54 protein-coding genes and 2 pseudogenes (1 of these 56 cut by a window edge) are annotated in these 55705 nt (G+C 69.0%); 28 read left to right on the top strand and 28 right to left on the bottom strand.

The features are described 5' to 3' along the window. Positions 1-572 carry the 5' portion of an amidohydrolase family protein gene (locus tag BST11_RS06140; RefSeq protein ID WP_083137087.1) on the bottom strand. The gene continues 490 nt to the left of window position 1, outside the view, so the window shows 572 of its 1062 coding nt (coding positions 1-572); its start codon is at positions 570-572; the stop codon falls past the left edge of the window. Continuing rightward, positions 569-928 carry a Rieske (2Fe-2S) protein gene (locus tag BST11_RS06135; RefSeq protein WP_083137086.1) on the bottom strand — a complete coding sequence of 120 codons (360 nt, stop codon included), beginning with the start codon at positions 926-928 and terminating at the stop codon, positions 569-571. The genes BST11_RS06140 and BST11_RS06135 overlap by 4 nt, the downstream gene beginning before the upstream one ends. 116 nt (positions 929-1044) lie before the next feature. Between BST11_RS06135 and BST11_RS06130 the strand changes: the two genes are divergently transcribed. Both BST11_RS06130 and BST11_RS06125 read left to right on the top strand, forming a co-directional pair. Next, positions 1045-2271 (top strand): cytochrome P450, encoded by a 1227-nt coding sequence (locus BST11_RS06130; protein WP_067319291.1) that lies wholly within the window; start codon positions 1045-1047, stop codon positions 2269-2271. Then, positions 2268-3422 carry a Zn-dependent alcohol dehydrogenase gene (locus BST11_RS06125; protein ID WP_083137085.1) on the top strand — a complete coding sequence of 385 codons (1155 nt, stop codon included), beginning with the start codon at positions 2268-2270 and terminating at the stop codon, positions 3420-3422. Before BST11_RS06130 ends, BST11_RS06125 begins: the two co-directional genes overlap by 4 nt. 62 nt (positions 3423-3484) lie before the next feature. Here BST11_RS06125 and BST11_RS06120 read toward each other — a convergent pair whose 3' ends face one another. The 4 genes from BST11_RS06120 to BST11_RS06105 are packed head-to-tail and all read right to left on the bottom strand — an operon-like array spanning position 3485 to position 7426. Further along, on the bottom strand, positions 3485-4240 hold the full coding sequence (locus BST11_RS06120) for an SDR family NAD(P)-dependent oxidoreductase (RefSeq protein ID WP_244897546.1): 756 nt from the start codon (positions 4238-4240) through the stop codon (positions 3485-3487). A gap of 45 nt (positions 4241-4285) precedes the next feature. Continuing rightward, the gene (locus BST11_RS06115) at positions 4286-5116 is read right to left on the bottom strand and encodes an SDR family NAD(P)-dependent oxidoreductase (protein ID WP_083137084.1); all 831 of its coding nucleotides are present in this window, start codon (positions 5114-5116) and stop codon (positions 4286-4288) included. A gap of 43 nt (positions 5117-5159) precedes the next feature. Then, complete coding sequence (locus tag BST11_RS06110; protein WP_083137163.1) at positions 5160-6380, bottom strand: cytochrome P450; 1221 nt, start codon at positions 6378-6380, stop codon at positions 5160-5162. 14 nt (positions 6381-6394) lie between these two features. Beyond that, a complete protein-coding gene (locus BST11_RS06105; protein ID WP_083137083.1) occupies positions 6395-7426 on the bottom strand; it encodes an LLM class F420-dependent oxidoreductase in 1032 nt (343 codons plus the stop codon). Between the two features lie 127 nt (positions 7427-7553). Between BST11_RS06105 and BST11_RS06100 the strand changes: the two genes are divergently transcribed. The 6 genes from BST11_RS06100 to BST11_RS06075 all read left to right on the top strand — a co-directional run bounded on the left by BST11_RS06100 (position 7554) and on the right by BST11_RS06075 (position 14616). Further along, positions 7554-9050 (top strand): acyl-CoA carboxylase subunit beta, encoded by a 1497-nt coding sequence (locus BST11_RS06100; RefSeq protein ID WP_083137082.1) that lies wholly within the window; start codon positions 7554-7556, stop codon positions 9048-9050. A 58-nt stretch (positions 9051-9108) separates the two neighbouring features. After that, positions 9109-9708, top strand: a complete 600-nt coding sequence (locus tag BST11_RS06095) for a TetR/AcrR family transcriptional regulator (protein WP_083137081.1) — start codon at positions 9109-9111, stop codon at positions 9706-9708. A gap of 196 nt (positions 9709-9904) precedes the next feature. Beyond that, positions 9905-11083, top strand: coding sequence for a spirocyclase AveC family protein (locus BST11_RS06090; RefSeq protein ID WP_083137080.1), 1179 nt, complete (start codon positions 9905-9907; stop codon positions 11081-11083). A gap of 5 nt (positions 11084-11088) precedes the next feature. Next, positions 11089-11904, top strand: coding sequence for a CbbQ/NirQ/NorQ/GpvN family protein (locus BST11_RS06085; RefSeq protein ID WP_083137162.1), 816 nt, complete (start codon positions 11089-11091; stop codon positions 11902-11904). Continuing rightward, entirely contained in the window at positions 11901-13613 is a 1713-nt protein-coding gene (locus tag BST11_RS06080; protein ID WP_083137079.1) for a nitric oxide reductase activation protein NorD, read from the top strand. The genes BST11_RS06085 and BST11_RS06080 overlap by 4 nt, the downstream gene beginning before the upstream one ends. Position 13614: 1 nt before the next feature. Next, a complete protein-coding gene (locus BST11_RS06075) occupies positions 13615-14616 on the top strand; it encodes an NAD-dependent epimerase/dehydratase family protein (RefSeq protein WP_083137078.1) in 1002 nt (333 codons plus the stop codon). On the opposite strand, the gene BST11_RS06070 is transcribed toward BST11_RS06075, so the two are convergent. The 4 genes from BST11_RS06070 to BST11_RS06055 are packed head-to-tail and all read right to left on the bottom strand — an operon-like array spanning position 14561 to position 18758. Continuing rightward, positions 14561-15640: a TIGR03857 family LLM class F420-dependent oxidoreductase gene (locus BST11_RS06070; protein ID WP_083137077.1), complete on the bottom strand. Its 1080-nt coding sequence runs from the start codon at positions 15638-15640 to the stop codon at positions 14561-14563. The genes BST11_RS06075 and BST11_RS06070 overlap by 56 nt on opposite strands. Next, positions 15604-15987 (bottom strand): nuclear transport factor 2 family protein, encoded by a 384-nt coding sequence (locus tag BST11_RS06065; protein ID WP_083137076.1) that lies wholly within the window; start codon positions 15985-15987, stop codon positions 15604-15606. Before BST11_RS06065 ends, BST11_RS06070 begins: the two co-directional genes overlap by 37 nt. Next, entirely contained in the window at positions 15984-17105 is a 1122-nt protein-coding gene (locus tag BST11_RS06060) for an alpha/beta hydrolase family protein (RefSeq protein WP_083137075.1), read from the bottom strand. The genes BST11_RS06065 and BST11_RS06060 overlap by 4 nt, the downstream gene beginning before the upstream one ends. Before the next feature lie 9 nt (positions 17106-17114). Further along, complete coding sequence (locus BST11_RS06055) at positions 17115-18758, bottom strand: flavin-containing monooxygenase (RefSeq protein ID WP_083137074.1); 1644 nt, start codon at positions 18756-18758, stop codon at positions 17115-17117. Positions 18759-18841: 83 nt separating this feature from the next. On the opposite strand from BST11_RS06055, the gene BST11_RS06050 reads away from it, so the two are divergent. The 9 genes and pseudogenes from BST11_RS06050 to BST11_RS06010 all read left to right on the top strand — a co-directional run bounded on the left by BST11_RS06050 (position 18842) and on the right by BST11_RS06010 (position 27282). Further along, a complete protein-coding gene (locus tag BST11_RS06050; RefSeq protein ID WP_083137073.1) occupies positions 18842-19834 on the top strand; it encodes a Rieske 2Fe-2S domain-containing protein in 993 nt (330 codons plus the stop codon). After that, positions 19831-20448 (top strand): cysteine hydrolase family protein, encoded by a 618-nt coding sequence (locus tag BST11_RS06045; RefSeq protein WP_083137072.1) that lies wholly within the window; start codon positions 19831-19833, stop codon positions 20446-20448. The genes BST11_RS06050 and BST11_RS06045 overlap by 4 nt, the downstream gene beginning before the upstream one ends. Beyond that, complete coding sequence (locus tag BST11_RS06040; RefSeq protein WP_083137161.1) at positions 20445-21071, top strand: PaaI family thioesterase; 627 nt, start codon at positions 20445-20447, stop codon at positions 21069-21071. Before BST11_RS06045 ends, BST11_RS06040 begins: the two co-directional genes overlap by 4 nt. Before the next feature lie 8 nt (positions 21072-21079). Beyond that, positions 21080-22744 (top strand): acyl-CoA synthetase, encoded by a 1665-nt coding sequence (locus BST11_RS06035; RefSeq protein ID WP_083137071.1) that lies wholly within the window; start codon positions 21080-21082, stop codon positions 22742-22744. A 16-nt stretch (positions 22745-22760) separates the two neighbouring features. Then, positions 22761-22985, top strand: a pseudogene (locus BST11_RS06030) (SDR family NAD(P)-dependent oxidoreductase); the annotation flags it as partial. A gap of 114 nt (positions 22986-23099) precedes the next feature. Further along, entirely contained in the window at positions 23100-24305 is a 1206-nt protein-coding gene (locus tag BST11_RS06025; protein WP_083137069.1) for a cytochrome P450, read from the top strand. 200 nt (positions 24306-24505) lie between these two features. Further along, positions 24506-24812: pseudogene (locus BST11_RS29220) on the top strand (cytochrome P450); the annotation flags it as partial. A 31-nt stretch (positions 24813-24843) separates the two neighbouring features. After that, entirely contained in the window at positions 24844-26058 is a 1215-nt protein-coding gene (locus BST11_RS06015; RefSeq protein ID WP_083137160.1) for a CaiB/BaiF CoA transferase family protein, read from the top strand. 78 nt (positions 26059-26136) lie between these two features. Continuing rightward, positions 26137-27282 (top strand): thiolase family protein, encoded by a 1146-nt coding sequence (locus BST11_RS06010; RefSeq protein ID WP_083137068.1) that lies wholly within the window; start codon positions 26137-26139, stop codon positions 27280-27282. Positions 27283-27290: 8 nt separating this feature from the next. Here BST11_RS06010 and BST11_RS06005 read toward each other — a convergent pair whose 3' ends face one another. From BST11_RS06005 to BST11_RS05980, 6 genes are read right to left on the bottom strand one after another with little or no spacing between them, the layout of a single operon-like run. Then, on the bottom strand, positions 27291-28478 hold the full coding sequence (locus tag BST11_RS06005; RefSeq protein WP_083137067.1) for an acyl-CoA dehydrogenase family protein: 1188 nt from the start codon (positions 28476-28478) through the stop codon (positions 27291-27293). After that, entirely contained in the window at positions 28478-29530 is a 1053-nt protein-coding gene (locus BST11_RS06000; protein ID WP_083137066.1) for an acyl-CoA dehydrogenase family protein, read from the bottom strand. Before BST11_RS06000 ends, BST11_RS06005 begins: the two co-directional genes overlap by 1 nt. Before the next feature lie 2 nt (positions 29531-29532). After that, positions 29533-30363 (bottom strand): amidohydrolase family protein, encoded by an 831-nt coding sequence (locus BST11_RS05995; RefSeq protein WP_083137065.1) that lies wholly within the window; start codon positions 30361-30363, stop codon positions 29533-29535. Beyond that, entirely contained in the window at positions 30360-32003 is a 1644-nt protein-coding gene (locus BST11_RS05990) for an acyl-CoA synthetase (RefSeq protein ID WP_083137064.1), read from the bottom strand. The genes BST11_RS05995 and BST11_RS05990 overlap by 4 nt, the downstream gene beginning before the upstream one ends. A gap of 31 nt (positions 32004-32034) precedes the next feature. Then, the gene (locus BST11_RS05985; protein ID WP_083137063.1) at positions 32035-33237 is read right to left on the bottom strand and encodes an amidohydrolase family protein; all 1203 of its coding nucleotides are present in this window, start codon (positions 33235-33237) and stop codon (positions 32035-32037) included. Positions 33238-33256: 19 nt separating this feature from the next. After that, on the bottom strand, positions 33257-34081 hold the full coding sequence (locus BST11_RS05980) for an enoyl-CoA hydratase (protein ID WP_083137159.1): 825 nt from the start codon (positions 34079-34081) through the stop codon (positions 33257-33259). Between the two features lie 465 nt (positions 34082-34546). On the opposite strand from BST11_RS05980, the gene mbp1 reads away from it, so the two are divergent. Beyond that, positions 34547-34786, top strand: coding sequence for a microaggregate-binding protein 1 (gene mbp1, locus BST11_RS05975; RefSeq protein WP_083137062.1), 240 nt, complete (start codon positions 34547-34549; stop codon positions 34784-34786). A gap of 75 nt (positions 34787-34861) precedes the next feature. On the opposite strand, the gene BST11_RS05970 is transcribed toward mbp1, so the two are convergent. Together BST11_RS05970 and BST11_RS05965 are read right to left on the bottom strand one after the other, a co-directional pair. Continuing rightward, positions 34862-35869: a dihydrodipicolinate synthase family protein gene (locus BST11_RS05970; protein ID WP_083137061.1), complete on the bottom strand. Its 1008-nt coding sequence runs from the start codon at positions 35867-35869 to the stop codon at positions 34862-34864. A gap of 21 nt (positions 35870-35890) precedes the next feature. After that, positions 35891-36688 carry an SDR family NAD(P)-dependent oxidoreductase gene (locus BST11_RS05965; protein ID WP_083137060.1) on the bottom strand — a complete coding sequence of 266 codons (798 nt, stop codon included), beginning with the start codon at positions 36686-36688 and terminating at the stop codon, positions 35891-35893. 194 nt (positions 36689-36882) lie between these two features. Here BST11_RS05965 and BST11_RS05960 point away from each other — a divergent pair, with 194 nt between their 5' ends. Continuing rightward, positions 36883-37674 carry a TetR/AcrR family transcriptional regulator gene (locus tag BST11_RS05960; RefSeq protein WP_083137059.1) on the top strand — a complete coding sequence of 264 codons (792 nt, stop codon included), beginning with the start codon at positions 36883-36885 and terminating at the stop codon, positions 37672-37674. 26 nt (positions 37675-37700) lie between these two features. Here the strand turns inward: BST11_RS05960 and BST11_RS05955 are convergent, their stop codons facing one another. Further along, a complete protein-coding gene (locus tag BST11_RS05955) occupies positions 37701-38591 on the bottom strand; it encodes an enoyl-CoA hydratase/isomerase family protein (RefSeq protein ID WP_083137058.1) in 891 nt (296 codons plus the stop codon). Continuing rightward, positions 38588-39247: a hotdog family protein gene (locus tag BST11_RS05950; protein ID WP_083137057.1), complete on the bottom strand. Its 660-nt coding sequence runs from the start codon at positions 39245-39247 to the stop codon at positions 38588-38590. Before BST11_RS05950 ends, BST11_RS05955 begins: the two co-directional genes overlap by 4 nt. An 82-nt stretch (positions 39248-39329) precedes the next feature. On the opposite strand from BST11_RS05950, the gene BST11_RS05945 reads away from it, so the two are divergent. Genes BST11_RS05945 through BST11_RS05920 form a run of 6 tightly spaced genes read left to right on the top strand, consistent with a single transcriptional unit; the run spans position 39330 to position 46349 of the window. Then, positions 39330-40190 (top strand): enoyl-CoA hydratase/isomerase family protein, encoded by an 861-nt coding sequence (locus BST11_RS05945; RefSeq protein ID WP_142276208.1) that lies wholly within the window; start codon positions 39330-39332, stop codon positions 40188-40190. A gap of 21 nt (positions 40191-40211) precedes the next feature. Continuing rightward, positions 40212-41024, top strand: a complete 813-nt coding sequence (locus BST11_RS05940) for an enoyl-CoA hydratase/isomerase family protein (protein WP_083137055.1) — start codon at positions 40212-40214, stop codon at positions 41022-41024. Continuing rightward, positions 41021-41809 carry an enoyl-CoA hydratase/isomerase family protein gene (locus BST11_RS05935; protein ID WP_083137158.1) on the top strand — a complete coding sequence of 263 codons (789 nt, stop codon included), beginning with the start codon at positions 41021-41023 and terminating at the stop codon, positions 41807-41809. Before BST11_RS05940 ends, BST11_RS05935 begins: the two co-directional genes overlap by 4 nt. Continuing rightward, positions 41809-43278, top strand: a complete 1470-nt coding sequence (locus BST11_RS05930; protein WP_083137054.1) for a class I adenylate-forming enzyme family protein — start codon at positions 41809-41811, stop codon at positions 43276-43278. Before BST11_RS05935 ends, BST11_RS05930 begins: the two co-directional genes overlap by 1 nt. Then, positions 43268-44818, top strand: a complete 1551-nt coding sequence (locus BST11_RS05925; protein ID WP_083137053.1) for a class I adenylate-forming enzyme family protein — start codon at positions 43268-43270, stop codon at positions 44816-44818. The genes BST11_RS05930 and BST11_RS05925 overlap by 11 nt, the downstream gene beginning before the upstream one ends. Then, the gene (locus tag BST11_RS05920) at positions 44811-46349 is read left to right on the top strand and encodes a class I adenylate-forming enzyme family protein (protein ID WP_083137052.1); all 1539 of its coding nucleotides are present in this window, start codon (positions 44811-44813) and stop codon (positions 46347-46349) included. The genes BST11_RS05925 and BST11_RS05920 overlap by 8 nt, the downstream gene beginning before the upstream one ends. A gap of 181 nt (positions 46350-46530) precedes the next feature. On the opposite strand, the gene BST11_RS05915 is transcribed toward BST11_RS05920, so the two are convergent. Together BST11_RS05915 and BST11_RS05910 are read right to left on the bottom strand one after the other, a co-directional pair. Next, on the bottom strand, positions 46531-46839 hold the full coding sequence (locus tag BST11_RS05915; protein ID WP_083137051.1) for a hypothetical protein: 309 nt from the start codon (positions 46837-46839) through the stop codon (positions 46531-46533). Then, positions 46840-47496: a DJ-1/PfpI family protein gene (locus BST11_RS05910; protein ID WP_083137157.1), complete on the bottom strand. Its 657-nt coding sequence runs from the start codon at positions 47494-47496 to the stop codon at positions 46840-46842. It lies immediately after the preceding gene. Positions 47497-47571: 75 nt separating this feature from the next. Here BST11_RS05910 and BST11_RS05905 point away from each other — a divergent pair, with 75 nt between their 5' ends. Beyond that, the gene (locus BST11_RS05905; RefSeq protein ID WP_083137050.1) at positions 47572-48561 is read left to right on the top strand and encodes a GlxA family transcriptional regulator; all 990 of its coding nucleotides are present in this window, start codon (positions 47572-47574) and stop codon (positions 48559-48561) included. Here the strand turns inward: BST11_RS05905 and BST11_RS05900 are convergent. From BST11_RS05900 to fabG, 6 genes are all read right to left on the bottom strand, one after another. After that, the gene (locus BST11_RS05900) at positions 48512-48874 is read right to left on the bottom strand and encodes an Rv1352/Rv1906c domain-containing protein (RefSeq protein WP_083137049.1); all 363 of its coding nucleotides are present in this window, start codon (positions 48872-48874) and stop codon (positions 48512-48514) included. The genes BST11_RS05905 and BST11_RS05900 overlap by 50 nt on opposite strands. A gap of 73 nt (positions 48875-48947) precedes the next feature. After that, entirely contained in the window at positions 48948-49631 is a 684-nt protein-coding gene (locus BST11_RS05895) for a GntR family transcriptional regulator (RefSeq protein WP_083137048.1), read from the bottom strand. 4 nt (positions 49632-49635) lie between these two features. Further along, a complete protein-coding gene (locus tag BST11_RS05890) occupies positions 49636-50829 on the bottom strand; it encodes an acyl-CoA dehydrogenase family protein (RefSeq protein WP_083137047.1) in 1194 nt (397 codons plus the stop codon). A gap of 12 nt (positions 50830-50841) precedes the next feature. Beyond that, positions 50842-52053, bottom strand: coding sequence for a CoA transferase (locus tag BST11_RS05885; protein ID WP_083137046.1), 1212 nt, complete (start codon positions 52051-52053; stop codon positions 50842-50844). A 1-nt stretch (position 52054) separates the two neighbouring features. Beyond that, the gene (locus BST11_RS05880) at positions 52055-53266 is read right to left on the bottom strand and encodes an acetyl-CoA C-acetyltransferase (protein WP_083137156.1); all 1212 of its coding nucleotides are present in this window, start codon (positions 53264-53266) and stop codon (positions 52055-52057) included. Between the two features lie 36 nt (positions 53267-53302). Further along, on the bottom strand, positions 53303-54052 hold the full coding sequence (fabG, locus tag BST11_RS05875) for a 3-oxoacyl-ACP reductase FabG (RefSeq protein WP_083137045.1): 750 nt from the start codon (positions 54050-54052) through the stop codon (positions 53303-53305). Positions 54053-54201: 149 nt separating this feature from the next. On the opposite strand from fabG, the gene BST11_RS05870 reads away from it, so the two are divergent. Next, on the top strand, positions 54202-55374 hold the full coding sequence (locus BST11_RS05870; RefSeq protein WP_083137155.1) for an acyl-CoA dehydrogenase family protein: 1173 nt from the start codon (positions 54202-54204) through the stop codon (positions 55372-55374). A gap of 42 nt (positions 55375-55416) precedes the next feature. After that, a partial coding sequence (locus BST11_RS05865) for a pyridoxamine 5'-phosphate oxidase family protein (RefSeq protein ID WP_142276207.1) occupies positions 55417-55705 on the top strand: 289 nt, incomplete at its 3' end.

Genomic DNA, 55705 nt, shown 5'->3' with positions numbered 1-55705 from the left:
ACGCCGTTGCCGCCGTTGATGTGCACCGCAACGGGCAGGCCGTGGGCCTCGGCCACCTCCCAGATGGGCTCGAACATCGGCTTGCCGTAGGGCTCGCGCGACTGCATGGGGACGCCGACCTGCACCAGCTTCGGGTGGCCGGCGAGGCGTTCGATCTCGGCGACCGCGCCCCGGGGGTCCTCGGGGTTGACGCGGATCGTGCCGCGGAATCGGTCGGTGGTATCGGGCTCGAGCCAGCGGTCGAGCAACCAGTCGTTGACCGCGGCGCAGATCCTGCTGTTGAGCAGGTAGTCGGCGATGTTGCCGCGGGTCAGCGGGTTGAGGACGGCGTATGCCACCCCCATGCCGCCCGGCGGCTCGTCGAACAGGTGCCGGCTCACGGTCTCGGGATCCGACCCCGGGTAGTGCTCCCCGTAGAGGTCGGCCCGGTAGTCGCCGCCGGGCGCCTGATACCACTGCTGCTCGACGTCGGGGATCGAGCGCAGCTGGTGTGCGGGCGGCAGATAGCGCCGTATCTCGGCGTTGTAGCGGAAGTGCGGCTGCACGTTGGCATCGATGACGCGGCTGATCATGCGGTCAGATACACCTCCCCGTCGGTGACGTCGACCGGGTAGGTGCGCACCCGACGTGTTGGGTCGGCCACGTTTTGGCCCGTGGTGATGTCGAATTCCCAGTTGTGCCAGGGGCATCGGACGATCTGCCCGTCGCGGACCCGGCGCATCCCGCCGGGTTCGTCGGGGGCCGGTTCGTTGGTGCCGCCGATCAGCCCCAGGCACAGCGGCGCGCCCTCGTGGGAGCAGTAGTTCACGATCGCGTACAGCTCGCCGCGCACGTTGTAGACGCCCACGCCGAACTTGCCGACGTCGACCAGCTTCATCCCGCCGGGCGGCAGCTCGTCCAGGGTGCAGACGAATCGCCGGTTGGGCACCTGAGCATCACCGCCTCTGCGGAAGCCGCGTTGGGCTTCGTTGCTATTTATACTATGATAGCCATATTCCCCGGCACCCACATCCCGCCTTGGCGGCTGCTCAAGGAGGAGCGCGGATGACGCTCAGCACCGATCCCGACGGCCAGCCGGTCGCCCTCGACTTCACCGGCGAGACCAGCCCATATCCGTTCTTCGAGTACATGCGGCGCACCGAGCCGGTGTGGCACGGCTCCCTGGCCGACCACACGCAGATGCCCGAGGAGCTGCGCCCGAGCGACGAGTGGGTCCTGTTCGGCTACGACGGGGTGTTCCAGGGCTTCCGTGACGACCGGCTCTTCACCTCGGCCGCCTACGACAAGACGATCGGGCTGGTCATGGGCCACACCATCCTGGCGATGGGGGGCAAGGAGCACCACGATCACCGCAGCCTGGTGGCGAAGGCGTTCCGGGCCACCGCGCTGGAGCGCTGGGAGCCGTCGATCATCGGGCCGGTCTGCGATCAGCTCGTCGACGAGATCAAGAACGACGGGCACGCCGATCTGGTGAAGGCGGTGACGTTCGAGTTCCCGACCCGGATCATCTCCACGCTGCTCGGCCTGCCCGCCGAGGACCTGGACCTCTTCCGCCGGTTGTCGCTGGACCTCATCTCGATTCCGACCGACATCGTCGCCGGGCTCAACGCGGCGGCGCAGCTGCACGACTACTTCCTCGAACAGGTCGAGCAGCGGCGCCGCAGGCTCACCGATGACATCATCGGAGACCTGGTCGCCGCCGAGATCGACGGCGAGAAGCTCACCGACGAGGCCATCATCGCGTTTTTGCGGCTGCTGCTGCCGGCCGGGCTGGAGACCACCTATCGTTCGTCGGGCAACCTGCTGTACCTGTTGCTGACCCACCCCGAGCAGCTGGAGCTGGTCTACCGGGACCGCGAGCTGATCCCCGCCGCGATCGAGGAGGGCCTGCGGTTCGAGACGCCGCTGACCATGGTCATGCGGACCACGACCGAGGAGGTCGAAATCGGCGGCAGGACGATCCCGGCCGACGCGCAGGTCGACATGTGCATGGGCTCGGCCAATCGCGACGAGAGCCGCTGGGACGACCCCAACACGTTCGACATCCGCCGGCCACGGCAGGCCCACATCGCCTTCGCCGGCGGCATCCACATGTGTCTCGGCATGCACCTGGCGCGGCTGGAAACGCGGGTCATGTTGAACAGCCTGTTCGACCGCGTCAAGGACCTGACGTTCGTGCCCGACGACGGAACCGGCGAGGAGTCCAAGATCGTCGGACTCACCTTCCGGTCGCCCAACAAGCTGCCGGTCACGTTCTCCCCGGCCGCATGAGAAGCCGGGCGGCGATCCTGCACGACGTCGGCGGGCCCTGGTCCGTCGAGGAATTCGAGCTCGACCCGCCCCGCGCCGGCGAGGTCCTGGTGCAGCTGGCCGCCGCCGGTTTGTGCCACTCCGACGACCACATCCTCAAGGGCGACATGTCGGCACCCAACGAGGTCATGAAATCCCTTGGGCTGCCGACCATGTTCCCCACCATCGGCGGCCACGAGGGGTCGGGCATCGTCCGCGAGGTCGGCGACGGGGTCACCGATTTCGCGCCGGGCGACCACGTGGTGACGTCGTTCGTCGCCGTCTGCGGGCAGTGCCGCTGGTGCGCGACGGGCATGGAGTACATCTGCGACGTCGGCATCGGCACCATGATTCCGGGGATGCCCACCGACGGCACCTTCCGCCACCACACCGCCGACGGCCGGAACCTGGGACACATCGCCAAGGTGGGCACCTTTGCGGAACACACTGTGGTGTCGGCGAATTCGCTGGTCAAGATCGAGCCGCAGCTGCCGCTCGCGGCCAGCGCGCTGCTGTCGTGCGCCATCCCGACCGGCTACGGCTCGGTCGCGAACCGCTCCAGCATGCGCGCCGGCGACACCGTCGTGGTGATCGGTGTGGGCGGAATCGGCACGGGCGCCATCCAGGGCGCCCGCATCAACGGCGCCGCGCAGATCGTCGCGGTCGACCCCGTTGAGTTCAAACAGAAGTCGGCGCTGCGGTTCGGCGCCACCCACACCGCCGCCACCGCCGCCGAAGCGCTCGACTTGGTGCGGGGCCTGACGTACGGGGTGATGGCCGACGCCGTGATCGTCTCGCCGTCGTTGATCACCCCCGACGACGTTCGCGACGCGGTGCAGCTCACCCGCAAGGGCGGCACCTGCGTGCTCACCGGCATGACCTCGCAGCTGACCCGGTCGGTCAACATCGACCTGCAGGACTTCATCCTGACCAACAAGACGCTGGCCGGCACCATCTTCGGCTCGTGCAACCCGAAGGCGGACATCGCCAGGCTGGCGCGGCTGTATGAGACCGGGCAGCTGCAGCTCGACGAGATGATCACCAAGCGCTATCGCCTCGACGACGTCAACGACGCGTACGACGACCTGCTCAACGGCAAGATCGTCAGGGGCATCATCGATTTCGGGATCTGACGTCCACCCCGCCGGCGAGTGTGAATCTCACGACGCGACACGCCGGCGATGCGTCGTGGGATTCACTCTCGGCGTGAGTCCCTGAGCACCCGCTGGGTCTGGCCGTACGCGTCGATCGGGCTGTGCAGCGCCAGGCCGCCGTCGGCGTGCACGACTTGGCCCGTCACCCAGGGCAGTTCGAGGACGCCCACGACCGCGCCGGCCACGTCGGCGGCCTCACCCACGCCGCCGAGGGCCGTCCGCTCCGAGAGGCCCTCCACCCAGCCGGGCAGCTGCTCGGGCTTGGCCAGCATCGGCGTTCGCGTGACACCGGGCCCGACGGCGTTCACCCGGATGCCATGCCCGCCCCACTCCGCGGCGGCGACCTTCACCAACATGTTCACCCCGGCCTTGGACACGCAGTAGGCGCCCATGTCGCGGTCGGCGAGGGTGCCGCTGATGCTCGAGACCGCGACGATCGAGCCGCCCACGCCGGCGTCGACCATGGCCCGGGCCGCCGCCCGGATGGTGAGCCAGGTGCCGGTCAGGTTGACCGCCAGCACCCGTTCCCATTCGGCGAGGGGCTGTTCGAGCAGCATGCCCGACGCGCCGATTCCCGCGCAGGCCACCACCCGGGAGGGCACGCCGTGGTCGCGCACCGTGCGTTCCAGCGCCGCGGACACCGCGTCGGGATCGCTGACATCGCAAGTGATGTCGCCGCCGGACAGGTCCCACACCACCACGTCGCGGCCCGCCTCGCGCAGCCGCGTGGCGACCTCGCGGCCGATGCCCGACGCGCCGCCGGTCACCACGGCCGTCATCGCGTTCGCCGAAACCATGATTTCCCCTTTGCTTTCCGGGGCGCTGGCCTAGGTCGGCAACCCCTAAGACCGCTGGACTTTGGCCAGCGTGTGATCCCATAGCTCGGCGGCGAGGCGCGGGTCGTAGGCCGCGCGGTTTGCCTTCGCGATCTTGCCCTTCGAGTAGTACTCGCCCGGCGTCCAGTCCACACCGGGCGCGCTGGACGCCAGCCAGACGAGCTGCTCGGCCCCTTCGTCGACCGTCGCGGTGAACAGCTTGGACGGGGTGTACTTCTTGCCGAACAAAAGCAAGCGCGACCCCGACGCGTCGCCGAAGTTCGAGGCGACATAGCCCGGGTGAAACGTGGCGGCCGCGAGTCCGCTGCCATGGTATCGGCGGTGCAATTCCCTGGTGAACAAGACGATTGCGAGCTTGGTGAGGGCGTAGGCAACGCTCGGCCGGCTCCGGTCCGTCCGCTCCAGCTTGGTGATCGCGCCGCGTGGTAGCAGTCGCTGCGACGAGCTGGTCGTGTTGATCACCGTGGCCCGCGAAGCCACCAGCACGTCCATCAACTGCGTGGTCAGCAGGAACGGCGCCAGGTAGTTGATCTGAAAGGTCGCCTCGTGACCGTCGGCGGTGTGGTGGATCTTGGTGAACATGCCACCGGCGTTGTTGGCCAACACATCGATGCGCGGGTACTGGGAAAGGATCTTGTCCGCCAGGGCCCGCACCTGGGAAAGGTCGGCGTAGTCGGCCACGAAATAGTCGGCGTCCAGTTCCGCGGCCACCGCGGCGGCCTTGGTTTCCGTCCGACCGACCACGACGACGTTGGCGCCGCCGCGGCGCAACCGGCGGGCCGCGGCGGCGCCGATGCCGTCACTGGCGCCGGTGATGATGATGGTCTTACCCGTCATGCCAATCCTCCGCGTAGTGCTCCACGGGCAGTGTAGCGGCGGGTCACACCAGCGAATAGCGCACCGGCAGGTGCTTGAGGCCGCCGACGAACACGGTCGCGGTCAGCTCCGGATCGCCCTTCAGCTCAATCGCTTTGAGCCTCGGCAGCAATTCGGTGAAGAAGCTGTTGACCTCCATGCGGGCCAGGGCGGCGCCCATGCAGAAGTGCACGCCGTAGCCGAAGGCCAGGTGCTTGTTGGGGTCACGGCCGACATCGAAGCGGAACGGGTCGTCGAAGACCTCCTCGTCGCGGTTGGCCGACACGTAGGACAGCAGAACGGATTCGCCTGCGGCGATGGGTATTCCGCGGACCGTCGTGTCGCGCGCCGCGGTGCGCATGAACTCCTTGACCGGGGTGACCCAGCGGATCATCTCCTCGGTGGCCAGCGGCATCAGGTCGAGGTTGTCGCGCAGGCGCTCCAGCTGGTCGGGGTTCTCGATGAGGGCCTGCAGGCCGCCGGAAATGGTCGCGCTGGTGGTGTCGTGGCCCGCGGTGGCGACGATGAGGTAGTACGACACCGTGTCGATGTCCGACAGGGGTTCGCCGTCGATGCGCGCGTTGGCGATCGCCGAGGCGAGGTCGTCGGTCGGATGCTCGCGGCGCGCGGCGGTCACCCCGTTGAAGTACTGGAACATGTCCAGCAACGCGGGCAGCTGGTCCTCGCTGTTGCTGCCCCGCTTGAACTCCGAGTCGTCGGCGCCGAACAGCTCCTGGGTGAGCTTCAGCATGCGTGGGAAGTCGGCCTCGGGGATACCGAGCAGCGACATGATCACGTACAGCGGATAGTTGACGGCGACCTGCTGGACGAAGTCGCACTCGGGCCCGACCTCCAGCATCCTGTCGACGTAGGTCTTGGCCAACTCGTCGACGCGAACCTTCAAGGCCCGCATCGCCTTTGGCCGAAACCAGTCGGAGCCGATCGCGCGCACCACGCGGTGCTGCGGGTCGTCCAGGTGGATCAGCGTGCGTACGCCCGCCGCGGCCTGCATCTCGTCGCCCTCTTTGGTCGCCAGGACCGGGCGTGGCCAGTTGGTGAACAGCATGTTCTCGCGCTCGATGTCCATGATGTCGGAGTGCTTGGTGATCGCCCAGAATGGCTGGTAGTTCGGCACGTCCACCCACGACACCGGCGCGTTGGCACGCAGGTGGGTCAGCGCGGCGTGCAAGCGCCGTTCGTCGGTGTAGGCCAGCGGATCCGCCAGAAGCTTCGCGGACTCGTCGATCGTCGTTGTCGTGCTCACGAGCGAAACTCCTTCAGTGCGGCGGTGATACGGGCCTTGGCGGTGTCGGTGGCGGCCGGGCAGACGGGCAGGACGCGGTCGACCGTCCCGTCACAGCGATCCTTGAGGGCAACCGCGATCGTGTCGACCGGGCCGACGACCGCGAAGGCCCCCAGCATCTCGTCGTCGATGAGCGAGCCCATCGCGTCCCACTCCCCCTGCAGGGAGAGGCGGTGCAGTTCGGTGTGCAGGTCGCCCCAGCCGTGCAGGTCGAGGACCCCGCGGTAGGCCGGCGTCGATCCGTAGAAGGCGATCTGTTTGCGCACCGCGGCGGTGGCGGCCGCCAGTTCGGCGTCGTTGTCGCCGGTGGCGACGAGCACCTCGGCCGACACCTCGAACTCGCGACGGTCCCGGCCTCCGCGCCGCATGCCGCGGCACAGCGCCGGGATCGTCACCTCCTCGAGGTAGCGCTTGGAGACCAGCGGATGACCGAGGTGCCCGTCGGCGACCTCGCCGCACGTCTCGGTCATCGCCTCGCCGACCGCGGCGAGGAACACCTTCGGCGGCGAATAGGGCTGCGGCTCCGGCGTGAACATCGGGGTCATGATCTTGTGGGTGTAGAACTCGCCCTCGAAGCGAAGCTTGGTGCCGTCCTGCCACGCCGACCAGATGGCGTGCAGCGCGGAGACGAATTCGCGCATCCGGCGCGCCGGGTGGCTCCACGGCATGCTGAACCGCTTTTCGATGTGGGGCCGGATCTGGGTGCCCAGCCCCAGGATGAAGCGGCCCCTCGAGTACGCCTGCAGATCCCAGCCGATGTTGGCGACGATCATCGGGTTGCGGGCGAACGCGACTGCGATGTTGGTGCCCAGCTCGATGCGTGAGGTGTGCTCGGCGGCCAGCAGCAGCGGCAGGAACGGGTCGTGGCTGGTTTCGGCGGTCCACCCCCCGTCGTAACCCTGGGCTTCCAGCGCCTCGGCCGACTCGACCGCCCGGGACAGCGTGTTGGGGAGGCCGCCGTCGATCTTGAGACCGGATATGGTGCTCATTTGCGGGCCTTCCTGCGCAGCACGACGCACCCACGCACCATGAGGTAAAAGTTACAGTAAGCGATTCGGTAGGGTCAACGTCGCCGCCGGCCGCGTATCCGACCCAGGGCGAGTGAGGACGAGAAGCATGGCCAACTCCCAGGATTGGCAGGAGACGCTCGAGGATCTCGATCGTCGGCGTCGGCACGCGTCGGCCATGGGCGGGCCGGAACGGCTCGGCAAGCACCGCGGCAAGGGCAAGCTGGACGCCCGGGCCCGCATCGCGCGACTGCTCGACCCCGGCACGTTCCGCGAGCTCGGGACGCTGGTCGGCGGCGACATCGCCGCCGATGCCATCGTCACCGGCTCGGGCCAAATCAACGGGGTGCCGGTGATGGTCGGCGCCGAGGACTTCACCACCCTGGCCGGCAGCATCGGGCCGGGGGGCAACTCCAAGCGCTACCGCATCGCCGAATTGGCGCTGCGCGACCGGATCCCGTTGGTGATGCTGCTCGACGGCGCCGGCTTCCGCCCGACCGGCGGCCACTACGGCCGCAGCCCGACCGATTTGCTCGCCCAGACCCGGTGTTCGGGCCGCGTCCCCACCGTGGCCGCGGTGCTCGGTCCCTCGGCCGGCCACGGTGCCCTCGTCGCCCCAGTGTGCGACTTCCGGATCATGAGCGGCCAGGGCGCGATCTTCACCGCCGGGCCGCCGGTGGTCAAAGAGTCCACCGGCGAGGACATCTCGAAGGAGGATCTGGGCGGGCCGGGCGTCGCGCTGCCGAGCGGGGTGATCCACAACGTGGCCGAGGACGACGAAGCGGCGCTCGACGACATCCGCCGCTACCTGTCCTATTTCCCGCCGAGCGCCTGGTCCTACCCGCCGTCGCTGCCGGCCGACGAGACGGGCGGACCGCGCCCGACGCCGGAGTTGCTGGACATCGTCTCGCGCGACAACCGGCGCGTCTACGACATGCGCGCGGTGCTCGACGTGGTGTTCGACCGTCCCGACTGGTTCGAGGTCCAGCCGCAGTACGGCCGGGCGATCATCTGCGCGCTCGCGCACCTGGGCGGGCACCCGGTCGCGGTCGTCGCCAACCAGCCGCAGGTGCTGGCCGGGTCCATCGACGCCGACGCCGCCGACAAGGCGGCGCATTTCATCATGGTGGCCGACTCCTTCCACCTCCCGATCGTCTTCCTCGCCGACAACCCCGGGATGCTGCCGGGCAGCCGTTCCGAACGCCAGGGCGTGCTTCGCGCCGGCGCACGGATGTTCGCCGCACAGACCATCGCAACGACGATCAAGCTGCACGTCACGCTGCGCAAGGCGTACGGCTTTGGCTCCATGGTCATGTCTCTGATCGGGTTCGACCATCAAGGGGCGACGTTCGCCTACCCCGGTGCCACGATGGGGGCCATGAGTGCCGCGGCGTTGAGCCGCGCGTCGCACGCCGGCGAGGACCTGTCCGCAAAGCTGCGCAGCGCCGAACTGGAGGCCTCCTACCGATCGGCCGAGCACATGGGATTCGACGAGCTGATCGATCCCCGCGAGACGCGGGACGTGCTGCTGGCCGCGCTGCGCCGCGGCATCTACGGCCGGCAGGCCGCGGCCGCGCCGGTGACCCGCACCGCGATCATCCCCTGAGAGTCGTTCCGAGAGGTAACGATTCACCGGGGCCGACAGACCTGGGAAGATGTAATCCGTGGCGGAACGGTGGACACGGCAACGGCGCCTCGAGCACACCCGCGGCGTGCTGTTGGACGCCGCCGAGGAAGTGTTCGCCAAGCGCGGGTTCGGCGGCGCGGCACTGGAAGACATCGCCGAGGCCGCCGGATACACCCGCGGGGCGATCTACTCGCATTTCGGCACCAAGGAGGACCTGTTCCTGGCCGTCATCGAACGGCACCTGCTGCGATTTCTCGACGGTTTCGAGGACGTCATCGCCTCCTTCGAAAGGCTCGACGATCTCGACGTGGCGCGGTTCGCCGAGCGGTGGCGCGAACTGACCATCGCCGGGCCCGACAGCGCGGCCCTGGGTCACGAATTCTCGCTGTTCCTGCTGCGCAACCCGGACGCCCGCGAACGGCTGGCGGCCCAGCGCAAGGAGGCGATCCGGTCGCTGGCCGACTACATCACCAGCCACATCGCGCGCCTGGGCGGCACGTTGACGGTTCCGGCCGAGGCCCTGGCCCGGGTCCTGATCGCCAGCCACGAGGGCATCACCATCGGCGAGCACCTGGACGGCCGGGACCTCTACGAGCCGTTCTTGCGGCTGGTGATGTCCAACGTGATCCCCGGCTGACGGCGGGCTGCGGCATCGACGATCTTGCCGAAAGTTGTTGACATTAAGCGCTTTCGATGCATGGCGCCACCGCGGCGTCGGCGAAACCGGCTCGCGCGCACAGCATGCGAAGCACCGCTCCCCGGCGATTCACAAACACTCTTGTCATTGAGATACCAGTTGGTATATTTCTCGGAGGCCCGGAAGGAGACGAGTCGTGACCGAACCGTCGTACAAGCGTGCCCCCGGCAGCGGCATCGTCACCGAGTCCCTCGGCGGAGTGCCATCGCTCGGCGCCAATGCCGAGTCCAAGATCAAACCCATCCACGTCTGGGCGGCCATGGGCGGTGCGATCCTGGCTTTTCAGCTGTACGTGTGGATCCGTTGGGTCACCGGGCCCTACTTCGTCCGGGTGCCCAAAGGGCCAAGCGAGCCACCGACTTTGATGAAAGTCGTCCTCATTGCGTGGACGGCCGTCATCATCGCGGGTCTGCCGATCGGCATCTATTACTTCATCGTCCGGCCGTGGCGGCGGGAACGGCGGATCACGCTTGACGGCATGCTCCTGGTGGCCTGCGGCCTGCTGTTCTTCCAGGACCCGTTCCTGAACTACTTCAACACGTGGAGCACCTACAACACCTGGATGTGGAACCGGGGCTCATGGGTGGCGCACCTCCCGGGCTGGCAGTCCTACGCGGAACCGGGCCGCATGATGGCCGAACCGTTCCTGATGAATGCGCCCGGCTACTCCTACGGGGTGCTGCTGTGCACGATCCTCGGCTGTTGGGTCATGCGGCGAGCCAAGTCGCGCTGGCCCAGCATCAGCAACGCCGGCCTGATCGGTGTTCTGATCGTATGGACCTTCTTCTTCGACCTGGTCATGGAGGGCTTCTTCCTGATGCCGATGGGGCTTTTCACCTACCCCGGCGCGATCCGATCCCTCTCCGTCAACGCCGGCACCTACTACCAATGGCCACTCTATGAAGGCATCATGTGGGGCGGTGTCCAGGCGGGTCTGTGCGCGTTGCGTTACTTCACCGACGATCGGGGCCGGACGTTCGTCGAACGGGGACTGGAGCGCGTCCAGGGCGGGTTCGCGAGGCAGCAACTCACCCGATTCCTGGCGATCTTCGCCGCGTGCAGCGCGTTCTTCTTCGTCTGCTACAACATTCCCGCCCAGTGGCTTGCCCTGCACCAAGACCCCTGGCCCGACGACCTGTTGAAGCGCTCGTACTTCTTGATGGGCATCTGCGGCGACGGGACGGATCGGCCCTGCCCCGATCCGTCACTTCCGGTGCCCAACAAGCACTCCGGCTACATCAATCAGGATGGCAAGCTTGTCCTTCCCCCCGGCGTGCAGCTGCCGAAGACGGTCCCGGTCGAGGGAGCGAAGTGAGCGCGTTGGACAGTCGCCCCGCCGCCGTTCACCGCGACTCGGAGACGCCGTTCTACCGAGCGGTCGGCGAGGAGGTGGAGGTCTTTCGCGCGGCCGCCCGCCGCGGCCTGCCGGTGCTGCTGAAGGGCCCCACCGGATGCGGCAAGACCCGCTTCGTGGAGGCCATGGCCCACGAGCTGGGCCGCGGCCTGATCACCGTTGCCGGCCACGAGGACATGACGTCTGCGGACCTGGTGGGCAGGTTTCTGCTCAAGGGCGGCGAAACCGTTTGGGTGGACGGCCCGTTGACTCGCGCCGTGCGCGAAGGCGCGATCTGCTATCTGGACGAGGTGGTGGAGGCGCGCCAGGACACCACCGTGGTCATCCACCCGCTCGCCGATCACCGCCGTGAGCTTCCCCTCGACCGCCTCGCCACGACGCTGCCCGCGGCACCCGGTTTCCAGCTGGTGATCTCCTACAACCCCGGCTACCAGAGCGTGCTGAAGAACATCAAGGAATCGACCCGCCAGCGGTTCGTCGCCATCACGCTCGACTTCCCGCCCGCCGAGATCGAGACGGAGGTGGTCGCCCACGAGGCGGGGATCGATTCGCAAACCGCCGCCGCCCTGGTCACGCTGGGCAACGCGATCCGCAACCTGGATGGCTCGCCGCTGCGCGAGGTGTCGTCGACCCGGATGCTGATCCTGGCCGGCGGCCTGGTCGCCGAGGGGCTCAGCCTGCGCAGTGCCGTCCAATCGGCCGTCGTCGAGGTCCTCTCCGACGATCGGGACGTGGTCCGAGCCCTCGGCGAACTCGTCGACGCCGTCCTGCCCCGGACGTGACGGCCCCAGACCCGAGGGATCCCAACCGGTTTCGGTTCCTCGCCACCTTCCTTGCCGGCAGGTCCGTCGACGTTGCGGAGGCGGCGGCGGGCCAGGCCGCGCACACCGACGGCCGCGTCGTCTTCGTCTCGGCCGGCGGCTCCGACGCCGAGCAGCGACGCGGGGTGGTGCTGCAGAGCGCGCTGCTCGGCGCGGGCAGCCTGGATCCCGGATTGGTGCGGGCGCTGCGGGCCCGCCCCCCGCTGGCCCGCCGCTACCTCGCGCTCGAGGGCCACCGGGTGCTTGCCCAACTCTCCCACCGGATCCCGCTCGCCGCCGCGCTGTGTCCCGAGGGCGCGCCCCGCGCCGCGACGGCCCACGAGTCGCTCGAGCTGGCCAAGAGCCGGGCGAAGGTCCCCGACCCACCCGAATGGTTCGGCGCCATCAGGCCGTCGCGATTGCTGGCCTTTACCCCCGGACCAGGATCGCGGGTCACCGACAAGGAGCTGCGCCTTCAGTTCGAGCCCATCGACCTGCCCGAGGCCGACGACGGTGACGACGGCGGCGACCGGGAACGGTCGGGGGAAAGCAAGATCCTGAAACTGTTTGAGAATCCGCTGTTTAACTCCCGGGCGCTGTCGGACTACTTCCGAAAGATGTTCGGCAGCTCGCGGTCACCCGGGGACGGCCCCGCGGGCGCCGAGCTGCAGGTCCGTTCGATTCGGCGGGTTGACGCGGTGGGCCCCGACGCCCGGCCGCTGCCCACCCGCATCCATTTCAGCGACGGCGGCAAGCCCGGCTCGGCCCTGGGTGTCGGCGGCGCCCTCTATCCGGAGTGGGACGTCCACAACGACCGGTATCGACCGCGGTGGTGCCGGGTCCTCGACTTCCCGCTGACGGCCGCCCCGGAAATGCCGGACATCGATTCCGCGAGCGTCCCGCACGACGACGTGCTGCGCCGGCGCCTGTCCCGGGTCTGCCTGGGCCCCAAGGTGTTGCGCGGCCGTCCCGACGGCGACGAGCTCGACATCGAGGCGCTGATCAACGTTTTCATCGATCTGCGCTCCGGCTATTCGCCGCCGGAGCACGTCTACGCCGAACGGCGAAAGCTCGCCCGCAATCTCGGGGTCCTCATCCTGCTCGACGCCTCGGGGTCGGCGACCGACGCCGACCCGGGCGGCCTGGCCGTGCACGACCACCAGCGACGGGCGGCCGCCACCCTGGCCGTCACGCTCGAACAGCTCGGCGACCGGGTCGCGGTGTACGCGTTTCGGTCCCAGGGCCGCCACGCCGTCCACCTGCTGTCGATCAAGGGTTTCGGCAATCGCTTCGGCGCCGTCGAGCGGGCCCGGCTCAACCAGCTTCAGCCGTTCGGTTACACGCGCCTCGGTGCCGGCATCCGCGGCGCGGGCGAGATCCTCAAGACCGAAGCCGGCACGCCGAACAGGCTACTGGTCGTGCTATCCGATGGTTTCCCCTACGACGACGGCTACGAGGGCCGCTATGCCGAGGCCGACGCCGCCAAGGCCCTCGAGGAGCTTCGCATGGATGGTGTTGCCTGCCTGTGCCTTTCGCTGGGCGCCGCCGCCGACACCGAGGCGCTCGCGCGCGTCTTCGGCTCCGCGGGTCACGCCAGCGCCGCGGCCCTCGCCGATCTGAGCCCGCGGATGGACGAGCTGTTCCTGTCGGTCCTGCGAGAGCTCAGCGTGCCGCAACCCCAGGGAGGATGACATGAAGGTGTTGTTGACGGGCGCGCTGGGCAGCATCGGCCTGGAGACCCTGGCGGCGCTGCTCGACGAGGGCCACGACGTCGTCGGCTTCGACCTCGAATCGCGCAGGGCGCGCAAACTCGCCGCCGGCTTTGCGGGGCGGGCGCGGTTCGTCTGGGGCGACATCACCAACCCGGAGTCGCTGCGGGATGCGCTGGCGGGGGTGGACGCGGTGATCCACCTCGCGGCCATCATCCCGCCGGCCGCGGACCGGGCGCCCGATCTGGCCCGGCGGGTAAACGTCGACGCCACAAAGGATTTGATCGCGCAGATGCAGGCCTCGCCCACGGCCAAGCGGCTGGTGTTCGCGTCGTCGCAGGGCATCTTCGGCGACGTCCAGGACCGTGAGCCCCCGCTGCGCGTCGACGCTCCCGTGTGCCCCACCGACGAGTACGGGCGCCACAAGGTGGAGTGCGAGCGGGCGATCCGGCAGTCGGGGCTGCGGTGGAGCATCCTGCGGCTTGCGGCGGTGACGCCGCTGCACATGCAGGCGCAGGACCCCAGCATCATGTTCGAGTTCAGCCCCGACGCGCGCTTCGAATTCCTCCACCCCACCGACGCCGGGACCGCGTTCGCGCGGGCCGTGGACTGCGCGGACTCGATCGGGAAGGTCCTCTACATAGCCGGCGGCGAGGGCTGCCGCATGACCTACTACGACTTCGTCACCGCCCTGATGGGTGCGATGGGGATCGGTCCGATCCCGATCGACGCGTTCGTGCGCCGGCGTCCCCCGCGCTTCTTCGGCGACTGGGTGGACACCGAGGAGGGCCAGCGCCTGCTGCGGTACCAGGAGCGGGGGCTCGACGACCAGTTGGCCGATGTGAGACAGGATCTCGGGGCCCTGGGGCTCCTGGTCCGCCTCGTTCGCCCGCTCGCCACGTGGTTCGTGATCCGCAGCTCCGCCTACGTCAAGGAGAACCGGCGCGATACGCCGCGACGATCGGCTCGAGCTCATCGGGCGTAGCACCGTGCATGATCAGCGCGTCGGCGCCGTAGTCGAATTCCTTGCGGATGCGCTCCACGCACTGCCGGGCCGAGCCGGTGGCCGACGGTTCCAGCCATTCGTCGGGAATCAGCGTCGCGATGTGTTCGATCTGCTCGGGGCTGGCCTTGTGGTCGATCCCGCCCGCGATCGACGTCACCACCGGATCGTCCCGGAACCGCTGCAGCACGGCGGGATCCCAGCCGTTGGTCCGCACCATCAGGTCGCCGTAGCCCTGCAGGTAGGTTGCCAGCCGCGCGACCGTCTTCTTCAGCCGCAGCTGTTCGGGTAGGTGGTCGCCCACGGTGGCGAAGCACGACCACACCCGCACGCCGTCGGGGTCGCGGCCGGCTTTCTCGGCGGCGGACTTCACCGTCGTGACGCAGCGCTGCAACGTTTCCGGCGTGAAGTAGGTGTGCAGGATGACGTCGTCGAACAGGCGGCCACCGAGCCGCAGCGTGTTGGGGCCGAAGGCCACCAGCGCCAGGCGGATGTCCTCCTTGAAGTCGGGGTCGAGAAACAGGATGGGGTACTTGCCCATCGGGCCGTCGTGGTTGAAGATCACCTCGCCGCGCCACAGCCTGCGCATCACTTGCGCAAAGTCCTCCATCTGGGCGGTCGTCACCGCCGGTATGCCGAACGCGCCGTAGATCGCGGCGATGCCGCGCCCGATGCCCAGCGTGAAGCGGCCCCCGGACAGCCGGTGCATGGTGGTCGCCCACGACCCGGTGATCAGCGGGTGGCGGGTGTTGTGATTGGTTGCGGCCGTGGCGATCTGCATGCGGGTGGTGACCGCACACGCGGCACCGACCAGGGACGACGCTTCCTTGACGTTCCAGCGCTCGGAGATGAACGCGGTCCCGAAGCCCAGCTCCTCGCCGCGGCGGGCCTCGTCCATCAGGGTCGCGGGCCCCTCGCCGCCGGCCCCGGCCAGCAGGTAGTAGCCCAACTCGCCAAGCGCGCCGACGCTCAATTCCACACTCCTTGCTGGTAGCCGCAGTTCCAGACCTCGGTGATCCTGCCGTCGACGACGCGGAACACCTCGATGCTCGCGACGTGGGTCCCGCCGCCGTCCTTGGTGGTGATCGTCGAGTCGTAGACGATCGCGACGTGCTCGCCGTCATCGCCCGCGACGACGACATTCAGGTCGAAATGCAGCTTGTCGAGCGCCGCCCAGGTGTCCCTGACCCGGTTGACCGCCTGTTCGCGGGTCAGCGTGAGCGCCGCACCGACCTCGTGCCGGATGACGGTGTCGGCGAACAACTCCCCGGCCAACTCGAGGTCGGATTCGTTCCAGACCACCAGGTTGTACAGCTCGACGACCTCGCGGGCCGTGCGGGTCGCCGCCGTCACCCCGCGACCTCACGCAGGAAGCGCTCGGTGACCCCCTGCACGCGCCGGGAGAAGATGTGCCCGACGTGGCTGCCGTCGTACCAGTACAGCCGGCCGCCCCAGCGTTCCTGCAGCGCGAGCGCGGGCTCGCGCATCGCCATGCGGTCGTGCCACGCCCCCACGATGAGCCGTCGGTGCGGTGGCGGCGCGGGGTCGACCCGCAGCGGATCGATCACCGACGTCAGCTTCGAGACCTCCTCCGATCCCAGCAGCTCCCGGAACCCCGCGCGGGATTGGCCGAAGCGCCCCATGTGCTGCGCGATCATCGCGTTGAGCCCCAGGATCGGGGTGTACAGCGCCACCGCGTCGACCTGCCGTTCGAGGTGGCTGACCAGCGCGGCCACCGGGGTGCCCATCGAAATCCCCGCCACCACAACGGCGGTGGCCTGCGGCCGCACCCAGCGCAGCACGGCGCGGACCTCCGACACCGCGCGCATCATGCCCGCGACGTTGCCGAGCGGATCGGTGTCCGGGTAGGCCGGCCATTCGCCGCGCCGGCAACCGTGCCCGGGCTGCACCGGCATGGCGACGTTGAAGCCCAGCCCGTGATGGATCCGGCCGATCCGCGACAGCACCAGATCCTCGGTGCCGCCCTGCCCGGCGCCGTGGACCCACACCAGCCACGGCCGCGGGCCGTCGGCGTGCCGGCACACGTGCACCACCGCCCGCGCCGGGCCGCCCAGGCCATCTGCCTCCAGCGTCGCCGGCAGTTGCGGGTCGTGTTCGAACTTGACGCGTTCGTAGGCCAGCCCGCCGCGCGGGCCGGGCAGGCGCCGGCGCCGCACCGAGGTCGCCCGCAGCGGCTTCGGCTCGGCGTGCGCGCCGTCGATGCCCAGTGTCGACAACTCGTCGGCCGCCGCGGTGCAGGCGTCCAGCGGCCGCATCCCCGCCGGGCTGCCGGCCAGCAACGAAAAGCCGCTCAGCACAAGCTCGTCCAGCATGACCTCGCCGAACTGACGCACCCCGCGCGGCGACGTCGGGGCCCAACCGGTCGATTCGTTGAGGCCCGCCAGCGTGCGCGGCAGGACCATGGCCAGCTCGCGGGCGACGTTTCTGGCGAGGCTCAGCGCGTTTGGCATGGCCCTCAGCTACCCGAGCTTGAAGCCGCTGTATCCGCCCGCCGCGATCTCGTCGCAGCGGCGTCGGTATTCGGGGATTCCACCGGTATAGCCCATGTACATCCGTTTCTTGCCGGGCACGTTGCCACCGTTGTACCAGGAGTTGCACGAGGGGTGAACCAGCACCGTCGGCGCGACGAGCGAGGTGGCGTGGTCGATCCACTCCTGTTGCGCGGTGGCCAGCGCCTCGATGGTGCGGATCTCGTTGGCGCGCAGGTACGCGATGCAGTCGCCGATCCATTCGACGTGCTGCTCGAGCGCCGCCACGAAGTTCGTTGCGGCGCTGGGGCTGCCGGGGCCCTGGACGGTGAACAGGTTGGGGAAGCCCGCGACCGCCAGGCCGAGATAGGACAGCGGCCCCCGGTCGGCCCAGAACTCGGCGAGCGACAGCCCGCCGCGGCCGCGGATGTCGATGCGGCCGAGCGCGCCGGTCATGGCGTCGAACCCGGTCGCGTAGACGAGCGCGTCGAGGTCGTACGAGCCGTCTTCGGTGCGGATTCCCGTGGGTGTCACCTCGCGGATCGGCGCCCTGCGCAGGTCGACCAGCGTGACGTTGTCCCGGTTGAACGTCTCGTAGTAGCCCTGGTCGATGATCGGTCGCTTGCAGGCGAAGGGGTGGTCGGGCACCAGGGCGGCCGCGGTGTCCGGGTCTTTGACGATCCGGGCGACGGCCTCCCCGTAGAGCTTGGCGGCCATCCGGTTGGCCTCGATGTCGAAGAAGATGTCGCCCCAGTTCAGCGCGCCCATCACGCCATGCTCGTCGATGGCGCGCAGTTGCTCCTCGCGCGTCGCCGCCTTCAACGGCGGCCGGGCGAGCATGTCCAGCAGCACCGAGAACGCGCTCAGCCGCGCCGCGCCCACGGGGTGGGCGCGTTGTGCCGCCCGGATTTCGCCGTACCGGGCCTTCATCTCGTCCAGCTCGCCGGGCTCGAACCGCCGCACCCGCCACGGCAGGGTGTACGCCGGGGAACGCTGAAACACATAGAGCTGCGCGGCTTCCCGGGCCACAACGGGGATGAGCTGCACCCCCGTCGAGCCGGTGCCGATGACCCCGACGCGCTTGCCGACGAGGTCGACACCCTCCCCGGGCCAGCGGCTGGTGAACAGCGATGTCCCGCCGAAGGCGCCCATGCCGGGGATGTCGGGCTTCAGCGGGACCGACAGGATGCCGGTGGCGGCGACGACGAACGGCGCCGCGAGCGTATGGCCCGCCGCGGTGCGCACCAGCCATTCGGCGGCCGCCTCGTCGAAGGTCATCGCGACGACCTCGGTGTCGAACGCGATGTCGCGGCGCAGATCGAGCCGGTCGGTGACGAAATTGAGGTAGGCCTCGACCTCGGCCTGGGCCGGCATCGTCTCGGTCCAGACCCACTCCTGCTGGATCTCGTCGGAGAAGCTGTAGGAGTACTCGATGCTCTCGATGTCGCAGCGGGCGCCGGGATATCTATTGAAAAGCCAGGTGCCGCCGACGCTTTCGGCCTTCTCCAACGCCCGGGTGCGAATGCCGAGCTCGCGCAGCCGGTGCAGCATGTACAGGCCGGAGAAGCCGGCGCCGATGACGAGCGCGTCATAGCGCGCGTCGGCGTCGGCCGCTGCGACAGCCGCTGGACCCATAGAGCTCCTTGCCACGCGATGGCCGAACTGCTGAAATCTATACTGTAACCGACTTAGTATCAACGATCGCAGGAGGCCACGGCGTGAAAGTGCCCTTCACCTGGAAGGTCACCGGCTGGTTCATGGTCGGCTGGTCGCCCGAATTCCCGGTCGGCGAGGTGCGGCCGCTGCACTATTTCGGCGAGGACCTGGTGGCATACCGCGACCACTCCGGTGGGCTGCACGTGCTGGAGGCGCACTGCAAACACCTCGGCGCGCACATCGGGCATGGCGGCAAGGTGGTCGGCGACTGCGTCGAGTGCCCCTTCCATGGGTGGCGCTGGGGCCCGGACGGCCGCAACAAGTACATCCCCTACCAGCCCGACCGGCCCAACCGCGCGCTGCGGCTGCGGGTCTACCCGGTCCGTGAGCAGCACGACTGCGTGTTCATCTGGCACCAGCCCGAAGGCAAGGAGCCGCAATGGGAGATGCCGGACATCTTCGAAAAGTTCCCACAGTTCGAGACCGACCCGGCGGCCTACTACCGGGCGTATCCGGAGTTCTCCCGGCGCGCGGAGCGCGAGCCGGTGCATCCGCAGATCGTGGCCGAGAATGCCCCCGACAGCGCCCATTTCGAGTACGTGCACCACGCCACCGTGACGCCCAGGGTGCTGGACTGGAAGATCGTCGACCACGAATGGCAGTTCATCGCCGGCTGGCCGGACGCGAGCAGCGACGACCCGCAAGCCCTCGCGTTGCGCTTTCACAGCCACCTGTTCGGCCTGGGCGGGGCGATCAGCGTCTTCGAGGGCGCGCAAAACCATCGGTTGATATTCACCTGCACGCCCGTCGACGACGAGTGCTCCGACCTGTTCTACTCGATCTGGTGGCCACGCAACCCCGGCGACACCGCCGCCGCGCCGTCGGGCAAGCTGCGCGAGGTCATCCAGAAGCAGTTCCTGTCCACCGTCTTCGACGACCTGCAAATCTGGCGTTACCAGAAGTACGTGGAACGCCCGCCGCTGTCCAAGGTCGACGCGGAAGGCTATCTGGCACTGCGGAAGTGGGCCACCCAGTTCTACGACGTGCCCGCATGACCGGACTCGAGGACCTCGCGGCGCCGCGGCACACCGCGATCGTCACCCAGGAGCTCCAGGGCGCCGTCGTCGGCCCCGACGCCGGGCTGGGCGTGCTGGCCGCCGAGGCGCGCCGCGTCGCGCTGCCGAACATCGCGCGGCTGCTGCCGGCGGCGCGGGCGGCGGGGGTTCACGTCGTGCACTGCCTGGTACAGCGGCGCCCGGACGGGCTCGGCTCCAACCACAACGCCAAGATCTTCGCGCTCGGGGGCGGCGAGATCAACATCCATCCGGGCACGCCGGGGGCTGCGGTGTTGCCCGAATTCGGTCCGGAGCCAACCGATCTGGTGCTGCGGCGCTGGCACGGCGTCGGGCCGATGGGCGGCACCGACCTCGACGCGGTGCTGCGCAACCTCGGCGTGTCCACCATCGTCGTGGTCGGCGTCTCGCTGAACATCGCGATCCCCAACGTCGTCATGGACGCGGTCAACGCCGCCTACCGCGTCGTCGTCCCCAGGGACGCCGTCGCCGGCGTGCCCACCGAGTACGGAGAAGCCGTGATCGCCCACACGCTATCGTTGCTCGCGACCATCACCACGACCGACGACCTGCTGCGGGCGTGGGGGCGCACATGACCGAGACGGCCCCCGCGGCGCCCGCGGGCTCCCCGGGCGGATTCCCCCAGATCCAGCCGGCCGAGCACGCGCCTCCCGGGTTGGGAAGGTTCGTCGCGGCCCTGCGCCGGCTGCAGGACCTGGCCGTCTCCACCGACAGCCCGGCGTGGACGGCGGCGGCCGAACACGTCGAGGAGGCCTGCGCGATGCTCGACGGGCACCCGGCGCCGCAGGGCGTGGCACCGGGAGGGCGGGTCATCGGGCTGCCCGGGCTGGGCCACCCCCTGCTGCCGCCCTGGCTGGTCACCGAGTCCGGGCCGGACGGCGTCATCATGGACGGGCACTTCACCCGCGCGCACGTGGGCGGCAACAACGCCGTGCACGGCGGCATGATCCCGTTGTTCTACGACTGGCTGTTCGGGATGGTCGTATCGGGCGCCGGCTGTCCACCCACCCGCACCGCCTTCCTGCACGTCGATTACCGCAACATCACCCCCATCGACGAGCCCCTGCGGGCCGAGGGCCGGATCAGCGAGGTCGAGGGAAGGAAGTACTTCGTGGCGGCTAGCATGACGGCTGCCGACGGCACGCTGCTCAGCGAAGCCACCGGCCTGATGGTCCGTCTGCTACCCCACCAGCCGTGAGAGGCGTGATGTCCGACACCACAACGCAATTCACCGTGCCCGCGGTCGCCCATGCCGTCGCGGCGGCGATCCCCGACCGCGAGCTGGTGATCCACGGCGAGCGGCGCTACAGCTACGCCCAGGTCCTCGATCGGGCCAACCGGCTCGCCGCCTACCTGCACTCGCGGGGCCTGGGGTGCCACACCGAGCGCTCCGAGCTTGCCGGGCACGAGGTGGGCCAGGACCTGCTCGGCCTGTACGCCTACAACGGACCGGAATTCGTCGAGACATTGCTGGGCAGTTTTCAGGCGCGGGTCGCCCCCTTCAACGTCAACTTCCGCTACGTCAAGAACGAGCTCCTCTACCTGCTGAAGGATGCCGGCGCGACCGCCTTGCTCTACCACGCCGCGTTCGCGCCGCGCGTGGCCGAGGTCCTGCCGGACCTCCCACAGCTGCGCGTGCTGATTCAGATCGCCGACGACTCGGGCAACGACTTGCTCTACGGGGCGGTGGATTACGAGGCCGCGCTGGCGTCCCGTTCGCCCGAGCCGCCGCCCGTGCAACACTCGCCCGACGACCTCTACGTCCTGTACACCGGCGGCACGACGGGAATGCCGAAGGGGGTGCTATGGCGCCAACACGACATCTTCATGACGTCCTTCGGCGGCCGAAGTCTCCTGACCGGGGAGCCGTTTGGATCCATCGACGAGATCGCAGCCGGGGCGGCCGCGGGTCCCGGCACCAGGCTGATGATCCTGCCGCCGCTGATCCACGGCGCCGCGCAGTGGAGCGTGATGACCGCGATCACGACGGGCCAGTCTGTCGTCTTCCCCTCGATCGTCGACCATTTCGACGCCGAGGACGTCGTGCGCACCATCGAGCGCGAGAAGGTGATGACGGTGACGGTGGTCGGCGACGCGATGGCACGGCCTCTGGTGGCGGCCATCGAGAAGGGCCGGAAAGACGGGACAGCCGACGTGTCGTCGCTGGCCGTGGTCGCCAACGGCGGCGCCCTGCTGACCCCGTACGTCAAGCAGCGCCTGCTCGAGGCGCTGCCGAACGCCGTCGTCGTCGACGGCGTCGGGTCCTCGGAGACCGGGGCGCAGATGCACCACATGTCGACCTCGGCGGCGGTGTCGACCGGCACGTTCAACGCCGGGCCGGACACCTTCGTGGCGTCCGAGGACCTGTCCAGGATCCTGACACCCGGTCACGACGGCATGGGATGGCTCGCGCAACGCGGCTACGTTCCGCTCGGCTACAAGGGGGATGCGGCCAAGACCGCCAAGACATTCCCGGTGATCGACGGGGTGCGCTACGCGGTGCCGGGCGACCGCGCGCGCCATACCGCCGAGGGGTCGGTGGTGTTGCTCGGCCGCGACTCGGTGTGCGTCAATTCCGGCGGCGAGAAGATCTTCGTCGAGGAGGTCGAGACCGCGATCGCGTCGCACCCGGCGGTGGCCGACGTGGTGGTCGCCGGCCGGCCCAGCGAGCGGTGGGGCCAGGAGGTCGTCGCCGTGGTCGCGCTGGCCGACGGCGCGAGTGCCGACGCCGACGAACTGGTCGCGCACGCGTCAAAGTCGTTGGCGCGCTACAAGCTTCCCAAAGCCGTGGTGTTCCGCCCCGTGATCGAGCGCAGCCCGTCGGGCAAGGCCGACTACCGGTGGGCGCGCGAGCAGGCGGACAACGGCTGAGAATGCCAGGAGTGCCATGAGCTATCCGGACCGCCCCAACCGCATTGCCGTCGTCACCGGGGTCGGCTCCGGCATCGGCCGCGCCCTGACCCGCGCGCTCGCCCAGGGCGGGGCACACGTCGCCGCCTCCGACATCGACCTGGCCGGCCTGGCCGAAACCCGGGCGCTGTGCCCCGACGGCGGGGTCACGGCGTATCGGCTCGGCGTCGCCGACCGCGACGCGGTGCTGGCCCACGCCGAACTCGCCCTCGGGCCGGTGATCGGCGATCCCATACTGGCGTAGATACTGTTAGTATTACCGGATGGTTTTCCAGGGCGCGGCCGTCGGCGGTCCTGGCGCGGGCAAGGCGGCGCGATGACGGTCGCCGAGCTGGTGTTCGATCCGTTCTCGGCGGACTTCTTCAACGGGCCGTACGAGACGTATCGCCGGATGCGCGAGGAAGCCCCGGTGTACTACAGCGAGCGGTACGACTTTTATGCGCTGAGCCGTCACGCCGACGTCGCGGCCGCGTTCAAGGACTTCGAGACGTACTCGTCGGCGTACGGGGTGGACCTGGGCATGGTGCGGACGGGCCAAAAAGTGCCGGCGAAGATGATCATCTCGCTGGATCCGCCCGAGCATCGGCACATGCGCAGCCTGGTCAACAAAGTCTTCACCCCGCGTGCGATCTCGGCGCTCAAGGCCATGGTGACCGAACAGATCGAGCACTTCCTGGCCGCCGCCGATCCCGACGAGTTCGATGTCGTGCAAGACTTCTCGGCGTTGTTCCCGGTGGAAGTGATCACCCGGATGCTCGGCGTGCCCGCCGAAAACCGCCAGAAGGTCAGGCTCTGGATCGACGAGCTGCTGCACCGCGAGCCGGGCCAAATCGAGATGTCCGACGCCGGCAACCAGGCGATGGCCCATTCCTGGGTGATGTACTACGAGCTCATCCGGCAGCGTCGCGCCGAGCCGCAGGACGACATGATCTCCAGCCTGATCGCGGCCGAGATCGAACGCGAGGACGGTGAAACGACCCGGCTGAGGGGTTCCGAGATCGCCGGGTTCGCGACGCTGTTGGGCGGCGCGGGCGCCGAAACGGTGACCAAATTGATCGGCAACGCGGCGGTGGTCTTCGCCCGCAACCCCGAACAGTGGCGGAAGCTGCTCGACGACCGCAGCAAGATTCCCGCCGCCGTCGAAGAGCTGTTGCGCTACGAGGCGCCCTCGCAGTACAACGTGCGCCGCTCGATGAAAGACGTTGTTCTGCACGGGGTCACGATTCCGGCGGGCAAGCCCGTCTTCCTCATCGGCGGTTCGGCGAACCGCGATCCCGACGCCTGGACCGACCCGGACGTCTTCGACATCGATCGCGATCGGGCCGAGGCGCAGAATCTCGGCTTCGGCTACGGCATTCACAGCTGCCTCGGCGCGGCGCTGGCGAGGATGGAAAGCGCGATCGCCCTGGAGAAGTTGCTCGATCGCATGCCGCGCTACGAAGTGCTTTGGGATCGCTGCAAACGGGTGAGCATGCAAAACGTGGCCGGGTGGTCCCATGTCCCGGTGCGGGTGCTGAGATGACGGCCTCCACCGCGCTGCCGGTCGACTACCTGCGCGACCCGTACCCCTACTTTCTGCAGAAGCGCGGCGAGGGCGGCGCGTTTCGCGGCACGGTCATGGACTATTCCAAAACCCCGGAGTCGCTGCGTCCCAAGCGGTCCTTCGCGGCGGTCTCGTTCGACGCGGTGAACAAGGTGTTTCGCGACGGGCGAGTGTTCAAGATCCCGGCGCGATCGGTGATCGACGTGTGCATCGGCTCGGCGAACCGCGACGAACACCGCTGGGAGCGCCCGGAGGAGTTCGACACCGTCCGCGCGCACATGCCGCACATCTCGTTTGCCGCCGGCGAGCACACCTGCCTCGGCCTGCACCTCGCGCGCATGGAGACCCGCGTCGCGCTCGAATGTCTGTTTGGACCGGCTGACCGACATCCGGGTCCGCGTCGATGGTGTCGCTCAAGATCCGCACATCCACGGGCAGCCGTTCCGGTCGCCGACGGCGCTTCCGGTTAGCTTCGACGCGAAGTAGGGTCCCCAGAATGGTTGGAATGGTCAAGGTAATGGAGGGCTTTCGGGTCCTCGAGGTTGCGCAGTTCACGTTCGTGCCGGCCGCCGGTGCCATCCTCGCCGACTGGGGCGCCGACGTCATCAAGGTCGAGCACCCGGCGCGCGGGGACACCCAGCGCGGCTTCCTCAACATGGGCGGCATCCAGGTCGATCCCGAGCGGCACCCGCTGATGGAGCATCCCAACCGGGGCAAGCGCAGCGTCGGCATCGACATCTCGACGCCGGGCGGCCAGGAGGTGGTCTACGAACTGGCCAAGGTCTCCGACGTGTTCCTGACCAACTACATGCCCGCGCAGCGGCAGAAGCACAAGTTCGACGTGGAGCACATCCGCGCGGCGAACCCCGACATCGTGTACGCCCGCGGCAGCGCGTACGGGGACAAGGGGCCCGAGCGCGACGTCGGCGGCTACGACGGCACGGCGTTCTGGACGCGCAGCGGCGTGGGGTACGCGCTGACGCCCGAGGAGCTGGGCGGCGCGCTGGGACAGGGCATTCCCGCCTTCGGCGACTCGATCGGCGGCATGTTCATCGCCGGCGGCATCTCCGCCGCGCTGCTGCACCGCGAGCGCACCGGCGAGGCCGTGGAGCTGGACGTGTCGCTGCTGAGCACGGCGTGGTGGGCGGCGGGCGCGAGCGTCACGCAGGGCATGGAAACCGGCGAGGTGATGCGCACGCCGATGCCGGGCGGTCTGGCCCCCTCGGTGAATCCCTTCATGGGCAACTATCAAACCTCCGATGGCGGCACCATCAACCTGTGCATCATCAGCCCGACCGGCCTGATCCGCGACACCTTCGAGCACCTCGGCATCGCCGAGGCCGCCGACGACCCCCGTTTCTCCGACGTGCTCCCGCTGATCCAGAACGCCGATGCGGCCGCCGAGCTCATCGCGAAGGCCTTCGCCGCCAAGCCCTTTGACTACTGGCGCCAGCACCTCAAGACGATGAAGGGCCAGTGGGCGCCGTTCCAGAGCCTCCTCGACCTGGCCGACGACGAGCAGGCGCTCGCCAACGACATGGTCGCCGAGGTCGAGCTGGCCAGCGGCGGCGCGCCGTTCAAGGTCGTGCGCGGGCCGGTGCAGTTCAACCACGAACCGCTCGAAACCACCCGGGCCCCGCAGGCGTCCGAGCACACCGAGATCGTCCTGATGGAAATCGGGATGGACTGGGACCGCATCGCCGAACTCAAAGAGTCCGGAGCGATAGCGTGAGGCGCTGAGTCTGCGGTGAGGGCGGCGATCACTCGACTTTCCTCGCCCTCACCGCAGACTCAACGAGAGAGGAGCAGAATGAACGACGTCGCGATCGTCGGGGTGGGCCTGCACCCGTTCGGCCGCTTCGAGGGCAAGTCCGCCATGGAGATGGGCGCCGACGCCATCCAGCTCGCGGTCGCCGACGCGGGCGTGCGGTGGCAGGACATCCAGGCTGCCACGGGGGGCAGCTGGACGGTCGCCAACCCCGACGCGATCGTCGCGATGGTGGGGCTGTCGGGCATTCCCTTCACGAACGTGTTCAACGCGTGCGCGACCGCGGCCAGCGCCGCCAAGGCCTGTGCCGACGGAATCCGGCTGGGCGACTACGACATCGGCATCGCGGTCGGCCTGGACAAGCACCCGCGCGGCGCGTTCACCGAGGACCCCGCGCTGGTGGGGATGCCGCGCTGGTACGCCGAGAACGGGCAGTACCTGACCACCAAGTTCTTCGGCATGAAGGCCAACCGCTACCTGCACGACCACGGCATCTCCCGCCAGACCCTGGCCAAGGTGGCAGCCAAGAATTTCCGCAACGGGGCCAAGAATCCGAACGCGTTCCGGCGCAAGCCGATTCCGGAGGAGGAAATCCTCAACTCGACGATGCTGAACTACCCGCTGACCCAGTACATGTTCTGCGCGCCCGACGAGGGCGCCGCCGCCGTGGTCATGTGCCGCGCGGACGTGGCCCGCCGCTACACCGACAAACCCGTCTTCCTGCGATCGGTCGAGGTGCGCACCCGCCGCTACGGCGCCTACGAGGTGAACACCACGTTCGCACCGGTCGAGGAGGACGTGTCGCCCACCGTGTACGCGGCGCGCGCGGCGTTCGAAAAGGCCGGTGTGACACCGGAGGACGTCGACGTCATCCAGCTGCAGGACACCGACGCCGGCGCGGAGATCATCCACATGGCCGAGTGCGGGTTCTGCGCCGACGGCGAGCAGGAACGGCTATTGGCCGACGGCGCCACCGAGATCACCGGGTCGATGCCGGTCAACACCGACGGCGGGCTGATCGCCAACGGCGAGCCGATCGGGGCGTCGGGCCTGCGCCAACTCCACGAGCTGGTGCGCCAATTGCGCGGCGAGGCGGGCGATCGCCAGGTGCCGGGTGAACCGCGCGTCGGGTTCGCTCAGCTGTACGGCGCGCCCGGCACCGCCGCGGCGACCGTGCTCACCACCTAGCGCCGGCGCTACTTCACCGGCGCGTAGACCGGCTTGCCGAGGCCGAGCACGTACTGCGCGATCATGTTGCGGAACACCTCGAGCGTGCCGCCGTAGATGCCGACCAGCGGGGCGAACCGGTAGACGTACTCCGACGCGCCGTCGTCGGCCGCGCCGTCGGTGCCGAGCGGCAGCGCCGACGCGGCGCCGAGGATGTCCATCAGCTCCGGCGAGATGTCACGCATCGTCTGCGCCAGGGCGACCCGGCCGAAGATGCTGGGCGCGCTCAGCGCCGCCTCCATCCGGGCGACGCTGCGGCCCAGCCGGTAGGCGACCGAGGAGTCGTCAATCAGCCTGCGCCCGTTCGCGTCCCGCTGGGCCGCCCGGGCGGCCGCCTTGTCGGCCGCGTCGGCCATGAAGCCGGCCTGGTGCATCATGATCGACACGTCCTGCAGCCCGTCGGGGGCGGCCTCGACCGCCCCGTGCTCGACGTTGAGGGGCTCACGCAGCACGGTCCACCCGGCGTTCACGTCGCCGAGGCGGTACTTGTCGTCGACGCGCACGTCGCTGTAGTAGACGATGTTGGTGCGGTCGCCGTCGATGGTGCGGATGCCCTGGATCTCGATGCCCGGGGAGTTCAGCGGCACCAGGAACATGGTCAGGCTCTTGTGTTTCGGAGCCTCGGGGTCGGTGTTGGTGATCAGGAAGACGTACTGGCACTTGTGCGCGCCGGTGGTGAACATCTTGGAGCCGTTGATGATCCAGCTCGATCCATCCGGCTCCCGCACCGCGCGGGTCTTGCAGGTGGCCACGTCGGACCCGCCTTCGGGCTCGGTGTAGCCCAGGCACAGCCGAACCCTTCCGCTGAAGACTCCCGGCAGCACCTCGTCCTTCAGCTCCGGCGAGCCGAACCTGGCCACCGAGCGGGCAACCATCGCGGTGGTCCCCCAGGTCACCCACGGCACGTGCGCGCGGCGCTTCTCCAGTTCCCAGATGCGACGGCGCACACGGGAAAAGCCGCCGTCGGATTGCGGCTTCCACTCTCGCTCCAGATAGCCCGCGGCGCCCAGCGCCCGGTGCACCCCTTCGTCGAAGTTGTCGCCGGTTTCGCGGTCGCGGCGCCTGACGTCCTCGGTCACCAGGGTGCGCAGTAACTCGCGGGACTCGTCGAGGAATGCCCGATCGTCGTCGGACAGCGCGACCCGTGAGAAATCCACTATGCGTCCCTTCCCGAATTGCCTTCGCGCGCCGCGACAAGCTCGCCGATGTACTTGGCGCTGGCGCCCGGGTCCCCACCCGCCAGCGCCCACCCACGGGCGCGCACCAGATACGCCGTCGCGGCGGCCTCCGCCGAAACGCCGAGACCGCCCTGCACGTGCACGGCCATGGTCGCGGCCTTGGCCGCCTCCTCGGCCATGAACACGAACGCCGAGGGCGCCAGCTCCGGCCGTGCCTCCGGCTCGTTGTCCAGGAACCAGGCCGCACGGCGGGCCAGGTTCCGGCCGCCCTGCACGGTGATCGCGATGTTGGCCAGCGGATGCGAAATGCCTTGCAGCGTCGAGATCGGCACGCCCAGCGTGTAGCGGTTCTTGGCGAACTCCGCCGCGATCGTCATGGTCTCCTCCACCAGGCCCACCAGAGCCGACGCGGTCAGCACCCGCCATTCGTCCAGTGCCCGTTGATATTCCTCCAGGGCGACGGACCCGCTGGCCAGCACGGTGCGACCGTCGGCCGCCGCGGGATCCACCCACGCCATGGGCAGCCGGCCGATGTTGTCGACCTTCGCCGGGCGGGTGGCGAAGGTCAATCGCACGATATCCGCTCCGTCACGGACGACGATCTGGTCGGCGATCGACCCGGTGGGGATGAGGCGGGCCCCGGAGACACTGTCGTGTTGCGGGTCGAGCCCCGCGAGTTGCTTGCCGGCGACGACGTCGGTTTCCACCGCGCCGAGCCGGGCCAGCAGCCTGGCCGCGCACACCTGGTCGATCCACGGCACCGGCGCCAGCGAACGGCCTATCTCCTCGGCCACCAGCGTCAGATCGACCAGCGTCGCCCCGTCCCCGCCCGCGGATTCGGGCAGCGCCATGGTCGTCGCACCCATCGCGCACAACCGCTCCCACAGGTTCTTGTCGAAGCCGGACTCCTCTGCGGCGCGCACGGTTTCGATCGGGCAGTGCGTCTTGAAGAAGTCCCGGTAGGCGGTCTGCAACGCCTGGTGATCGGCGGTCAGGCTGTAGTCGAGCCTGCGTAGTTCGTAACGGTCCATGCTCAGCGCTCCTCCTGGCCACCGAAGAAGAATTCATCTGCGTTGTTGTAGAGATAGTTTTCGAGCACCCCGGCCGGCAGGTCCAGCCCGGTTGCCTCCGGCACGACACGGTGCATCTTCAGCACCGGCCAGTCCGAGGCAAAGATGATCTTGTTCGGTCCGCGGGTGCGCATGTAGTGCAGCAGGCTTTGCGGCAACCGCTTGGGCGACCACGCCGACGTCATCAGCCGCAGGTTCGCGTACTTGATCAGCAGCCGGATCGCGATGTCCCACCAGGGATCCGCGCCGTGAATCATGCACAGCTTGAGCTCGGGGAACCGCACGCAGACCCGATCGAGGTGAATCGGGTTCTGCGCCTCCCCGGGGATCGGGGGCCCGGGGATTCCGGTGTTGACGCACAGCGGCAGCCCGAGCTCGGCGCACTTGGTGTACAGCGGGTAGTAGACCGCGTCGCTGGGCGGGTACTGTCCGTCACCCCAAAAGCTCGGCCCCACGGCGGCATACGCGACGGGCAGGTCGCGCGCGACCGCGCTGAGCTCGGTCAGGGACGGCATCGGCCGCAGCAGGTTGACGCCGCCCATCGCCAGCGCGAAGCGTTCCGGCCTGGCCTCGACGAACTTGCGGGCGGTCACCGACGGCTTGGCGAGGTTGTCCATCAGGATGGCCTTGCGCACGCCGTTGGCGTCCATCTCGTCGATCAACTCCGACAGGTCGACCGGCTCGAACATCGACTGGGGGCCCTTGAAGTAGTCGTCGCGCACCTTGAGCATCCACGTCGGCTGCTTCTCGGTCTCGCCGAAGTGCACGTTGACCAGGCAATCGATCGCTTTCATGGGGACACCGGGGCCCTTCGGGTAGCTTGGCTTTTCGCCCAACGGTAATCCGCCTTGCCGTTGCCCAACCGGTGGACGTAGTCGACGAAGACGAACTCCTTGGGCGCCTTGAACCGCGCCAGCTGCGCGACGCACTGCCCGCGCAGCGCCTCGGCCGTCGCTTCGCCCGGTTCGGCCTCGGCCCGGAGCTCGACGAGGGCGACGAGCTCTTCCCCCCAGCGATCGCTGGGCCGGCCGACGACCAGCGCGTCGGCGACCGCCGGATGCGCGCGCAGCACCTCTTCGACCTCTTCGACGAACACCTTCTCGCCGCCGGTGTTGACCACCAGCGAGTCGCGGCCGAACAGCCGCAAGGTGCCGTCGGGCTCCAGGCTGGCGCGGTCGCCCGATATCACCACCCGCTTGCCGTCGATCACGGGAAAGGTCTTGCGGGTGGCGTCGGGGTCGTCGAAGTATCCCAACGGGATTCGGCCTTCCCTGGCGGCCCAGCCCACCTCGGGCTCGCCGGGGGAAAGAAAGCGGCTGTAGTCCTCGGCCAGGACCAGTCCGCCCTCGCGCAGCGTGAACGTATCGGTTTGCGCGTCCCGCCGGCTGTGGCCGAATCCCATGTTGCCGGTCTCCGACGAGCCATAGCCGTTGATGACGGTGAGCTGCGGTATCAACTCCACCAGGGCCCGTTGGTATTTGGGATTCGTTGCGGCACCGCCGGTGCCGATCGCGTTCATCGAGGACAGGTCGTAGGCGCCGCGCCGCAGTTCGTCCACCAGGGGCGCGGCGTAGGCGTCGCCGACCATCGTCATCATGCCGACCCTTTCCCGTTCGGCCGTCTCCCAGACCAAGCGCGGGTCAAGCTTCTTTGCGGTGTCGTAGAGCACCACCGGCGTGCCCGCCATGATCGCCGCGAACGCCGTCCACATGCCGGCCGCGTGCATCAGCGGCGACACCGCGAACCACGGGGCCCCGGCCGGCCCGCGCACCTTGTCGTGGATCTCCCGGGCGGAGGCGTGATCGGCCCCCACCATCGACGACACGTAGATGTCCGACTGCCGCCACAGCACGCCCTTCGGCCGGCCGGTGGTGCCGCCGGTGCAGATCATCAACAGGTCATCCGGCGACCCCACCGGCTGCCGGTCGGTGTCCCCCCGTGCCAACGCGTCGTCCAGCGTCACCGCGCCGGGCAGCTCCGGGGCGATGTCTCTGGGGCTGCCGTCGTCGACCGACACCAACAGCTCCACCCCGTCCCGGGCGAGGACCTCGGCGAACTTCGCGCCCAGCGCGCGGTGGTAGATGACCGCCCGCGGCCGCACGTAGTCGAGCAGCTCGCCCACCTCACGCGGCGTGTAGTAGTAGTTGATGTTCACCGGGACGGTGCGCGCCTTGAGGCAGCCGACGACCGCGTCGGGATACAGATCGTTGTGCATCACCAGCGCGACGCGGTCCTGCCCACATTCCCAGTTCTGCAGGTCCGCCCGCTCCCTATGGGCGCCGAAACCCTTGCCCGCCAAGAAGTTCGCCAGCCGGCGGGTGCGTTCCGCCGACTCGGCGAAGGTGCTGCGACGCTCACCGCAGATCGTCATCGTCCGGTCTCCGATGACGTCGGCGATCGCGTCCAGCACCGCGCCGATGGTCCATTCGCTCACGGGCGTGACCGGCCTCGGATATTCAAGCCGCTCAAGCGGCCGATCCTACCTGGACACCGAGCAGGTCTAGCGCGTTGTCGCGCATGATCTTTCGGACATCGGACTCGCTGAACGCCGTCAGCTCCTCGACGAACGACATCGGCGACTCGAGGCCTTCGCCGTGGGGCCAGTCCGAACCGAACAGGATCCTGTCGACGCCGATGAGCTCGGCCAGCTCCGGCAGATCGTCCTCGTAGTAAGGGGCGATCCACACGTTGTTGCGCAGCTGCTCCACCGGGTCCTCGGGGAAATGCCGGGGCTGGGTGTTGGCCGCCTTCTTCAGGCGTTTGACGAGACGATGCACGAAGTACGAACCGTTTTCGATGCTGACCGCCTTCAGTTTCGGGTGACGCGTGAACACGCCGTGCACGATCATCGAGGCCATCGTGTCGTGAATGGCCCGGTCGTCCAGCAGCACCTGGTCCAGCGGGTCCTTGGCGCCGAAGCCCTCGAACGTGGACTTGCCGCCCCAGGCCGCCGCGATGTGCAGGTAACCGCTGTCGGACAGGTGGAATCCCACCGGCACCCCCGCCTCGGCGAGCCGCGCCCACACCGGGTCGTGGCCGGGGTGGCCCAGCGATCGCGGCTTGACCAGGCCGGGCACCGGCGCCGGCCGCACCAGCACGAGCTTGGCGCCGCGGGACAACACGAACTCGACCTCCTCGACCGCCTTCTCGGGGTCGGCGAGCGAGATCATCGGGGCGGCGATGATGCGGTGGTCGGGCCGGTCGAAGCCCCAGTCCTCGTCGAGCCAGAGGTTGAACGCGTGCACCGACGCCATCGTCGCCTCGATGTCGTGCTTGAGCGCCTCCTCCACGCCGCACCCGAACGTCGGCAGCATGAACACCGTCTCGATGCCCTGGGTGTCCATCACCGCGATCCGCGCCTCGCGGTTCTGGTACTCGGGGTGGTCGGCCAGCCGCTCGACCTTCATCAGCGACGCCGGGTCGACGCCTTCGGGAATCTCGCCGCGGAACAACAGGTCCAGGCAGCCGGGCACGATGATGGGGTCGAAGGTGGGATTGGGGATGAAGTGGTTGACCCGGTCCCCGATCACCGCCCAGGTGCGCTTGCCGTCGCTGACCATCTGCACCCCGCGGCGCTTGAACCTCTTGTCCAGGTGGCGGGTGAACGAGTCCAGCGGTTCGTAGTAGTGGTTGTCGACGTCGATGGGCTGGTAATCCAGGGTGCTCATGGTGATCCTTTCGGGCCGGTCAAATGGCCAGCGGCGGGAACCGCGGCGGCCGCTTTTCCAGGAAGCTCGTGATGCCTTCGATGACGTCGGGCCGCTGCAGCGATTCGTGCATGAGTGTTTCGGCGCGGGCGCTGACGTCGACCACATCGCGCAGCGCGTCGCCGTAGGCCTGCCGCTTGATCACCGCCAGCGACGCCGGTGAGCAGTTGCGGGCGATGTCCTCGGCGTACTCGAGGGCGCGGACCATCAGCTGCTCGGGTGCCACAACCTCCTTGACCAGCCCGAGTTCTGCGGCCTCCTCGGCGAGGAAGGTGCGCCCGGACAGCAGCAAGTCCATCGCCGCGCCCCAGCCGGCGAGCCGCGGCAAAATCCACGAGATCCCGTACTCGGCAATCAATCCCCGCCGCGTGAACGCGGTGGCGAACTTGGCGCCGGCGGCCGCGAAACGGACGTCGCACATCAGGGCGTGCGTCAGGCCGATGCCGACGCAGGCGCCGTTGACCGCGGCGATGATCGGCTTGCGCAGTGAGGTGAGGAAGTGCGGGTGGCGGTCGCCGATCAAGCGGGTGACGTCGGTGTCGCCGTCGCCCAGCTTCTCGTCGATGGATCCGGCGCCACCGAGATCCGCGCCGGCGCAGAACCCTTTTCCGGCGCCCGTCACGACGATCACGCGGACCGCGGGGTCGGCCTCGGCGCGGTCGATGCACGCATAGAAGCCTCCCGAGATGTCGGGACCCCAGGCGTTGAGGCGGTTCGGGCGGTTGAACGTCACGATCGCGACGCCGCTCGGCGTGGTCTCGTAGAGCACCGCGTCGTCGGTGACCACACGGTCGGCGGCACTCATCAAGCGGTCCTCCATGGCTGACCAACGCGGCTACTTTGTACCCATACTGTATACCTATCGGTACAGCCTTCCACAACCGCGCCCGCGGCTCCGCGAAACACGGTCGGAACAGCGGATTTCCCGACGGCTTCCCGGTTGCTTCCCGGCGGTGACGATCAACTCCGTGCACGGGGTTTCAAACCGTGTCCCCGCGGGGTACGGGGCAGGGGTGAATGATGCGGCGAGGACACTGATGCACCGGTTACGCCAGGCGCGTGCGGCCGCGCTGCGTGTCGAGTTGGCGACGGCGGGGGCGCAGATCCTGTTCTGGGGCGCCGTGGCCGCGGGGCTCTTCCTACTGGTCGCGAAGCTCTGGCGAGCGCCACGCCGGCACGACGTTCGCGTCGGTGAGCCGGTCGGGAACTCAGGACGCCACGCCGCCCGAGAAGGGTCCCAAGAAGGGTCTCAAGAAGGGGAGTAAGAAAAATGGTTGACAGCAACAGCGGGCCGATTCAGCTCGTCAGGGGCATCGTCGAAGGCGTGCTCGGCAAGGCCAAGGAATTCGTCGGCATGGTCATCGGCCGCACCGACCTGGTCAACGAGGGCGAGGCCCAGCAGGACAAGGCGGACGCGCAACGCGAAGCCGGGCGAAAGGAAGCCGCGGCCGAGAAGGCCCGCGGGGAGGCCAAGGCGCACGAGGAGCGCGAGCGGGCCGAGCAGCAGTAGACGGCCCGCGAAACGACCGGACCCGGCACTCGGCCGGGTCCGGTCGCGTTGGTAAATGCTTGCGCTGCAACGTGTTCAGGTCTCGATCAACCCGAGCCGACGGTAGGCGTTTTCGATCTGGGCTTTCGCCTCGGCCGGCAATTGTGCCTGGGGCGGGCGCGAATGCGGGTAGTCGCCGATCGGCAGGCCCAGCAACGAGGCGGCGTACTTGAAGGCCCCGCCCCAGTGGGTGAAGTAGTCCGACCGTCCCGGGTAGCAGGTCCACCACGACCCGACGTCGAGGTCGAACTGATCCAGGCCGGACTCCCGCCCGTAGTCCATCGCCTCCACGAGCTTGTCGTTCTGGATCAGGTCCCAATACTCGGAAAATAGCCGCCGCCGGGGGGTTTCGAACAGATAGCCGGAGGTGCCCAGCTGCGCCGGGCACACGATCCCGTCGCGCAGCCACCCGGCGCGATACACCGTCTTGTCGCATTCCCAGAGCACCAGATCCGGCGCCAACTGGTGCAGCATGCGACTGGCGGCCGGCCGGAACGCGCCCTCCTTGGTCGCGCAGACGGCGGGAATTTCGTCATAGATTCGCGCGCCCTCGGCCGGGGTCAACACATACCCCGAGGACGGGGAATTGAACATGCCCAAGGCGATGTCGGTGCGCGAGGCGACGTAATGGAAGAACCTCAGCACGCCTTCGCCCCCGTGCGCCTCCATCATCGGCGTTTGGATGTAGGCGATGTCGGCGCCCGCGTGCTGGGCGTGCAGGGTCAGGTCCAAACAGTCCTTGGCCGACATCGCCGCCGTGCAGGCTTGCACCACGACATCGGGGTTGACGGCGTGGGCCTCCTCGATAGCCACTTCCAGCAAGCGTTTCCGCTCGTCGAGGGTGAGCGACCAGAACTCGGCGAGGCCGCTGGTGCACCACAGCATCGGGTGCCCGAGATCGCCCACGCAGTAGCGCACCAGCGTCCGGTAGGCGTCCCAATCGATGTCGTCACCGTCGGTGCCGCGGAAGGGGGTGTAGAGGGAGTCGCCGATTCCCCGCAACGCTCCGCGCGCCCAGGCACGCGCCTCACTCGCCGTGGCCACACTCCACTCCTTCCGTCCGGCTCAGGTGAAATCCGAACCGCCGTCCACGTTGATGTTGGCGCCGGTCATGTAGGAGTTGCGTCGCGACACCAGAAACGCTGCGACGGGCCCGATTTCGTCCGGCAGGCCGGCCCGGGGCATGTGGGCCGGATGACCGAAATGCTCGGCGATGGCACCCATCAGAGCGTAGGGGTCGTTGCCGTCGACGCCGACGGACGCCGCCCACCCGACCAGCGATTCGGACGCGATGCTGCCCGGTGAGACCACGTTGACCAGGATTTCGTCCTTGGCAAGCAGCAGCGACAGGTTCTTCGAGACGCTGGTCAGCATCGACTTCGCGGCCGTGTAGGCGGGCAGCATCACGCTCTGGCGCTGGGTCGAGTGCGCCGAGAAGTTCACTATCCGCGCCCATTGCGCCTTGCGCAGCAGCGGAAGTGCCGAACGGACGCAGCGCACCATGCCCATGACGCCGTCCTCGACGGCCTGGAGCCACTGTTCGTCGGTCAGTACCTCGAAGCTGCCCGCAGCGCCGGGCCCGACGGTGACGACGAGCGCGTTGAGTTCGCCGTCCCAGCGCTCGCCGAGCTCGGCGAAAACCTTCTCGACGGCGCCGGCGTCGCCGACGTCGGCGACGAACCCGAGCGCATCGGGGCTGCCGCGGTCGGTCAGATCCCGCACCGCGCTGTCCAGCGCGTCCCGGCTGCGGCCGATCACCGCCACCCGGGCACCTTCATCGGCAAGGCAACGCGCCGTCGCCAGACCCATGCCACGGCTGCCGCCGACGACCACCGTTTTGGCGTTGGCCAGCCCTAGGTCCATGCCGTCAGCCCGGTCATCTGCGCCCGCCCAGCCTCGTTTACCAAAAACCCTACGATAGGTATTACAGTAGCAAATGGAAACTACGCCGGAACAGGTTGACGGTCCCAACCCGAACGTCGACACACCCGCGTATACGCAGGTCAGGGAGGAACCGCCGGTAGATTAAACCTTACCGGGTCGCACGGTAGATCGTGATGGAGGTGCCCGTAGTGGCAAAGCAGGCAACCGCCGACAAGCGTCAGCGACGCGAACGCGGGTCCATCAACCCTGACGACATCATCAGCGGCGCATTCGAACTCGCGGAACAAGTGTCGATCGACAACCTGAGCATGCCGCTGCTTGGCAAACACCTTGGCGTGGGTGTCACCAGCATCTACTGGTATTTCCGCAAGAAGGACGATCTCCTCAACGCGATGACCGACCGCGCGCTGAGCAAGTACGTGTTCGCCACCCCCTACGTCGAGGCCAGCGACTGGCGCGAGACGCTGCGCAACCACGCGCGGCTGATGCGTAAGACGTTCATGGGCAACCCAATTCTGTGCGACCTGATTCTGATTCGCGCGGCGCTGAGCCCGAAGGCGGCGCGAGTGGGGGCCCAGGAGATGGAGAAGGCCATCGCCAATCTGGTCGAGGCCGGCCTGTCCCCCGAGGATGCCTTCGACACCTATTCCGCGGTTTCGCTCCACGTCCGCGGATCCGTGGTGCTGCATCGGCTCTACGAAAAGAACCAGACGCCGGAGAGCGGCCCGCGCGCCATCGAGGACGCCGTGGCCATCGATCCGGCCACCACTCCGCTGATCGCTCAGGTGACCGGCCAGGGCCACCGCATCGGGGCCCCCGACGAGACCAATTTCGAATTCGGCCTGGACTGCATCCTCGACCACGCCGGCAGCCTGATCGAGAGGGGCGCCAAGGGGGGCGCCTCGCGGCAGGGCAGGTCGGCCAAGTCGTCCGCCCAGCGGGGACGGACGAAGGCGGCCCGCTAGTCGAGTCGGGTTGCCGCGCTTGGGCTTCAGGTGGCTTCAGGTGGTTCCGGCACGTGGAAATGCTCGTCGCGCAGCCGGAAGGCTTCCTTGGAGCCGTGCTGCGCGCGCGTCTTGACGAAGTTGAACTCGCCCGGACCGAATTGCAGGTTGGTGCCGTAGGCGTGAAACAGGTAGCTCGCGACTTCCTCGCCGTTATAGGCCTGGCTCTGCTCGACGAGGCGAAACGCCTCCTTGGCGATGACGACTCCGTCGGCGGGCATCTTCGCCACCTTCTCGGCCCAGTACCGCGCGCGCGCCGTCACCGAGACGGGATTGCAAGTGTCGGTGAAGATTCCGAGGTGCTCGAGCTCGCCGGCCTCGACGATGTCGCCGGTCAACAGCAGCCGCCGGGCCAGCACCGGTCCCAACCGATGGAAGAACAGGTGCAGGCTGCCGAGCGCGGGGCCCAGAAAGCGGGTGGCGGGCATGCCGACCTTCGTGTCGCGCGCGATCACGGAGATGTCGGCCATCAGCGCCATCTCGAACCCGCCGCCGAGGGCGTAGCCGGCGACCTCGGCGACCGTCACCTTGGGGAAGCCCATGAAGTTGTGGTAGAAGCCAAAAGACTTGCGGTCCACCGTGAGTCGCCGGCGCTGGCTGGGACGCCGCTTGGCTTGCTCGTCGCTCGCCGGCCCATACCAGGCGTACGCGTTGTTCATGTCGGCGCCGGTGGAAAACACCCCGTCCGCGCCCCGCAAGATCGCCACGGTGAGGTCGTCGTCCTCGGCCACGCGATCCAGGCAGCGGGCGAGCGCGTCGCGCATGGCGGGGTCATAAGAGTTGCGCTGCTTGGGATTGTTCAGCGTGATCGTCGCGATTCGCCGTTCGGGATCGACGTCGAACAGCACGCGATCGTCCGCACCGCCGGAGGCGCTCATGTGCCGGACTCCTTTCGCCGCCTGCCGAATCTGGTTCCGGCCAGCTGTTCCGGGGCCGACGCCAGCGTGTTGACCTCGCCGGTACACAGCACCTCGTCGTCGAGCAGCAGCCGCGCCGTCGACGAAATGCCCCGGTCGACCTGTGACCGAACGATGTCGAAACGCAGCTCGGTCAACAGTGGCGTCGGCCGGCGGAAAGTGACCAGCAGGGACCGGGTCTTGCCGGAGAGACCGGTGACGCAATTGTGGTGCTGGATAACGCAATCGAAGAAGACCCCGAGGAAGCCGCCGTGCACCAGCCCCGGCGGCCCCTCGTAGACCAGCGGGAAGCTGACGGCGCCCACGGCCTTCTCGGGATCGACGTGATCGAACCGGTACTCGGGAAAGCACGCGTTGTAGGCGCCGATGTCGGTGGCGTGGTTGAGGTACACCCGTCGGGGATCGCCGTCGGTCTGGCCGATCCGCGGCGCGTTGTCCAGCGGTGCCGCGGCCGACAGCTCACGTTCCCACTGGGCGAACTTCGCGAGCATGGCGTCCACGGTGGGATGGGGGTGTTCGAGCGATAGCAGCAGCGAGCCCAGGCGCCGCATCGCGCCGGCGGCGGCCACGGTCTGGGCAAGCGGCGCCTCCCCGAATTTGGCGTCCGTCGAGCCCATGCTTCCCTCTTTCACCCGGCCGTTTCCGTCGGTAGCGTTTCCTTGCTAACTTATACAGCGTATCAATCGTATTGCCTACTGTATGGGTAACCGTATCGGCGGAGAAAGGCCGGATTCGACGGTGAGTGACGAGGCCGCCAGGGCCGATGCCGAGGGTTCGGTGGTTGTGGGCCGAGATGGCCCGGTCCTGCGCATCATGCTCGACCGGCCCGGTCGGCGTAACTCGTTGACACGCTTGATGATCGGCACACTGGTCGGGGCGCTGACCGACGCCGCCGCCGACGACTCGTTGCGGGCGATCCACATCCGCGGGGCCGGGGACGACTTCTGCTCCGGCGCCGACTGGGTGGCCACCAACGAGCCGGGCGGGCCGCGTCCCCGCGCCGGGGACCTGGTGCGGCGCATTCCGCACGCCGCGCACCGCGTGATCGAACTCGTCGCGACCGTCCAGCTGCCGGTGGTGTGCAGCGTGCGGGGCTGGGCGGTGGGATTCGGCTGCAACCTCGCGCTGGCCGCCGACTTCACCGTGGCCGCCACCGAAGCGGTGTTCTGGGAGCCGTTCGTGGACCGTGGCTTCAGCCCGGATACGGGCTCGACCTGGCTGCTGCCCCGACTGGCCGGCGTGGCGCGGGCCAGGCGGATGCTGCTGCTGGGCGAAAAGCTGAGCGCGGCGGACGCGGCCGACTGGGGACTGATCCACCAGGCGGTCAGCCCCGCCGAGCTCGACGACGCCGCCGAACAGCTGGTGGAGCGGCTGGCCGCCGGGCCTACGGCGGCGATCGGACTGGCCAAGCAGGCGCTTGCCTTCGGACAGCACGCGACGCTGGACCAAGCCATGACCCAGGAACTGTTCAACCTGGAGCTGTCTTGTCGGACAAGCGATTTCAAAGAGGGACTGGAGGCGTTTCGGCAACGGCGTGCGCCAAAGTTCCGTGGTCGATGACCTCCTAGGAAGGGAACACGAATGCCCGCTGACTCGTTCGACACCATCAAATATGAGGTCGACGGGCATACCGCCACCATCACGTTGAACCGGCCGGAGGCCCTCAACGCCCTCAGCCCGCACATGATCACCGAGTTGCGCGCCGCCTACGACGAGGCCGAGAACGACGACAACGTTTGGCTGCTCGTCGTCACCGGCACCGGCCGCGCCTTCTGCACCGGCGCCGACGTGAAGGCCATTCCCGGCGACGGCAAGGTGATCTACGAACGGCCCTACCTGTCCACGTACGAACAATGGGAGGCTCCCCAGGAGGGCACTCCCCCGTTTCGCCGGATGGCCAAGCCCATGGTGACCGCCGTCAACGGCCTGTGCTGTGGGGCGGGCCTGGACTGGGTCACCACGTCGGACATCGTCATCGCCTCCGACCGCGCCACCTTCTTCGATCCGCATGTCAGCATCGGGCTGGTCGCCGGGCGCGAGCTGGTGCGGCTGGCCCGGGTGCTGCCCCGATCGGTCGCGCTGCGGATGGCGTTGATGGGCAAACACGAGCGGATGGGCGTGGAGCGGGCTCTCGAACTCGGCCTGATCAGCGAAATCGTCTCGCACGACCGGCTTCTCGAGCGTGCCCACGAGATCGCCGGCATCGTCAACTCCAACGCGCCGCTCGCCGTGCGCGGGACCCGGTTGGCGATCCTCAAGGGCCTGGACCTGCCGCTGCACGAGGCCGAGATCCTCGCCGAAACCTTCCGCGAGCGCGTGTTGCGGACCGAGGACGCCCTGGAGGGCCCCAAGGCGTTCGTCGAGAAGCGGGCGCCGGATTGGCAGTGCCGATGAGTCAGTTCGAAACCATCCTTCTCGACGTCGACGCGGCCGACCACGTCGCCACCATCACGCTGAATCGGCCCGAGCGACTGAACGCGTTCGACCGCGCCATGTGCGAGGAGATGGCGCGCGCCTGGCACGCGGTGAAGCTCGACGAGTCGGTGCACGCTGTGGTGCTGCGGGCGGCCGGCGAGCGGGCCTTCAGCGCCGGTCTGGACATCAAGACGCCCTACGGCCAGCCCGACAACGTGTGGAACCACGAAGATCCGGGCGAGGCGCTCAGCCCCAAGTGGCAGAAGGTGTGGAAGCCGGTGGTGTGCGCGGTCCAGGGCATGTGCACCGCGGGCGCGTTCTACTTCGTCAACGAATCCGACGTGGTGATCTGCTCCGACGACGCAACGTTTTTCGACTCCCACGTGTCGGCAGGATTGGTGTCCGCGCTGGAGCCGATCGGGCTGATGCGGCGCATCGGTCTCGGCGAGACACTGCGCATCGCGCTGATGGGCAACGACGAGCGGGTGAGCGCCGCGACCGCGCTGCGCATCGGATTGGTGACGGAGGTGGTCCCCGCCGACCGGTTGTGGAGCCGCGCGCACGAGATCGCGGCGACGATCGCGGCCAAGCCGCCGGCGGCGACCCAGGGCAGCGTGAAGGCGATTTGGGAGTCGCTGGACAAGCCGTACCGCACCGCCATGGAGCAGGGGCTCATCTACACCCGGCTGGGCAACCCGATCGGTACCGCCGAACTGGCCGCCCGGCAGGGCGAGGTCGGTGCACGCGAGCCGAAGATTCGCTGATGCCCGCCCACCCGCTCACCCGGCGCATCGCCGACGTCCTGGACCTGCAGCCGGACTCGAACGCGATCGAGTATGCGGGCCAATGGAACTCGTGGCGGCAGGTGGGCGACGCGGCTCGCGGCATCGCGCCGCTGGCCACCGAACACGAACGGGTCGGGATGCTGCTGCGCAACCGGCCCGGGCAGGTGGCGACCTTCCTTGGGGTGCTGCTGGGTGGCGGGACCGTCGTCGTCATCAACCCCGCGCGCGGCGACGAGCGCACCCGGGCCGACATCGCCGCGCTGGAGCTGCCGCTGGTCGTCGGCGAGGCCGAGGACGTCGCGGCGCTGGTGCCGCCGGGGACCGCGACGTTGACGATCCGCTCCCGGTTGAACACCGCCGGCGGGCCGTCGCGGCACGCGGCCCCGCCCGACGCGCGGAGCGGCGTCGCGGTGCGGATGCTGACCAGCGGAACGACCGGGCCACCCAAACGCATCGACCTCGGCTACGACATGCTGGCGCGCAGCGTGATGGGCATCGACTTCGAGGGCGCGCCGGCGCCCACGCGGCTGCGCCACGGCGTCGCGATCGTCAACTCGCCGCTGGTGCACATCGGCGGCGTGTTCCGGGTGTTGCAGTGCATCGCCGAGGCCAGACCCTTTGTGCTGCTGGAACGATTCGAGCTCGAGGCGTGGGCCGAGGCGGTACGCGCGCACCGCCCCCGCACGGTGTCGCTGGTGCCGGCCGCGCTGCGGACGGTCCTGCACTCGGGCCTCACGCGGGCCGACCTGGAAAGCATCCGCGCCGTCACGTGCGGCACCGCACCGCTGTCGGCCGCCGACGCCGACGCCTTCACGGAAAAGTTCGGCATACCGGTGCTGACCTCCTACGCCGCAACCGAATTCGGCGGCGGCGTCGCCGGGTGGACCCTGCCCGACTACGAAAAGCACTGGCGCGCCAAGCGCGGCAGCGTCGGGCGGGCCAACCCGGGCGCACAGCTTCGGGTGGTCGACGACGAGGGCGCGGTCCTCGGGTCCGACCGCGTCGGCCTGCTGGAGGTCAAGCCGGGGCAGCTGGGGCCGTCGGCGGCGTGGCTGCGGACCACCGACCTCGCCCGCATCGACGCCGACGGTTTCCTCTGGATCGTCGGGCGCGCCGACCAAGCGATCATTCGCGGCGGGTTCAAGGTGATGCCCGACGACGTGCGCGTCGCGCTGGAGGCCCACCCCGCGGTGGCGGGTGCGGCGGTGGTCGGGCGCTCCGATGGGCGACTCGGCGAGACGCCGGTCGCCATGGTGGAGTTGCGCGAGACCGCGTCCGCCGACGCCGGCGCGCTGGTGCAGCACCTGCGAACGCGGCTGGCCCGCTACGAAATTCCCACCGAGATCGCGATCGTCGAAGCGATCCCCCGCACGCCCTCGGGCAAGCCCGACCTCACGGCGGTGCGGCTCTTCTTCAGCGATACCGCCCAGCGCGACCATGCCCGGTGACGCCCGCACCGTCGCCGAAGTCCTGCGACACCAGGCTCGTTCGCGCGCCGAGCACCCGCTGCTCGTCTGCGATGCCGACCGCATCAGCTATGCGGAGGCCGATCGCCGCGCCGCGACGCTGGCCCGCGGGCTGATCGCGCTCGGGGCCGGGAAGGGCACCCACGTCGGGCTGCTCTACCCGAACGGGACCGAGTTCGTCGTCGGGATGCTCGCGGCGGCACGGATCGGCGCGGTGGTGATCCCCTTCTCCACCTTTGCCACCGCCCGCGAGCTGCGCGAGCAGCTCGTCGACAGCGATACCGAAATCCTGTTGGCCGCGCGGTCGTTTCGCCACCACGACTATGTCGAGCGGCTGGCCGAGGCCCTTCCGGGTGCCGACCTGGATTCCGGCGCCCCGTTGTTCTGCACCGCCGCGCCGCAACTGCGCCACGTCGCCCTAGACCCCGCGCGGGTGCGCCGGCTGGCCGATGCGTCCGGGGTCGGTGAGCCCGCGCTGCTGGCGGCGATGGAATCCGACGTCGACGGCTGCGACCCCCTGGCCATCGTCTACACGTCGGGCTCCACCGCCGCCCCGAAGGGCGTGGTGCACACCCACACCGGCCTGCTCGAACACCAGCGCAACCTCAACGACATCCGCGGCCTGACGTCCGAGGACCGCCTGTTCTGCAATTCGCCGTTCTTCTGGATCGGCGGGTTCGCGTTCGGCCTGCTCGCCACCATGGTCGCCGGCTCGACGCTGGTGTGCTCCAACGCCATCGACCCCGGCCGGACCCTCGACCTGCTGGAGGCCGAAAAGCCCACGATCACCAATGGTTTCGCCGCCGGGATCGCCCACCTCGCCGATCATCCGAGCTTTCCCGGGCGCGACCTGTCCTCGATGCGGCGCGGCAACCTCTACCCGATCATGGCGCCCGAGGCCCGCCCGGCCGACCCGCAGTTGCGGCACAACATGCTGGGGCTGACCGAGGCCGGCAGCGTGGTCCTGATCAGCGGTGACGAATCCGACCAACCGGAAGGCCGCCGTGGATCGTTCGGCAAGCCCGCGCCGGGATTCGAGACGTCGATCCTCGACCCCGACGCCTCCGGGGTCGGCGAACTGTGCATCCGGGGGCCGTACGTGATGCAGGGCTACCACAAGCGCAGCCGCGAGGAATCCTTCGACGCCGACGGCTGGTTCCACACGGGCGATCTGGTACGCACCGACGCCGACGGATTCTTCTACTACGTCGGCAGGCTCGGCGCGATGATCAAGACGGCGGGCGCCAACGTCTCGGCGGCCGAGGTGGAGCGGGCCATCGCCAGGGTCACGGGCGCGCAGGCTCACGTGGTGGGCATCCCCGACGCCCGACGCGGCGAGCTGGTGGCCGCGGTGGTGGTCCAGCCGGACCTCGACGAGGCCTCGCTGCGGGCGCGGCTCAAAGCGGAGCTGTCGTCATACAAGATCCCCAAGCGCTTTCTCGCCTTGTCCCGCAGCGAGATACCGCTGCTGCCCAGCGGCAAGGTCGATCTGCGGCAACTGCGGAAGCTGTTCGATGCCTGACACGATCGACCACCTGGTGCGGTCGCGCGCCCCCGAGCAGGGCACGAAGCCGATGGTGATCGACCCGTCGTCCCGCATCACCTACCGCGAACTCGACGCCACGACGAGCGAGTTGGCCGCGGCCTTCGTCCAGGCCGGCGTCGGCAAGGGCACCCGGGTCGGGCTGATCATGCCGAACAGCGCCCGCTGGGTGCGGGTGGCGATCGCGCTCACTCGTATCGGCGCCGTGCTGGTTCCGCTGAGCACCCTGCTTCAGGCCCGCGAGCTGATCGCCCAGTTGCGGGCCGCCTCGGTGCAATTCCTGGTCAGCGTCGAGGAGTTCCGCGGCCACCGCTACCTCGACGACGTTGGTTCGGTGCCGCGGCCCGAACTTCCCGCCCTGCGCACCATTTGGCCGGCCGACCGGCTCACCGACGCCACCGCCGGGGAAGGCGCTCGCGGGATCGTCGACGCGATGACCGCGACCGTCAGCCCCGCCGACCCGCTGGTCGTCATGTTCACCTCGGGCAGCAGCGGAGCGCCAAAGGGAGTCGTGCACTCCCACGGCAACGCGTTGGCCGCGGTGCGCTCGGGCCTGGCGGCACGCTGCATCATGCCCGATACCCGGCTGTATCTGCCGATGCCGTTTTTCTGGGTGGGGGGTTTCGGCAGCGGAATCCTGTCCGCGCTGCTGGCCGGCGCCACGCTGGTGACCGAGGAAATACCGCGACCGGAAACCACCCTGCGGCTGCTGGAAACCGAGCGGGTCAACCTGTTTCGCGGATGGCCCGACCAGGCCGAAGCGCTGGCCCGGCACGCCGGCGCGATCGGCGCGGATCTGTCGGCCCTGCGGCCCGGCAGCCTGGAGGCCTTGCTGCCGCCCGGGTTGCGGTCGCAGCCCGGGGCGCGCGCCACGCTGTTCGGCATGACCGAAGCGTTCGGGCCGTACTGCGGCTACGCGGCCGACACCGACATGCCGCCGACCGCATGGGGCAGCTGCGGGAAGCCCTTCGCCGGCATGGAGGTTCGCGTCGTCGATGCCGAAAGCGGCGAGCCGCTTCCCGCGGGAACCGTTGGCGTGATCCAGATCCGGGGACCGCACACCCTGCGCGGCATCTGCCGGCGCGGCCGGGAGGAGCTGTTCACCGCCGACGGCTTCTACCCGACCGGCGACCTCGGCCGGCTCGACGGGGACGGGTTCCTGTTCTACCACGGCCGCTCCGACGACATGTTCAAGGTCAGCGGCGCGACCGTCTACCCCAGCGAGGTGGAGCGGGCGCTGCGTTCGATCGACCGGGTGCAAAACGCCTACGTCACCAACGTTCCCGGCGCCGCGGGCGACCGCGTGGGCGCGGCGGTGGTGTGCGGGGCCGCGCTGACCGCCGAGGAGCTGACGCAGTCGGCCCGAAAGCTGCTGAGCGCCTTCAAGGTTCCGACGGTGTGGCGCTTGTTGGCCTCCGACGACGACGTCCCCCGCGGCGCCACCGGCAAGCCCGACGTCCACCGCCTGCGCGCCATGCTGAATGAGGCCGCCACCCGCGCTGCTACCTGATCCGGGGCAGCGGAACGCGGTCACCGGCCTCGCCGTTGGCGTCGCGCAGTGCCGGGCTGGCCAATCCCTCCCGGAGCAACCAGCGGGCCGCCGTCGGGCCGCGTCCGCGCGGAACTTGTGCGCCTCGCCGAACGAGCTCGTGACCCAGACGGTCTCGGCTGATCGCGCCCCGTTTCGGTAGTCAGCACCGGGTTCCGGAGACCGCGGACGCCGGCAGCCGGCCCGCGCGCGAGTGGCCGGTCAGCGAATCCCCGTCGACAACGACGTCGAAGGCCAGGTTGAGCCGCATCGGCTTGGTGACCGACTGCCGCCAGGCCAACCGCGTGCCGCCGGCGGTCGGGGCGCTCGTCAAGCCGCGCAACGGAACCGTCTCGCCCTTGTAGGTCGCCGTGCCGGCCAGGCCCCCCGCCGTTTCGGCGAACGCATACCGGACCGCGAGGGTGCCGATCGGGGTCTTGATCCTGACGTCCCAGTCTCCGTCGATGCCCACCTACGCCTCCACCGGTTCTCGTCCCGCCGGGCGCCACACGGTGCCCCGGCGTTCGTATTCGAAGAGCCGCTCGACGGCGTGCGCGATCCGTGGCCCGTACCACCGGTCCAGCAGGTAGAGACCCAGATCCAGCCCCGAGGTCACACCGCCCGCGGTGATCAGGTCCCCGTCGTCGACGACCCGCGCCGCCACCGCGTGCACCCCGGCCGCGTCGAGCAACTCCAGGCCCAGATGATGAGTCACCGCGTGGCGCCCCTCGATCAGGCCGGACATCGCCATCACCACCGATCCGCCGCACACCGCGGCGACGGTAACCTCGGGGTTGTCAAAGGCCTTGCGCAGCAGCGGCGTCAGCGCGCTCTGCGCCGCCCGGGCCAGCAGCACCGGGATGGTCTCGACGCCGTCGTCGGGGTCGCCGGCGATCGGACCGCTGGCGCCGGGCACGATCACGCAGCCCCGTTCGGACGGCTCGAGCGCCGCGGTGGCGTCCAGCGCCAAACCCCGGGTGCCGCCGGTCACGGTGCGCGGCCCCTCCGCCGACACCAGCGTCACCGTCAGGTCGCCGCCGACGCTGTCGCTCCCCGCCGCGAGCACTTCGAACGGCGCGATGACGTCGAGCGGGTCGAATCCGTCGTACAAGACGATCTGCGCGTGCATCACGTCATCGTCGCGCCGCCCGCCGGCCCAGGCCAGTGGCTGGATTGACAATATGCGCCGGTATATTGCCAACCCATGCACACCGTCGCGGTCCTGGCTGAGCCGGACGTCATCGCGTTCGACCTCGCCATGCCGATCGAGGTTTTCGGCCGCGTCCGCCTCGCCGGCGGCGCCCCGGGCTACCGGGTCCGGGTGTGCGGCTGCGATCCGGTTGTGCCGGCGGGACCGGTCCGGATCGCCACCGACTTCGGCCTGGATGAACTCGACGGCACCGACACCATCGTCGTACCCGGGCGACATGACGCCACGACGCCCGTGCGCGAAGACGTCGCCGTCGCCTTGAAGTCCGCTTACGACAAGGGAATTCGAATAGCCTCCATCTGTACCGGCGCCTTCACCGTCGCCGGGGCCGGAATTCTGGGGGGCAAACGCGCGACCACGCACTGGCTGGCTGCCGATTTGTTTTCCGCCGCCTACCCCGACGTCCGCCTCGACGCCGATGCGCTCTACGTCGACGAGGGCCAGGTCCTCACCTCGGCCGGCGCGTCGGCGGGACTGGACTTGTGCCTGCACATGGTCGCCAAGGACTACGGCTCCGCCGTGGCCGCCGACGCCGCCCGCCTCGCGGTCACCCCGTTACACCGCACCGGTGGCCAAGCCCAGTTCATCGTCCGCAACCGCCGCCGGTCCGGCACCGAACTCGACAACTTGCTGGCCTGGATCGACAGGAACGCGCACCTGCCGCTGACCCTCGGCGACGTCGCCCGGCGGGCGTCCATCAGCGAACGGACCCTGAACCGGCGATTCAAATGCGAGACCGGGCAGACGCCCATGCAGTGGATCAACGGCGTCCGGATCAAGCACGCGCAAGAGTTACTGGAGCGCACGTCCGAAAGCGTCGAAAACATCGGCCGCCAAGTGGGTTTCGCCTCGACGGCGCATTTCCGTGAGCAGTTTCGCCGGTTGGCCGGAGTCGCACCGCAGGGCTACCGCAACGCGTTTCGCGACGAGGCCACTAGGGGACCCGCGTCCACGGCTGACAGTTCTGCGACTCGAAGGCCTTGACCGCCGAGTTGATGTTCGCGAACATCGGACCGATCGAGGTATTCGTCTGGAGCACGTGCTCCTTGTTGGCATCGGGCGTGCTGTAGGTGAACCAGGAGCACATCGAGTCCTGGGTCGGCACATTGTTGATCCACACACCGAAGGTCGAACCCGACCCACCCGTGTGATAGAGGCCCGGCGCGATGTCACGGCCCACCACAAACACACCGTTGCCGGGGATTTCGTCGGGCGGATCGGCGACGGCCGGCGGCGCGAGCCCGATGACTACCGCGCACGCGGCGAATGCGGCGGGTGCGCGAAGCGGATGTAACATCTCGTCTCCATGTTGTCGCCCCCCAGGTCAGCGTAGGCCCGGCATGCGTGTGCGACAACGGGTAACGCTTCGCTCAGGGACGATTCCTATCCACCACCACGCCCCGCGCGGTGAGGTGTTCGATCAACGGAATCGCCCCGGCGGCGAGGTGTTCGGACATCGCGGCGCGGGCGAGCTCCTCGTCGTGCTTTTTCAGCGCGGACAGGATCCGCCGGTGGTCCTTCATCGACTGGCCGGGCCAGCCCGCGATCGTGGGGAACACCGATTCCGGTGCGTAGCGGGTGATCTGCGACATCAGCTGGGCGAGCTTGGGCGAGTCCGCGGCGACGTTGATGGCCCGGTGGAACTCGTGGTTGAGCCGCACGGTCCGCTCGTTGTCGTCGCCGGCGTAGGCGTCCTCGAGCTCGGCCTGGATCTGCTTGAGCTCGCGCAGCTGGTCGTCGGTGATGTTGGCCGCGGCCCGCGCCGCCAGTTCCCCGCCGACGTGGGCCTGCACGTTGGCGACGTCGGCGACGTCACGTCCGGTCACCGGCAACACCTGAAAGCCGCGATGGGGCTGCTGGGCGATCAGACCCTCGGCGCGCAACGCGAACAGCGCCTCGCGCACCGGGGTGACACTGATTCCCAGCTCTGCGGCGAGCTGATCCAGCCGAACATAGGATCCCGCGGCGTAGGTGCCGTCGAAGATCCTCGTGCGGATCAGGCGCGCGACGTCGTCGGAAAGCTGAGTGCGCGCGCCGAAATCCGGGATACTCATCGCCTCACACCTGATACTCGGCCAGTAGCCGCTTGCTGATGATGTTCTTCTGGATCTCGCTGGTGCCCTCGCCGATGAGCAGGAACGGCGCGTCGCGCATCAGCCGTTCGATCTCGTACTCCTTGGAGTAGCCGTAGCCGCCGTGGATGCGGAAGCTCTGCTGGGTGACCTCCGAACAGTATTCGCTGGCAAGGTATTTGGCCATGCCGGCGGCGACGTCGTTGCGCTCGCCGGAGTCCTTCAACCGGGCCGCGTTGACCATCATCAGGTGCGCCGCTTCGACTTTGGTCGCCATCTCGGCCAACTGGAACGCGATGGCCTGGTGCTCGGCGATCGGCTTGCCGAAGGTGTGACGCTGCTGGGCGTACCGCACCGCGAGCTCGAAGGCCCGGATGCCGACGCCGCACGCCCGCGCCGAGACGTTGACCCGGCCGACCTCGATGCCGTCCATCATCTGGAAGAAGCCCTGCCCCGGGGCGCCGCCGAGGACGTCGTCGGCGCTGGCCTCATAACCGTCGAAGACGAGCTCGGTGGTGTCGATCCCCTTGTAGCCGAGCTTGTCGATCTTGCCGGGGATCACCAGCCCCGGAACGACCTCGCCGAAGCCGGTCGGCTTTTCGACGAGGAACGCGGTGAGGTTGCGGTGCGGCTTGTCCGCGCCTTCGTCCGTGCGCACCAGCACGGCGATCAGCGTCGAGCTGGCGCCGTTGGTCAGCCACATCTTCTGCCCGTTGATGGTGTAGCCGCCGTCCGGATTGCGTTGCGCCCGAGTGCGGATCGCAGCCACGTCGGAACCGAGCTCGGGCTCGGACATGGAAAACGCGCCGCGGGATTCGCCGGTCGCCATGCGCGGCAGGAAGCGCTGTTTCTGCGCCTCGGTGCCGTGCTGGCGCAGCATGTACGCGACGATGAAATGGGTGTTGAGCACTCCGGAGACGCTCATCCAGCCGCGCGCGAGCTCCTCGACGCACAGCGCGTAGGTCAGCAGCGACTCCCCCAGCCCGCCGTACTGCTGCGGGATCATCAGCCCGAACAGCCCCATCTCCCGCATCTGGTCGACGATGTGTTGCGGGTAGGTGTCGCCGCGCTCCAGTTCTGGCGCGCTGGGGATGACCTCCTTCTCGACGAATTGCCGTACGGTGGCGATGATCTCGGTCTGGAATTCGGTCAGGCCGAGAGTCTGGGCGAGTCTGGTCATGCGCTGTCTTTCCTATTCGTGGTGGCGCGGTTGTGTTGGCACTATCGTGTTGGCGCGCGTCAAACGCTCGATGTCGTCGGCCGTCAGGCCCAGGCGCTCGGTGAGGACGTCGGCGGTGTCCCGCCCCAGGGCGGGGGCGGGCGCGGCGGCTGGATGGGCGCCGTCGAACGCGGCGGGCAGGCCGGGGGCGAAATAGTCGCCCACGCCGGGCTGGTGCAGCCGGCTGAACAGCGCATTGGCCGTCACCTTCGGGCCGGCGGCGACCTCGGCGAAGGTGCGGTACCGCTCGAACAGCACGGTCGTGCCGGACAGCCCGGCGGTGACCTCGTCGGCCGCGTGGTCGGCGAACCAGGTGGCGAACAGCCCCGACAGCGCGTCACGGTAGCGGTAGCGGTCGCCCTCCGACGCGAAGTCCACGCCCAGCGCCTCCTCGAGCGCCGAGACCGCGGCGCCCGTGCCGGTCACGTCGACGAGGTCGCGAAAGTGCCTGCGCGTCAGGGTGACAACCATGAACGAGACCCCGTCGCGGCTGGTGAAGTCCTGGCCGTACTGGCCGTAGATGGCGTTGCCCAGCCGCTCGCGCTGCGTCCCGACGACCTGCGGCTCGGTCAGCAGGCCGAGGTTTCCCGCCGTGGCCAGCGCGACGTCCTCCAGCGCGAGGCTGACGCGTGCGCCCCGCCCGGTCCGGTCCCGGTCGCGGACGGCGGCGACGACGGCCAGCGCCGCGTACAGACCGCAGCACACGTCCCACGCCGGCAGCACGTGGTTGATTGGGCCGGCGTGCGCGGCCGGCCCGGTGACGAGGGGGTAGCCGAGCCCCGCGTTGACGGTGTAGTCGACCCCGGTCGAGCCGTCGCCGCGCCCGAGCAGCTGGACGTGGATGACGTCGGAACGCTTGGCGGCCAACAGGTCATGGCCGAGCCAGGGCAGGACGGCGTTGGTGACGACGACGCCGTCGCCCTCGACGATCAGCCGCTGGACCAGCCCCTGACCCTCGGGCGAGCGCAGGTCGATGGTGGCCGAACGCTTGCCCTTGTTCAGTCCCGTCCAGTAGATCGACGTACCGCCGGCCGCCAGCGGCCACCGCTGCACGTCGGAGGCGCCGCCGATCGGGTCGACCCGGATCACCTGCGCGCCAAGCTGTCCCAGCGTCATCCCGCACAGCGGCGCGGCGACGAAGCTGGACACCTCGACGACCGTGAGGCCGCTCAGGGGGCCGGTCATCTCAGGCGACCCGCTCGAACACCGCGGCGAGCCCCTGCCCGCCGCCGATGCACATCGTCTCCAGCCCGTAGCGGGCCTGGCGGCGGTGGAGCTCGCGCGCCAGGGTGGCCAGCATCCGCCCGCCGGTCGCCCCGACCGGGTGGCCCAGCGATATCCCCGACCCGTGCGCGTTGGTCCGGTCGTGGTCGGCCGCGCCGAAGTTCCATTCCCGCATCACCGCGAGCGCCTGCGCGGCGAAGGCCTCGTTGAGTTCGATGAGGTCGATGTCGGCCAGGCGCAGGCCCGCCTTGGCGAGCGCGACCTCGGTGGCGGGCACCGGCCCGATGCCCATGACGTCGGGTGCCACACCCGCCGACCCCCACGACACCAGCCGCACCAACGGCGTCAGCCCCAATTCCGACGCCTTCTCGGGCGTGGTCACCACGCACATCGAGGCCGCGTCGTTCTGCCCGCTGGCGTTGCCGGCGGTGACGGTCGCGTCCGGATCCTGATCTTGCAGAACGGGTTTGAGTTTGCCCAGCGACTCCACCGACGTATCGGCGCGGGGGTGCTCGTCGGTGTCGATCAGCTCCTCGCCCTGGCGGGTGCGCACCGCGACGGGGATGATCTCCTCGGCGAGGATGCCGTTCTTCCGCGCCGCCACCGCCCGCTGGTGCGAACGAACCGCGAGCTCGTCCTGCTCCCGCCGGGAGATTCCGTACTGACGGCGCAGATTTTCGGCGGTCTCCAGCATCCCGCCCGGCACCGGGTAGTGCCGGCCGCCGGCGGTGGTGCGCCCCCGGGCCAGGCCGTCGTGCACCCGCACGCCGCCGCGGGCGCCGCCCCAGCGCATGTCGGTCGAGTAGAAGACGACGTTGCTCATGCTTTCGCAGCCGCCGGCGATCACGAGGTCGTGGTCGCCGTTGCCCACCTGCAGGCACGCCTGGATCACCGCCTGCAGGCCCGACCCGCAGCGCCGGTCGACCTGCATGCCCGGAACCGTCACGGGCAGACCGGAATCCAGCGCCACCACCCGCCCGATGGCCGGCGCATCGCTGCTGGGATAGCAGTGCCCGAGGATGACGTCCTGCACCGCCTCGGGCGGGATCCCGGTGCGCGCTAAGAGCCCTTTGAGGGCGGCGACCCCGAGGTCGACGGCGGTCTGCGACTTGAACATTCCGCCGTAGCGGCCGATCGGCGTGCGGACGGGCTCACAGACGACGGTCTCACGCATTTCCATTGCTCCCCTCGTGGCGCCGGGCGTCGGTACTCATATGTGGCGGCCGCCGGTGACCTCCATGACGGTGCCGGTCATGTAGGAGGACAGGTCGGAGGCCAGGAACAGTGCCACCCCGGCGACCTCGCTGGGCTCGCCGGCGCGGCCCATCGGGATCTCGGCCACCTTCTGGTCCCAAATGCGTTGCGGCATGGCCTCCGTCATGGCCGAGCGGATCAGGCCGGGGGCTATCGCGTTCACCCGGACGCCCAGGTACGCAAGCTCTTTGGCCGCCGCCTTCGTCATGCCCACGATCCCGGCCTTGGCCGCCGAGTAGTTCGTCTGCCCGACCATGCCGACCTTGCCCGACACCGACGACATGTTGACGATCGCGCCGCGCTTGTTCTCCCGCATGATCGCCGCCGCCGCCCGCAGGCCGTTCCACGTTCCCTTCAGGTGCACGTCGATGACCTGGTCGAACTGCTCCTCGGTCATCTTGCGCATCGTCGCGTCGCGGGTGATCCCGGCGTTGTTGACCATGATGTCCAGCCCGCCGAAACGCTCGACGGCGGTCGCGACCAGGGCCTCGACGTCGGCGGCCTTCGTGACGTCGCAGCGCACCGCCACCGCGACGTCGCCGCCGCCCAACTCCTTCGCCGCGAGCTCGGTGCCCTCCTGGTTCAGGTCACCGAGCACGACCCGCGCGCCCTCGGCGACGAATCTCTGCGCAATGGCAAAGCCCAGCCCCTGCGCGGCACCGGTGACGACCGCGGTCTGACCGTTCAGCAACGACACGTGAATCACGCCTCCTCGATGTGCTTCGTCCCGGGGGTCACCACTGGACCGCCCAACGGGGCAAGATCATATTTCATATAGGATCTGGCGCGGTGCCCGGTCCCACTTGGGCCCCGCCTGAGTCGCACCTGAATCCCAAAATGAGGAGCATCCGCGAGATGACCACCGCCGAAGTCCAGGAAGTGTCCGACGACGACTTCCGGGAGATCCTGGCCCAGACGCGCCAGTTCGTTCGCAGCGCCGTGGTCCCGCGCGAGCAGGAGATCCTGGCCGACGATCGGGTGCCCGACGACCTGCGCGACCAGGCCAAGAAGATGGGCCTGTTCGGGTACGCGATCCCGCAGCAATGGGGCGGCCTCGGCCTCAACCTCGTCCAAGACATCGAGCTGGCAATGGAATTGGGCTACACGTCGCTGGCCCTGCGGTCGATGTTCGGCACCAACAACGGCATCGCCGGGCAGGTGCTCGTGGGTTTCGGCACCGACGAGCAGAAGGGCCGCTGGCTGGAGTCGATGGCGTCCGGCGACGTGGTCGCCTCGTTCGCGTTGACGGAGCCCGGCGCGGGGTCGAACCCGGCTGGCCTGCGCACCAAGGCCGTTCGCGACGACAGTGATTGGGTGATCTCCGGCGACAAGCGCTTCATCACCAACGCGCCCGTCGCCAACCTTTTCGTGGTGTTCGCGCGTACCCGCCCGGCCGACGACCAGGGCCCGGGAATCGCGGTCTTTCTGGTTCCCGCGGACGCGCCGGGAGTCCAGGTGGCCGCCAAGGACGCGAAGATGGGCCAGGAGGGCGCGTGGACGGCCGACGTCGGCTTCGACGACGTCCGCGTCGGCAGCGACGCGCTGATCGGCGGCAGCGAGGACATCGGGTACCGGGCGGCGATGACCTCGCTGGCGCGCGGCCGGGTCCACATCGCCGCCCTGGCGGTGGGTGCCGCCCAGCGCGCGCTCGACGAGTCCGTGTCGTATGCCGCCACCGCGACGCAGGGCGGGACACCGATCGGCAGCTTTCAACTGGTGCAGGCGATGATCGCCGACCAGCAGACCGAGGTGTTGGCCGGCCGCGCGCTGGCGCGCGAGGCCGCGCGGCTGTGGGTCACCAACGAGGACCGCCGGGTCGCGCCGTCGGCGGCCAAGCTGTTCTGCACCGAAATGGCCGGCAGGGTGGCAGATCTCGCGGTGCAGGTGCACGGGGGCAGCGGCTACATGCGCGGCGTTCCCGTCGAACGCATCTACCGCGACGTGCGCCTGCTGCGGCTCTACGAGGGCACCAGCGAGATTCAGCGCCTGATCATCGGGTCGAACGTCGTCAGGGCCGCACAGCGATGAGCGGGCGGGAATAGCGCCCTCGGGTCGGCGTTTTTAGTCGCTATGCGAAGTTTTAGCGAAACCGAAAGCCAGGAATTCCTCGCCGGCAAGCACGTCGCCGTGCTGTCCGTCGCCGCCGCCGACGGCCGCCCGCCGGCCAGCGTCCCGATCTGGTACGACTACACCCCCGGCGGGAACATCCGGATCATGACCGGGCCGTCCAGCCGCAAGGCGCGGCTCATCGAACGCGCCGGTGCGGTGACGCTGGTGGTCCAGCAGGAGGAGTTGCCCTACAAGTACGTGGTGGTGGAGGGCACCGTCGTCGAGACGACCCGCCCCGCCCCCGTCTCTT

Source organism: Mycobacterium alsense (genome assembly GCF_002086635.1).
GTDB classification, from domain to species: Bacteria; Actinomycetota; Actinomycetes; order Mycobacteriales; family Mycobacteriaceae; genus Mycobacterium; species Mycobacterium alsense.
The sequence above is the reverse complement of the archived record's forward strand: the minus strand, read 5'-3'. Positions and strand labels throughout refer to the sequence as shown.

What these genes read in the sequence shown, in the direction of transcription:
- BST11_RS06130 (WP_067319291.1), top strand. Translation starts at nt 1,045, where the DNA reads ATGACGCTCAGCACCGATCCCGACGGCCAGCCGGTCGCCCTCGACTTC.
- BST11_RS06125 (WP_083137085.1), top strand. Translation starts at nt 2,268, where the DNA reads ATGAGAAGCCGGGCGGCGATCCTGCACGACGTCGGCGGGCCCTGGTCC.
- BST11_RS06120 (WP_244897546.1), bottom strand. Translation starts at nt 4,240, where the DNA reads ATGGTTTCGGCGAACGCGATGACGGCCGTGGTGACCGGCGGCGCGTCG.
- BST11_RS06115 (WP_083137084.1), bottom strand. Translation starts at nt 5,116, where the DNA reads ATGACGGGTAAGACCATCATCATCACCGGCGCCAGTGACGGCATCGGC.
- BST11_RS06105 (WP_083137083.1), bottom strand. Translation starts at nt 7,426, where the DNA reads ATGAGCACCATATCCGGTCTCAAGATCGACGGCGGCCTCCCCAACACG.
- BST11_RS06100 (WP_083137082.1), top strand. Translation starts at nt 7,554, where the DNA reads ATGGCCAACTCCCAGGATTGGCAGGAGACGCTCGAGGATCTCGATCGT.
- BST11_RS06075 (WP_083137078.1), top strand. Translation starts at nt 13,615, where the DNA reads ATGAAGGTGTTGTTGACGGGCGCGCTGGGCAGCATCGGCCTGGAGACC.
- BST11_RS06060 (WP_083137075.1), bottom strand. Translation starts at nt 17,105, where the DNA reads ATGCCAAACGCGCTGAGCCTCGCCAGAAACGTCGCCCGCGAGCTGGCC.
- BST11_RS06055 (WP_083137074.1), bottom strand. Translation starts at nt 18,758, where the DNA reads ATGGGTCCAGCGGCTGTCGCAGCGGCCGACGCCGACGCGCGCTATGAC.
- BST11_RS06045 (WP_083137072.1), top strand. Translation starts at nt 19,831, where the DNA reads ATGACCGGACTCGAGGACCTCGCGGCGCCGCGGCACACCGCGATCGTC.
- BST11_RS06040 (WP_083137161.1), top strand. Translation starts at nt 20,445, where the DNA reads ATGACCGAGACGGCCCCCGCGGCGCCCGCGGGCTCCCCGGGCGGATTC.
- BST11_RS06035 (WP_083137071.1), top strand. Translation starts at nt 21,080, where the DNA reads ATGTCCGACACCACAACGCAATTCACCGTGCCCGCGGTCGCCCATGCC.
- BST11_RS06025 (WP_083137069.1), top strand. Translation starts at nt 23,100, where the DNA reads ATGACGGTCGCCGAGCTGGTGTTCGATCCGTTCTCGGCGGACTTCTTC.
- BST11_RS06015 (WP_083137160.1), top strand. Translation starts at nt 24,844, where the DNA reads ATGGAGGGCTTTCGGGTCCTCGAGGTTGCGCAGTTCACGTTCGTGCCG.
- BST11_RS06010 (WP_083137068.1), top strand. Translation starts at nt 26,137, where the DNA reads ATGAACGACGTCGCGATCGTCGGGGTGGGCCTGCACCCGTTCGGCCGC.
- BST11_RS06000 (WP_083137066.1), bottom strand. Translation starts at nt 29,530, where the DNA reads ATGGACCGTTACGAACTACGCAGGCTCGACTACAGCCTGACCGCCGAT.
- BST11_RS05995 (WP_083137065.1), bottom strand. Translation starts at nt 30,363, where the DNA reads ATGAAAGCGATCGATTGCCTGGTCAACGTGCACTTCGGCGAGACCGAG.
- BST11_RS05985 (WP_083137063.1), bottom strand. Translation starts at nt 33,237, where the DNA reads ATGAGCACCCTGGATTACCAGCCCATCGACGTCGACAACCACTACTAC.
- BST11_RS05980 (WP_083137159.1), bottom strand. Translation starts at nt 34,081, where the DNA reads ATGAGTGCCGCCGACCGTGTGGTCACCGACGACGCGGTGCTCTACGAG.
- mbp1 (WP_083137062.1), top strand. Translation starts at nt 34,547, where the DNA reads ATGGTTGACAGCAACAGCGGGCCGATTCAGCTCGTCAGGGGCATCGTC.
- BST11_RS05965 (WP_083137060.1), bottom strand. Translation starts at nt 36,688, where the DNA reads ATGGACCTAGGGCTGGCCAACGCCAAAACGGTGGTCGTCGGCGGCAGC.
- BST11_RS05960 (WP_083137059.1), top strand. Translation starts at nt 36,883, where the DNA reads ATGGAGGTGCCCGTAGTGGCAAAGCAGGCAACCGCCGACAAGCGTCAG.
- BST11_RS05955 (WP_083137058.1), bottom strand. Translation starts at nt 38,591, where the DNA reads ATGAGCGCCTCCGGCGGTGCGGACGATCGCGTGCTGTTCGACGTCGAT.
- BST11_RS05950 (WP_083137057.1), bottom strand. Translation starts at nt 39,247, where the DNA reads ATGGGCTCGACGGACGCCAAATTCGGGGAGGCGCCGCTTGCCCAGACC.
- BST11_RS05945 (WP_142276208.1), top strand. Translation starts at nt 39,330, where the DNA reads ATGGGTAACCGTATCGGCGGAGAAAGGCCGGATTCGACGGTGAGTGAC.
- BST11_RS05940 (WP_083137055.1), top strand. Translation starts at nt 40,212, where the DNA reads ATGCCCGCTGACTCGTTCGACACCATCAAATATGAGGTCGACGGGCAT.
- BST11_RS05935 (WP_083137158.1), top strand. Translation starts at nt 41,021, where the DNA reads ATGAGTCAGTTCGAAACCATCCTTCTCGACGTCGACGCGGCCGACCAC.
- BST11_RS05930 (WP_083137054.1), top strand. Translation starts at nt 41,809, where the DNA reads ATGCCCGCCCACCCGCTCACCCGGCGCATCGCCGACGTCCTGGACCTG.
- BST11_RS05925 (WP_083137053.1), top strand. Translation starts at nt 43,268, where the DNA reads ATGCCCGGTGACGCCCGCACCGTCGCCGAAGTCCTGCGACACCAGGCT.
- BST11_RS05920 (WP_083137052.1), top strand. Translation starts at nt 44,811, where the DNA reads ATGCCTGACACGATCGACCACCTGGTGCGGTCGCGCGCCCCCGAGCAG.
- BST11_RS05910 (WP_083137157.1), bottom strand. Translation starts at nt 47,496, where the DNA reads ATGCACGCGCAGATCGTCTTGTACGACGGATTCGACCCGCTCGACGTC.
- BST11_RS05905 (WP_083137050.1), top strand. Translation starts at nt 47,572, where the DNA reads ATGCACACCGTCGCGGTCCTGGCTGAGCCGGACGTCATCGCGTTCGAC.
- BST11_RS05900 (WP_083137049.1), bottom strand. Translation starts at nt 48,874, where the DNA reads ATGTTACATCCGCTTCGCGCACCCGCCGCATTCGCCGCGTGCGCGGTA.
- BST11_RS05895 (WP_083137048.1), bottom strand. Translation starts at nt 49,631, where the DNA reads ATGAGTATCCCGGATTTCGGCGCGCGCACTCAGCTTTCCGACGACGTC.
- BST11_RS05890 (WP_083137047.1), bottom strand. Translation starts at nt 50,829, where the DNA reads ATGACCAGACTCGCCCAGACTCTCGGCCTGACCGAATTCCAGACCGAG.
- BST11_RS05885 (WP_083137046.1), bottom strand. Translation starts at nt 52,053, where the DNA reads ATGACCGGCCCCCTGAGCGGCCTCACGGTCGTCGAGGTGTCCAGCTTC.
- BST11_RS05880 (WP_083137156.1), bottom strand. Translation starts at nt 53,266, where the DNA reads ATGCGTGAGACCGTCGTCTGTGAGCCCGTCCGCACGCCGATCGGCCGC.
- BST11_RS05870 (WP_083137155.1), top strand. Translation starts at nt 54,202, where the DNA reads ATGACCACCGCCGAAGTCCAGGAAGTGTCCGACGACGACTTCCGGGAG.